The sequence below is a fragment of the Oceanobacillus arenosus genome (genome assembly GCF_003369575.1).
GTDB lineage: Bacteria > Bacillota > Bacilli > Bacillales > Amphibacillaceae > Oceanobacillus > Oceanobacillus arenosus.
In genome coordinates this window covers 57,672-115,342 of sequence record NZ_PIOC01000016.1, presented here as the reverse complement: position 1 = coordinate 115,342, position 57,671 = coordinate 57,672, and the positions used below count along the sequence as shown (strand labels likewise).

The following is a 57,671-nucleotide window of genomic DNA, read 5'->3' as shown; positions in this document are numbered from 1 at the left end:
CAAACGACCTAAAACATTATTTCACCAATAAAGCCTTTAATTCATTCACTTTATCTGTTTTTTCCCATGGGAACTTGATATCTGTTCTACCAAAATGACCATATGCAGCCGTGTTTCGGAAGATTGGTTTTCTTAAATCTAGCATATTAATAATTCCAGCTGGACGAAGGTCAAATAATTGACGAACCGCTTCAACTAGAACATCCTCAGCGACAATGCCTGTTCCAAACGTATTTATCGCAATGGAAACTGGTTCAGCAACACCGATTGCATAAGCAAGTTGAACTTCACATGATTTAGCAAGATCTGCTGCAACGATATTTTTTGCTACGTAGCGGGCTGCATATGCTGCGGAACGATCTACTTTTGTAGCATCTTTCCCACTAAATGCCCCACCACCATGGCGAGCATATCCACCATATGTGTCAACAATAATTTTGCGACCTGTTAATCCTACATCACCTTGTGGTCCGCCGATTACAAAGCGCCCTGTTGGATTGATGAAATATTTTGTTTCATCATCCAGAAGTGCTTCTGGAACGATTGGACGAATGACTTGTTCAATCATATCTTTTTCAATTTGTTCTGTTGTAATATCTTGGTGGTGCTGTGTAGAAATAACAATCGTATCGACACGGATTGGAGTATCATTTTCATCGTATTCAATTGTTACTTGTGTCTTCCCATCTGGACGAAGATAATCCAATGTTTTATCTTTACGTACATCTGTCAAACGTTTTGCAAGTTTATGTGCCAAAGAAATAGGCAATGGCATTAATTCTTCCGTTTCATCACATGCAAAGCCAAACATTAATCCTTGATCCCCTGCACCAATGGCATCAATTTCTGCTTCACTCATTTTTCCTTGACGTGCTTCAAGTGCCTTGTCTACACCCCCAGCAATATCCGCGGATTGTTCATCAATTGCAGTCATTACTGCACATGTTTCTGCATCAAAGCCGTATTTTGCTCTAGTGTAGCCAATTTCCTTCACTGTTTGGCGAACAATTGCCGGGATATCGACATACGTACTAGTTGATATTTCTCCTGCAACTAATACTAATCCTGTAGTTACTGTAGTTTCACATGCGACACGCGCATATGGATCCTTTTCTAAAATTGCATCTAAAATTGCGTCTGAGATTTGATCAGACATTTTATCTGGATGTCCTTCTGTTACAGACTCTGATGTAAATAAACGACGATTTGCAGCCATCTGGCTTACTCCCCTTTATATAGTGTTACGGATCTCTATCTAGTAAGATATGATTAATTTTATTCAACGTACCTGAGAAAGTAGAAATATTTACTCTATAAAGTAAAAAAAGCCCTTCCTATAAATGAGGAAAGGGTTACCGGGCCTTTCACTCTTATTGTTCAAGGAATTTTCCTTGCATCAGGTTAGCACCTTTTCACATGATGTGATGGTTGCTGGGCTTCATCGGGTCTGTCCCTCCACCGACTCTGAATAAGAGAGTATCCGTTCTTTATTAGATTAACGAATCCCTTGGTTCATGTCAATAATAAATTCCCACGTATATTAAAAATACCACGGTGTAATAACACCGTGGTAGAGTCAAAACATTATGTTACCCTCCCTTTATAAATATTAAAGTTTGTCGTATTGCTCATCAGAAACCGGCTCTAACCATTCTGTTTCACCAACAGTCATTGCCAGGTGAACGAACCAAGAATATTTGGTCGCATCGTGCCATTGTTTTACGTTAGCCGGAATATTGACCACATCACCAGTTTTCAATAGTTATGCGATTTTACCTTCTTCTTGATACCAGCCTTCTCCGCCAGTTACAAGCAATACTTGACATACATCATGCATAGGCCAGCTGTTTCTCGCACCTGGGGCAAAGGTTACGTTACCAATTGGCGCATTTAGTGGTTTAGGGTCTGTAAAAACCATGGAAAGATAGGCATCACCAATGAATTATCCGTAACTTTTTCACCTAAGGGAAATATTGTACTATTTTTTAATGCTTCATTTTTCATATTTGATTTGCTCCTTTATTAATTGTTTTCTGGATTTGCGAGTGCCCCTACTACTGGATGAGGAATATATAATTCCTCTAAATAATTCATCTCATCAAGAGTTAAGTGAATGTCAAGTGCAGCTACCGCACTCTCAAGATGGCCTTCTTTTTGGGCACCGATGATTGGTGCGATAACTTGATCTTTGTTAAGAAGCCATGCTAACGCAATCTTATCCCGAGTAACACCGTGATTGGTTGCTACTTCAGCCAAACGCTTTACGATACTGCGATCCGCCTCCATCATAGGATCATATTTCGCATGTTGGGTCATGTCTGTTTCAGAACGAAGCGTTGTTTCCGACCAATCACGAGTCAAACGACCAGAAGCGAGTGGACTGTATGGCGTAATTGCAATTTTTTCGTCTCGACAGAATGGAATCATTTCACGTTCTTCTTCGCGGTAAATCATATTGTAGTGGTTTTGCATCGAGACAAATTTCGTCCAGCCATTATGCTTTGCTGTATATTGTGCTTTTTGGAACTGCCAAGCGTACATAGCACTAGCACCAATGTAACGCGCTTTTCCTGATTTAACGACATCATGAAGAGCTTCCATCGTTTCTTCAATTGGTGTGTCATAATCCCAACGATGAATAATATATAAATCTACATAATCTGTTCCCAAACGCTCCAAACTATGATCAATTTCACTCATAATTGCTTTACGAGATAACCCGCCACCATTAGGATGACCTGGACGCATTGTTTGATGAACCTTTGTTGCAAGGACAATATCGTCACGTTTTGCATAGTCCTTCAATGCATTGCCGAGAACGTTTTCACTTTCGCCCATTGAATAAATATTCGCGGTATCAAAGAAATTAATCCCTAAATCGAGGGCTTTCTTGATAACAGGTCGACTATGTTCTTCATTCAAAACCCATTTGTGAATCCATTTCTCGCTATCACCGAAACCCATTGCACCTAAACAAATACGGGAAACATCCATACCGGTATTGCCAAATTTTACATATTCCATCATTGAACCTCCTCTGTATTATGTAGTACTAATAAAATAACGGTTTTTCGAAATCTGTATTTCATAACTATCATTAATCAAATTCACGAAGTTCCTTTTCTGCTGGAACAACATGACTCTCATAGTTATTAATCTTAAAAATCAAGCGATCAAGTGCACTTTGCATGATATTGATCCGTTTTTGTAAATCGTTACGTTCATTATTTAAAATGTCTACACGAGCAGGTATTGTGGAATCATCACCATCTTTAAATAATGCAATGTACTCGATTAGTGACTCGATGGATAGCCCTGCTTCACGCATATGACGAGAAAATTCAATCCAACGAATATCTTCATCGTCAAAAACACGCACACCGTTCTTATTTCTTTTTACTGGCGGTATTAAGCCGATTCGTTCGTAGTAACGAATCGTATCAGCGGATACACCCGTTTTTTCACTTACTGCTTTAATGTTCAAATAAATCATCCTTCTTAGGTTTCTTATTAGGGTAATTGGATCGTTAGGCGAATATTACTTCCCGCCTGTGTATTTGGTACCACTGTAGACATCACCACCTGGGTGTGTTTGGTGACCGACAATATTAGTATATACCTTGGAGTGCACTCCAAGACAAGGGGAAAGTTTCAAGAAAGTTTTAATATAGAGAAAAAAGTCTAACTACTCCCATATTTGAAATAAATTCCATAAAATATTAAAAACATGCATTATTGGTATGGACTATTAAAATTAATGTGTTATACTAATTAAAAATCAGATTTAATGAATGTTAGAAATAATGAATAAACTTATTGTATAACTTATAAAGGCGGGAGAAATCGAGATGAAAACTGTGGAAAAGTCTTTGGTGAAAGAATTAATTTCTCAAGAAAACATGCAGCATAACTTATCTGTACCGCAATTAGTCGAAAAAATCCTGGAACGAAATGAAGGCACTTTAACGAATACCGGCGCTGTTCGTGCTACAACCGGAAAGTATACCGGCCGCTCTCCAGAAGATAAATTTATCGTTAAAGATGAAATTTGTGACACATTTATCAATTGGGGACCCATAAATCAACCAATCGAAGAAGTCTACTTTGAAAATCTATACCAGAAAATGATTGATTATTTAAAAGTAAAAGACGAAGTTTATTCGTTCCAAGGGTTCGCCGGCGCAGATGCTAATTACCGATTGCCGATTCAAGTTATCACCGAATATGCATGGCACAACCTATTCTCACGCCAATTATTTATTAAGGCTTCACAAACAGAGCTGAAAACACATCAAGCGGAATTCACGGTCATTTCTGCACCTAATTTCAAAGCAGATCCTGTTGTAGATAAAACAAATTCAGAGACCTTTATTATGATTTCCTTTAAAAAACGAATTATCTTAATCGGGGGCACGGAGTACGCTGGAGAAATAAAGAAATCGATCTTTTCAATTATGAATTATCTATTACCACAGCAGGATATATTATCCATGCATTGTTCAGCAAATGTTGGCCTGGAGGGGGACGTCGCATTATTCTTCGGCCTTTCTGGCACCGGTAAAACGACACTATCTGCTGACCCACACCGCCGTCTGATAGGTGATGATGAGCATGGTTGGGGACCTGATGGAGTATTTAATATTGAAGGTGGCTGCTATGCGAAGTGTATTAACCTGTCACAGGAGAAAGAACCACAGATTTTCAATGCAATCCGGTTCGGTACAGTACTAGAAAATGTGATTCTAGATGATGATACGAGAATTCCTGATTATGCCAACACTGTATTAACAGAAAACACTAGGGCAGCATACCCGCTAGAAAATATTGATCATATCATGTCTCCTAGTGTTGCAGGACATCCAAATACAATTATTTTCCTAACTGCCGATGCTTCAGGCACATTTCCGCCAATTAGCAGGCTAACGAAGGAACAAGCTATGTACCATTTTCTTAGCGGTTACACGAGTAAATTAGCTGGAACTGAAAGAGGTATTACGGAACCACAGGCAACATTTTCTGCTTGCTTTGGTTCGCCATTCCTTCCATTAGCACCAGCTAGATATGCAGAAATGCTTGGTGAAAAAATTGATATATATAATGCAAATGTATTTCTTGTAAATACTGGTTGGACTGGTGGCGCTTATGGTGTTGGCGAACGTATGAAGCTTTCCTATACTCGGGCAATGATCCATTCCGCACTAGAAGGAGAGCTTAATACAGTAGAGACAACGGTAGATGAAATCTTCGGTTTACAGATTCCCTCATCTATTCCCGGCGTACCTGACAGTATTCTAATTCCGAGATATACTTGGCAAGATAAAGTCGCGTATGACCTTGCTGCAAGATCCTTAGCAATGAAATTTCATCGTAATTTCGAAAATTTCGTCGAAGTTAGGAAAAGCATTAAGCAAGCAGGTCCACTATACAAAGGTTAATTTGGTAGATGAGAAAGTATAACGACTTTCTTAACGAATAAGCGCAACGAAGATAGCCCTGTTTACTCATCCCAAAAGGATTTCTTATATGAGTGAAAGTTGAGGTAGCATGTCTCCTCAACAAAATGCTTAGATTCATCCTATTTACCGACTTCTATCATGAAGTCGGTTTTTTCTTTTCTTAGGAAACTATAAAATTGGGCGCTGTGGGTAACTTAATTACCGAGAACAGCCATGTCCAGCTCCAGCGCTAAGCTGTAGCGAGACTTCCCTCACCTCCGTACACAGCTCAAACTTGCTTTAAGCTTTTGTTCTCTCTGGTGGGATTACGTTTGATGATTATTAAGTAGCACAGACAAACAAATCGTTCACATCTCAACTTTTATCGGATGTCAGCCATTCTTCTTAATATATCAGTTTTTCTATTTTGCCGTCCTTTCCCAAGCAGCAACAATATATCATTACAACTCTCGGTATAGGCATTCACACATTTTTTTACCATCGCATAAACTGTGTTAACTTTAGAAATCCCAAGTGTACCTTAGCAATGGAAAAGCAATAAAACACTTTTACCTGCTAAAATTACTTATTTTGAAAGGGTCGAATGTGATGAGAAAAATGACGATTTTCACTTTATTTGCATTTTTATTTCTACTGCTCCTATCCGCCTGCAGTTCATCAGAAGCAACGAAAATAAATTTAGCCGAAGTTACAAGATCTCTCTTCTATGCACCACAATATGTAGCACTTGAGCAAGGTTATTTTAAAGAAGAAGGACTTGAAGTAGAACTGCAAACAACATGGGGCGGAGATACAACGATGACTGCTTTACTTTCAGGTGGTGCCGATATTGCACTCGTTGGCTCAGAAACCTCCATCTACGTTTATGCGCAGGATTCAAAGGACTATGCAATTAACTTTGCACAATTAACACAAACAGATGGCACATTTTTAGTGGCGAAAGACCCAGATTCCAATTTTTCTTGGGAAAACGTTGTAGGAAGTAATTTTTTAGGACAGCGGATTGGTGGAATGCCACAAATGGTTGGCGAATATGTCTTAAAGCAACATGGGATTGATCCACATGCTGATTTAGAATTAACGCAAAACATCGATTTTGCAAATATTCCAGGTGCATTTGCTTCTGGTGATTATGAGTATGTTCAACTATTCGAGCCAACTGCAAGTGTCTTAGAACAAGCGGGCCAAGGTCACATTGTTGCATCGTTTGGTGAGGAATCTGGCACAGTGCCATATACCGTATTTATGGCAAAACAAAGTTTTCTAGATGATAACCCTGAAACCATTACGAAATTTACGAGGGCAATTTACAAAGCACAGCAATGGGTAACAGAAAACAGTGCAGAAGAGATTGCAAAAGTGATTGAACCTTATTTTGAGGATACAGACTTAGAAATATTAGCTTCTTCTATTGAACGTTACAAAAATCAAGGCTCATTTGCGACAGATCCAATTTTAGACGAAGCCGAATGGAATAACTTAAAAGGCATTATGGATGAAGCCGGTGAACTGCCAGCAGATGTGCCATATGAAGATTTGGTTAATACTACGTTTGCAGAAGATGTAATCAGTAACTAAGGAGGAAATAACGTGTCATTTCTAACCTTGGATCATGTTTCACATCATTATTTTTCAAAAAATGGCTTCACAAAGGCGTTAGATAATATTTCCCTTTCAGTGAAGGAGGGGGAATTTATTTCCCTACTCGGACCAAGTGGTTGTGGAAAATCTACCATTCTATCCATTATCGCTGGAATAATGAAGCAAACTGCTGGAGATGTCTATCTCCAGCACAAATCAATTAGCAATACCGATTTATCAATTGGTTATATGCTTCAACAGGATTACCTTTTTCCTTGGAAGACAATTATTGATAATATTTTACTTGGACCGAGGATTCAGAATCAACATACCGATGAAACGCGAGCACGAGCATTAGAACTATTAGAAGTTGTTGGACTTCCAAATGTTGCAGAAAAGTATCCGAGCGCGTTATCAGGTGGGATGCGGCAGCGTGTTGCATTAGTTCGGACATTAATTAATGATCCAAAGCTTTTATTACTTGATGAGCCATTTTCTGCCCTTGATTACCAGACAAAATTGAAGCTCGAAAATTTAGTTGCAAAGTTATTTAAAAACTATCACAAAACTGCAGTTCTTGTGACACATGATATCGGTGAAGCAATTGCAATGAGTGATCGTGTTTTCATTATGAATGCAAATCCAGGTTCGATTGCCAAAGTATTTGAAGTACCAATCGAATTAAGAAATGAGACACCAATTCTCGTCAGGAAGCATCAGAAATATCAGCTGCTATTCGATAAAATCTGGGAAGAATTAGACAAGAAAGAATCAGCAAGCAAGGTGGTGTTCTAGAGGATATGAAGCAAAAAACAGATCAACACTTATTTGAAAATTATAAGAGACACCTACAACGAGAAAAGAAAGTTGTTATCACTTGGCAGGTGGCCATCCTAATTTTTTTTGTAGCATTATGGGAGGTTGCGAGCAGATTCTATTGGATTGATCCCTTATTATTTAGCTCGCCATCAAAGGTTATCGATTTGCTCATTACAAGATTTGCAAACGGCTCGATCTTCGGACACCTGTCGATTACATTGTTTGAAACCATTTTAGGCTTTATCATTGGAACAATTGGTGGGATTCTGATTGCCATTTTACTTTGGTCATCTGCCCGGTTTTCCAAGGTCATGGATCCATATCTTGTTGTTTTTAACGCGATGCCAAAGGTTGCGCTTGGACCAATCCTAATTGTTGCATTTGGACCAGGATACTTTTCTATTATTGCGATGGGGTTTATTATTTCCGTTATCGTGACAACCCTTGTTGTCTATTCGGCCTTTAATGAAGTGGATCCAAACTATGAAAAAGTATTAAGAAGCTTTGGTGCATCGAAGGCACAAATTTTTAGAGAGGCGATTTTTCCAGCGGCACTTCCGGCTATGATTTCTACACTCAAGGTAAATGTGGGATTGTCATGGGTTGGGGTTATCGTTGGGGAATACCTTGTTTCGAAGCAAGGACTGGGTTATTTAATCATTTATGGATTCCAGGTATTCGATTTCACCCTTGTAATGGCGAGTCTAGTGATTATCGCAATTCTTGCGGCAATTATGTATAAGGTTGTTGAGCGGCTTGAAAAATGGCTGATCAAGCATACGACATAAAGTGCGTTGTGGTCTTGTCTAATACGTGAGGAAAACGCTTGGGGAATTTCTCACCAAGCGTTACATTTTTTTCTATACCGGACGTAAGGAAATACTTTGATTATTAATATACTCCATGCAATGTTCTAACACGCCATCCTTCATGACGAAGCTGTATCGACCATCATACCGTACATTTCGCGGTATACGTTCAAGCAATTGTGGCCCATCTGTTTCATAATAGGTTGCTTGAGTGATTAATTGATCTACATTTGCACAATAGACATTCTTAATAACGGTATCGCTTTTCCCATAAACAATATATTGACCAATATATACAATACTTTCTACTGTTCCTCCGGTTTCTTCCTTCACCTCACGGATTGCTGCCTGCTCAGCATTTTCCCCGATTTCAATTTTTCCACCAGGAAATTCCAACCCACGCTCACTATGCTTTGTTAAAAGCCATTTTCCCTGATGTTTGCAAATCACCCATACATGTTTTGGCTCCTTGGAGAAAGGATGATCTTCAAAGGAAAGCTTCACCTCATTGTTGTAATAATCCCTAAATATTTTCAACTTATCAACTACCCTTTTCTCTTTTAAATCAAGTGAAACTTCTTTCACTGGGGCTCCCCTTATCTTACGTTCGAAACGAATCATGATGTGTAATGCCCGTTATTGTCCAAGTGGAACCATTATACGTAAATTCTATACGTATGCTATAGTTTCCCTGTAGCTCTGATTCGTTATATTGATTTACCAATACTTTATTTTCACTTACCTGCTGCACTTCATAATCATTATCTTCTTCAAACCATGGTGGTGTTTCTGTTGGCAGAATATAGATTCCATCCGCTTCCTGATGGTAATAATAATCAACGTATTCAGCCACGATCTCACGATCAATGAATACTGCAAATGCATCCAGTAGTTCATCTATTGTAACATAATTTAGTACCCGATAATTTTCATCTGTTGGTTGTACTATTGTATTCATAAAGCGGTCCGTTAGTTCAACAATATTTTGGTGTGTAAGTTCTGGAATGGATTCTTGTTGACCTTTTGCCATACTACCTAATGTCGAAGTAATTTCTTGATGATTTTTTGCTTGAACAGGTACAGGATTATGATTGCTTACGACTAATAGTAACAGAATTACGCCTACACTTAAAACACAAAGCATCCATTTGCTATTTCTTTTTAAATTGTGCATCATTTTAACATCCCCTTTAAGATAGGTCCGTACTATCTTTATACTATAGTAGGCTATTCCTCATTACCATAAAGAGTAAACATTAAAAAACTAAGGTTTAACCAAGTCTTTAGGTGACAGCCTCAGTTGCATTTATGTAGTAAGAAATATTTTATACTTTCTTAGCTACCATAATATCGACAATAACTGCAGTTGCTGCTTATTCATGATTGTTTGGTAATACATCCATACTTTCAATATGTGCTTTGGTTTGTGAATTCCCTAACTGGTGGATGAGTTGATATGCTTCCAATAGATTTGCATCGTATTGGTCGTTTGCTTGGTCGTGATGGTACTCTATAAATGGGATTTGCGCGCGAATAAATGAATCGATGCTGGAATCGTGCATATTATCCATTTTCCTTCTCAACTGACTAATCTCCGATGTTGTTGCTTGTATCGAAAACGCATGATTGTTCTCGTTTCTAACCTCCGAAATCTCACCAGTGCCTATGTTTACATAATACGTTTTCTTTTCCATACCGCACCTCCTGTTCTTAATTTCGGCAACTAGTATGAAAAGTATACTACGAACAAAATCGGAAGAACTCGTTAGTTGAGCAATTTATTACGAACCAATTTATTTGCCGCATTTCGCGGTAGTTCGGCAACGAAATGAATTTCCTTCGGCAGCTTATATTTTGCTAATCGTTTTTCAGCAAAGGCAAGAACTTCTTCACTCGTTACTTCTTGGTTCTTCACGATGAAAGCAACAGGTACTGCTCCCCATTGTTCATCCTTTTTCCCAGTAACCCCTACTTCTTTGATCTGCTCCATTGCCGATAAGACACTTTCGATTTCCGATGGATAAATATTTTCCCCACCAGAAATGATTAAATCCTTTCTACGATCCACGACATATAAAAATCCATCTTCATCTAAATATCCTAGATCGCCTGTCGCTAACCAACCATCTTTTATTGATGCTTCATTCGCCGCATCATTCTTATAATATCCCCTTGTTACCATTGGACCTTTAACATGGATTTCTCCCACATTCGTTTCATCTTGGTCCACGATCTTTAGTTGAGCTGGGAAAAGCGGTTTACCTGCTGAACCGACTTTCTCTAGTGCATCCTTTGGGCTAAGTGTTACAATTTGCGAAGCAGTTTCTGTCATTCCATACGACTGGAACACAGGAATATCCCTATCCCTTGCCTCCTCAAGCAATGGTCTTGGTGCCGGTCCTCCACCTAAAAGCAAACATCTCAATGTGTACGGGTAGCTCTTTTCACCTAATTGCTTGATTAAGCGTTGCACCATTACCGTAACAACAGAAACAATCGTTATCCCCTTCTCCATGATTGCCTCATGGACGGTGGCTTCATCGAATTTTTTCAGTAAATAAATCGGCATCCCGTAAATAACGCTTTTAATTAAGGTTGATAATCCACTTACATGAAAAAGTGGCAAAGGAATTAACCATTTATCCTGTTTCTCCAGTCCTAAATTAAGCGCGGAACCGATGGCACTCCACCAATGGTTTCCATATGTGTGGATGACACCTTTCGGAAAACCGGTCGTGCCTGATGTATAAATTATCGTAAACGTTGCATCTAAATTAAGTTCTGTACAAAGTAATACATCTTTTTCACCGTAAGACTGGATCTCTGAAAAAGATAGGATTTTTCCTACATTAAGTGCGGTTTTCTCTTTCTCATTAAGTTGTTCAGCTGTCAGTAGATGGCTTACCTCTGCATCTTCCAGCTGGTAATTGATTTCTTCAGTCGTTAGGCGAATGTTGAGCAGAACCCCAACGGCATCTAAATAACTAAGTGCATGGATTGCCGTAATCATATCAAGGCTATTTGTCGATAAAATTCCAACATGCATTCCTTTAGAAACCCCTATTTCCGCCAATTTTCGTGCAAAACGCTGGCTGGCTTCTTTTAATTCAGCAAATGTAAGGGTATCGCCATGGTCCATTTCAACTGCGATACCATCCGGGTTGATGTCCGCCTGCTTTGTTACCCAATGTGGAATTATTTCTGTCATATGTATGATTTCCTTTCATTGTGAAATGTAAAGTTTATGATGTTAACAAGCAAAAACCTTTGCTTTTGGTAGCAAAGGTTTTTACTTCTTGTATCATGAAATATGGATCAAGGGAAGCGCGGGAACTGTTTGAAGTTTGGTTTTCTCTTTTCTTTGAAGGCATCTCTTCCTTCTTTTGCTTCATCAGTTGTATAGTAAAGCAAGGTTGCATCTCCGCCAAATTGCTGTAATCCAGCTAACCCATCTGTATCTGCATTGAATGATGCCTTTAGGAAGCGAAGTGCCATTGGTGATTTTTCCAATATTTCTTCACACCATTGCAATGTCTCCTCTTCCAGCTGCTCAAATGGAACGACTTTATTTACCATTCCCATTTCATATGCTTCTTCTGCATTGTACTGACGGCAAAGATACCAGATTTCACGTGCACGCTTATGACCGACCATGCGGGCAAGATAACCTGCGCCATATCCAGCATCAAAGCTACCTACTTTTGGTCCAGTTTGACCGAAAATCGCATTATCCGATGCAATCGTTAAATCACAGACAACATGTAACACATGTCCTCCACCAATTGCGTAACCATTTACCATTGCAATCACTGGTTTTGGAATTGTCCGGATTAAGCGTTGCAAATCAAGTACGTTTAAGCGTGGAATATTGTCACTGCCAACATATCCACCATTTCCCCGTACACTTTGGTCACCACCAGAACAGAATGCTTTATCTCCAGCACCTGTTAAAATAATGACACCGATTGAAGAATCGTCACGAGCATCTGCAAATGCATCAATCATTTCATTTACGGTTAATGGTGTAAAGGCATTACGCTTATGTTCGCGATTGATTGTAACTTTCGCAACACCATCATATTTCTCATAAAATATTTCTTCATATTTCTTTGCTTCTTCCCATTGTACAGTCATATTATTCCTCCTAATATTGACACTATGTAACCATATTGCGGGCTGTAAAATCACCCTGGCTATTGCTTGCTTATAATATACTCACTTACTAGTGTACCAAAAATTGCTGGTTTTTCAATGTGAATTGCATGTCCGGCATTTTCAACAATCACTAATTCGCTTAATTCCATACTGTTCTTCATTTTCTGATTAACCGCTACAAACTTGGAATCGAGCGAGCCAGCCATTAATAAAACCGGTTGCTTGAAGGTATTTAACTTCTTCCACCATGACGGCTGTTTTCCTGTACCCATAAACCGAAGCGAGTCTGCTAGCCCTTGTTCCGTTTGGGATAGTCTCTCAGTCCGAATCATTTGCTGAACATGAATTGGCAACGCTTTTTGAGTCTGGAATAATGGAATATCCTGCCAAAAATTAATAAAGGATACAAGTCCATCTTGTTCTATCTTCTGTGCTAACAATTCATCCTTCTTCACTCGCATCTTTCGCTCCTCAGCGGTCATTAATCCAGGGGATGCACTTTCTAAAATCAAGGTTTCGATCATTTCCGGATAAAGTATTGCAAATGATAGTGCTGTTCTCCCACCCATTGAATAGCCTAATAGATGGAGGGTTTCCAGCTGTAGAAGTCGAAAGAGCTGTGCTAAATCACGACAGCATATTTCCATTGTTACAGCTTCTTTCGTTTTCGTTCTTCCGTGACCCGGTAAATCAATGGTGATGATTTGCAACTTCTTATCCTGCTGTTCAATAAAATGCTGCCATGTTGCAGTACTTCCGGTGAAACCATGCAACAAAACTACAGGGATTCCTTCGCCATGCACTTCATACCAATAACTTGAAGTATCTGTTTGATAATACAATGAATTATTCCTTGCCTTTCAGAATTTCTTGTTCGATTGTTTGCCACTTTCCGCGATGCCAGTCAACATTCTCCGTACGATCTGTCTTAATTTCAATTACATGTAATCCTTTTTCCTGAAAGCTCTTTGTAAGCATTTCTTTCAGCTCTGCTTCTGTATTAGCAAGATTATATTCCCCTCCATACATCGTTACCGCATGCTGGAAGTCGATATTCAGTGGGGTACCAAATAATGCTTCAAAATGTTTTTTATCATTTGCTTGAGATAGGAATGAGAAGATTCCCCCACCATTATTATTAATTAACAGAATCGTGACATTCAACTGATAATGCTTCGCAGCTAGCAGCCCATTCATATCATGGAAAAACGATAGATCGCCACTAACAATTGTCACCGGATTCCCCGCTGTTGCTGCACCACTCCCACTAGAGAGTAGTCCATCAATCCCATTCGCTCCACGATTTGCCAGTACTGTAAATGATTTGTCTGTTGTCAGCATAAACGTATCAAAATCACGGATTGGCATACTATTCGCAACATATACACTACTATTTTCTGGAATGACATCGACAAGTCCTCGTACTGCTTCGCCTTCTGTAATCTGATCCTCAGCACCATGCAACAGCTCTGTTTTAGCGATGTAATTCATTTTCTTCCACGTTTGTAGAAAGGCCAGATTGAAATCCATTTCCGGCGCATGTGAAAATAGGTCCTTACAAAGCTCTACAGCATCAGCGAAGATAAATTCCGTATTATTTCCAGTAGGTTCACGGTAGCCTGCACTGTTTTCAATTGCAAACTGCATGACGTCCTTATTCTCTTTTAAGTAGAAAAGATACGATTTCGAAACAGGCATCGCCCCAAAGCGAATAATGAACTCCGGTTTCAGTTGCTTCCGAATGGTTGCATTTCTTAAAAAGGCATCATAGCTTTCGATAACATTATCCTTTGCATGTTTTCCAGACCGAACCTGTGACAAAGGATCCGCTAAAATCGGGATACCCCAATGTGCTGCAAGTGTTGTGACTGCTTCTGCAAAATCTTCATCTACTTGCGGGCCACAGACGATAACCCCTTTCTTCTTTGTACTTAACTTTTCAGTAAGTAGCTCTAATTGTTTCGTTGTAAGTCGTTTGCGACCATCAAGTGATACTTGATGGATTCGCTCATAATCACCGTAACCAGTCGGCTCCCAAATTGCATCTAAGGAAAAATCGGGATTAAGTGGTTCACGGTATGGAAAGTTGAGGTGAACAGGACCTGGATTTCCCTCCTCAGCAATATATACCGCATGTGCCGCCTTATTTCGAACATAATTTAGCATTTCCGGTGTGGCTTCAGGTAACGCCATCTCATGAAATTCTTTTACATAATCCCCGTATAACTTCACTTGCTCAATCGCTTGTGGTGCACCGACTCCACGTAATTCATGAGGTCGATCCGCTGTAATAACGAGTAATGGCACCCTACTATAATGCGATTCTACGATGGCAGGGAAATAATTTGCTGCTGCTGTTCCCGAAGTGCATAGTAGTGCAACCGCACGCTTCGTTTGTTTCGCAATCCCCATTGCAAAAAATGCCGCAGAACGCTCATCAATAAGTATCCATTCTTTAATGGATGGATGTTCAGTAAAGGTTAGGGCCATTGGGGTTGACCTCGATCCTGGTGAGATAACCACATCTGTTACACCGCTCTTTACGAGTTCATCCACAAAATTAGCTGTATATCTGGTTAGTATTTCTGTATGTTCCATTCCTTCATCCCCCTAAAACAGATAGCATTGGCATTAATTTAATATTCGTTTCTTCATATTCTTCCTCTGGATCAGAATTCTTAACTACGCCACATCCGGCAAATAAGGATGCACTGTCACCATGAATTAATGCAGAGCGAATCGCTACCGCAAATTCTCCGTTTTGATTACTATCCAACCAGCCGACTGGAGCACCATACCAACCACGGTCGAGTGCTTCATTTTCTCTAATGAATGCTAGTGACTCTTCCCGTGGAGTACCACCTAATGCTGGTGTTGGATGCAACTGTTCAATAATGTCAAAGATACTGTATCCCGCTTTTAGTTTAGCTGTAACAGGAGTATATAAATGTTGTAAATTCTTGAGTGGATAGACGACCGGTACATCCGGAATGACTAAATCTGTACAATAATCCTTGATCGACCGCTTAATCATTTGCACAACAAAATCATGTTCTTGGCGATTTTTTTCATCATGCAAGAGCTCATTGCTGATCCGGTCATCCTCTGCTTTTGTCTCACCTCTTGGAGCAGTACCCGCTAAACAGGTTGAAAGAAGCTGATCCTGCTCAACCTTTACCAACCGTTCTGGGGTTGCACCGATAAAACAATCCTCAAGCTTTTCAAATGCAAATATATAACTATTCGCCTGCGTATCTAACAGTTTATTTATGATAGCACCACTTTCCGCCTTTTTATTAAAGGTTAAGCGTACTTCACGTGCCAGAACAATTTTCTCTGCCTTCTTGTTACGAATTTCACTTGTTGCTGTACGAACACTCTCTTTCCAGCCTTCTGGATCGATTTCTACCCTTTTATCAATTGTTAATGCTTCGGCCTCCAAATGATTCGGTTGCAAAAGTTTTGCCTCCAATTGTCTAGTTGCTGCTGCCAATTGGCCTGGATGGTCATCCTTCTTCACGAAAACATTCATCGTAAAATAGGATTCGTCTTGATAATTCGCTAGCTGAAACTCCGGTATCATAAATTGACTCGGTTTAAAATGCTTCCATAATTCCGTTGTATTTTTCTTTGGATCAAAGGACATACCTCCGAGTGCAATCACACCTGTACCTGGTAGTTGATATGGATTATGAATCACAGCCTGTTCCAATAAATGATCCCACTGCTGCTTCGTTTCTTTGAAGCGAGATTGATTCGCGACAATTTCATATGCTTCACCGATCCCTACTAAAAACAAACTTCGATTTGAGTTTGTCCAAAAGGTTCGATTCTTACCCATAAATCTAGCTTGCTCATAAAACTCCAGGGCGTCCGTCGTTTGTATTTTCTTTGTAATGCTAACAAGTCGGGCATTTTCATTGTTCTGCAACCCTTGGATTACTTTTTCGAACAATGCTTCAACCTGCACTTCCTTTATTTCAATCATGTGAGTAAACCTCCGTAATATACGATGACTAGAAAACTTGGGACAACAATCCATTTTCACGGTCTTAGTTACATTTATGCTGTGAGAAAGTCTTATACCTTCTTACCTACCAAAAAACGTCCATATTCATTTTATGCTCTTTTGCCAGGTTTCTCAAGAAAAGGCACTGCATTTCTTTTGAAAGATTGACACTATCCCTTAATTTGCCTAAAATTAGGATGGTATTTAAAGAAAATCAGGGGGAAAACTTCCATGCAATCTACAAACAATCTTAATGTTAATGTTAAAGAAGCCTTAAATGAAAAAGAAGGCTTTCATGTATGGTGGCGATTAATGCGCCCACATACTTTAACCGCGTCATTTATACCCGTTTCAGTTGGAACAATGATCGCTTATATTGATGGTTCAATCAATTGGTTATTATTCGTTGCCATGTTAATCGCTTGCTTGCTAATTCAGTCCGCAACAAACATGTTTAATGAATACTTTGATCATAAACGCGGATTAGATACAGAAGAATCTGTTGGTATTGGAGGTACAATTGTCCGCGATGGCATTGCACCTAAAAAAATTCGCAATATCGCATTTATTTTTTATGGCATTTCTATTTTAATTGGGGTCTACATTTGTGCGGCATCAAGCTGGTGGATCGCTGTCATTGGACTTATTTGTATGGCATTTGGGTATTTATATACAGGTGGACCACTCCCTATTTCCTATACCCCACTTGGAGAGCTGTTCTCGGGCGTATTAATGGGATCCGTTATTATCGGCATTACGTATTTCATTCAAACTGGTACAGTAACGGCTACGATGATTTGGATCTCGCTGCCAATCACAATCTTTATCGGTAGCATTAATTTATCGAATAATATTCGTGATCGTGATGGAGATGAGATTGGCGGACGAAAAACTATCCCTGTATTAATCGGTAGAGAAAAGGCGATAACCTTTTTGGCAATCTTATTTATTATCGCATATGTTTTAACTGCAATTTATATGATTATCGGTATTCTACCAATTTGGTCAATTATTACTTTCCTTAGTGCAATCAAAGCTCGCAGTGTCATTCAGAACTTCCGTGGCAAAACAGCACCACTGGAAATGATGCCAGCGATGAAGGCAACAGGAATCACCAATACGATTTATGGTTTCTTATTAGCAATTTCGTTATTGATTAGCAAATTAGTGTAATAAGGGGGAAATTGTCATGAATTTAGAAAATACGTTACTAAACTCACTTGGAATCGAAGTTGTATCAATCGATAAAGAATTAGTCGTATTAACAATGCCTGTTGATTCACGAACCATTCAGCCAGCAGGTTTCTTGCATGGTGGCGCAAGCGTCGCACTTGCCGAAACAGCAGCAAGCATCGGTGCAGCAGCATATGTTGATTTGGAGGAGAATCATGTATTCGGCATCGAAATAAATGCGAATCACGTTAAAAGTAAACGGGATGGCATTGTAACCGCCATGGCAACCCCACTTCACGTCGGAAAAACGACGATGGTCTGGGAAATTAATATAACCGATGAGGAAGACAATCTCATTTGCATCTCAAGATGTACGATTGGAATTGTTCCAAAAAGAAAATAGTTGGGGAAAAAACAGGTTTGGGAGTCCAAGCCTGTTTTTTTGGTGGCAACAAAAAAAGCCAATCTCGCGTTGAGATTAGCCTTTTTACTATGTTAATGATACTTGCTTTTGTTCAATCCAGCGACGCATTTTTATAAATACAGGCACAAATAGTAATGCGACAACAATTCCTTTAATTATATTAAATGGCAGAACACCCGCCATAACGGAAGCCCAAATTACTTGATCTGTCATTTCCCATCCCATGAACCATCCATATGCTGGTAAAATGACGAAATAATTTAGTACACTCATCCCTACTGCCATAATAATAGTTCCAGTTATTAAACCGGAAACAACGCTCTTTGTTCCTTTTTTAAACTTATGATAGATCATGGAAACTGGTACAACGAACATCAACCCTGCTAGGAAGTTTGCTGCAACTCCAATCGGATCAACAGCACCAGATATTGCTAGGTATAGTAAGTTTTTAATCGCAACGACAATTATTCCTGCGATTGGCGAGAAAATCAACCCTGCCATTATCGCTGGCACCTCGCTAAAATCGATCTTTAAGTATCCTGGTAAAAATGGTAATGGGAAATTTAAGAAAAATAATACGAGTGAAATTGTCCCTAGTAGTGCCAAAATAATAAGTTTTAATAATTTTGATGATTGCTTGCTCGTTTTTTGCATCATCGTTTTCCTCCTTCATCAACTAATCGATTCCGCTCTCGTAATGAAGGAGTAAGTCTTAGCCTATTCAACCATTATAAAAAATAGTACATAAAAACCCTAAAGTCCTATGGGGCTTTAGGGTTTGAAAATTCATATATAAATTAAAGTGTATTATTATCATACACTAAAATCAGGCTCGACATCTTCTTTTATCCAGACTTTAACTGTCGGTCCTGGAGTCACACCAGGTCCACCACTTAAGCTAATCGCTTTTATGGGTCGCGGACTTCGAGTAATCAAACTCGTTACCGCCGATCGGGAATTGCACCCTGCCCCGAAGATTGGAATCGATTATTAAGTTGTATAATGTTATTATACTTACTTTTAGTAATTATGCAAGTGCAAAAGCTTAATTATTTTTTAGTCGATTCCGCAAATAAGTGATGATTGCTGGTAAAATAGATAAGAAAATTATGATTAAAATAACGGTCGAGAAATTTTCTTTGATGATTGGAATATTTCCAAATAAATAACCGAGAATCGTACATATTAGAACCCATAGTGCAGCTCCGATAATATTATTGATAATAAAATAACGATAATTCATTCTACTCGCACCTGCAACGAATGGGATAAATGTGCGAATAAACGGCATGAAACGTGCAATGATAATCGTTTTTCCGCCATGCTTATTAAAGAAATCCTCCGCCTTGTTCATCTTTTCTTTATTAATTAATTTCCCTAACCAACTATTCTCAGGGATTGATGTCCCTATTTTTTTCCCAATGTGATAATTGACCGTATCACCGATAACGGCTGCAGCAAAAAATAGAATGATAAGGAACACTATATTAAAGGCTCCCATTGCCGCTAAAGCGCTACTGGCAAACAATAAAGAATCCCCTGGTAAAAAAGGAAAAATAACGACACCAGTCTCAATAAAGACGATTAAAAATAAAAGCGCATATGACCACAAACCAAATGTATCAATGATACCAATAAGGTGTTCATCAATATGTAAAATAAAATTGATTAAATCCTGAATGATTGACATGTTTATACTTCCTTTTCTGTTTTTTAATCACATACAAAATTAATTACCAAGCTCTGACTAAATAATTATTACCCATTTATGTATGAACCACAAGTTTTTTCTGTATATTAGCTAAAAAGTTAATCTATTTTTAATGTTAGACAACGATAAGGCATGTTCTAATAGAAGATTAACATCAAAAAAAACTTGGCTGCTAGCAATAGCCAAGTTTTTTACATTTCTCATCAGTATCGACGCTTCTTATTCATTCTACTTAATCCAATACCTAACATCCATCATCATTCAACATTTATATATAATTTTCCTTTTGCTTGTGCGCGTGTTTCATTGCCAAAGCTGTCTACTGCTTTTACTTCAATTACTGCACCTTTTGCATATGCATTACTTGTTGCTGTCCAGTATCCTACATAGTGGCCGACAGATGTTTCCATTATCGGTAACTCTGTGGCATCCTGAACAGTATTGGTTAATGGCATATGAATGACGAATGTCGATTTTAGATTTGCTTCACTATCAAATTCGATTTTCACCGTTTCACCAGCTCGTAGATATTTATCTTCTGTTGGTGTTAGATTTTCAATTTCCGGTGCTTCAAAATCTGCTTCTACTGTTATCTTTTTATTTACTTTATTTCCTGCAGAATCTTGAGCAACCACTTTAATTTCGTTCGCTCCATTTTCTATAATGATCCGTTTCGAATACTTTCCATAGGTAACGGCAGCCTTTTGACCGTTGACTTTAACCCATTCCAGATTCGTATCACTTACCGTTCCTTCTACTGTCACTGTCTCACGATTCAATTTATCGCCATTCTTAGGACTGTCGATTGTGAGCTCTGGCTTGGTTGTATCAAGTGTGACAGTAACCGTTTCGGATTCACCAATTGCAACGCCATTCATCAGTGTCACTGCTTGGAGTTCATTGGTTCCTTCTGCCAATTCAATTGGCAATGCAAACTTGCCATCATCACCAACCTCAGAAGTTCCAATTTCCTCCCCATTTTTGAGTAATTGTAATGTCGTTGTTGCCGATGCCTTTCCTTCTACCGTAAGAGCGGCTTCGTTTGTTACAAAATCTTCAACAGGTGATGTGATAACTGGATTTTCCACACCATAGGCAACACGTGCGCGAATCATATAATTCCCTTCAGCTGCAGGTGATGGTGACCATGCTCCAGCAACTACTTGATAACTACGCTGTGCATTTGCTCCATTCTCATCTGTAGCTAATCCTGGTGCATTCGTGTTTATTCCAGTTTGAATATAGGTCATATAGAAATCACCCTCAACTTGGATAGCATGCTCCGTTAAATCTACAACTGTCCACTCAGCCAAGCTTCGATTAGCCTGTGCATCAATAGGACCTGCCAGTTTCTTACCTGGCGTTCCATCAGGACCAGATGCATCCCACACCTCTACTGCAAACCCTGTTCCACCAGGTACAGGCCAGTCTGCATCATGGAATTGGAATACACCCTCCGTCACAATCGCACTATCCTTGCCCTCTGGTAATGACATTCTAACCGCCCAACCATTACCTGCATCATAGAATGCTCTAGCATTCTCAGCAGTTCCATCATCATAACCGATTTCCCCGCCAGGAACGGTGTAGAATGGCTCTAGAACAACATCAATAGTTGTATCTGTACCATCAAGATTAACCTCTACTTCTTTTCCATGGTATCCTCTTGCTAAGACTTTTAAGGTATATGCTCCCTCATATGCAGTCAATGAATAATTACCTGACGCATCTGTAGCAACTGGTTCAACATTCGCGTCTTCTACAAGCAGAACGGTTGCACCTTCAATTGCTTCGCCAGTATCTTCATCAGTTATTGTTCCACTTACCGAATATTGATCAATTTCCTCTAATGTAAAATTAGCTGTTGTCGATGCATCATTTTCAATTGTTACTTCCTGTGTAGTTGGATGGAATCCATAGGCTTCAGCCTGAACTGTAAAATCTCCAGCAGCATGAAGGAATGAATAACTTCCATTCGCAGGATTCGTGTTTACCGATCTACCGCTTTCAAGTACATTTACTTGTGCACCAATTGGTAATAGTGTTGGACTAACAGCGTCCCCTTCAATCGGACCCTTTTCTTTAATTGGGAGTACAGGCACAATTTTTGCTGGCTCTACTTTCTCACCCTTCAATGCCTGATTAGCTCCTTTTTCCACACCTAAATTAGCATTTGCTTTCCCTTTTTCAGAAGCAAGTCCTAATGATTTGCTAACGCCTTGAGCTGTATCGGATAATGCTACATCATCAATATACCAACCAGCTCTAACTACGCTTCCATCCGTGTCTAGATTAAATCCGATATAAACACGCTGACCTGCATAGTCTGATAAGTCGATTTCAGCACTTTGCCAACCATTGTTAACATCCGTTATGCGTAAAAGCTGTGTCCAGTTCTCTTGATCGGTTGAGATAAATACATGACCAAAATCCCAATTTCGTTCAAGGTTATACCAATGACTAAATTGTAAATAAGAATTTCCTTCTGGTAAGTCGATTGGTGGCATCATTAGAGTCGAATTCTCATTGGAATTATAGTTGCCTGTAGGATTCGTTGCATACACATACTCGCCTGAAGCAGCACTTCCAGGACCTGTTGTCGGTATTCCATGAGCCCAACTACTATTTTCGCCAAAAATCGTCCAACCTGCTGGCGCTGTTTCAAAGTCAGTACTATAACCAACCGTAATACCCGCTGCTACTGCCACAACATAATTTTCACTTATTACTTCATTATTGCCGAAATCATTCACTTTAACGGAATAGGTGAATGCATCCACTACAATGTCGTTACCTGGAATGGTTGCTACGTATTCCCCGTTCTTGTAGTCACCAGATACACGCTTGGCTGTAACAGCTTTTGCTTCCCCATTTGCATTCTCGTAATTCACCACAACAGATGAAACGCTTACATTATCTGCAGCTTGAATAACTAAATCTAAGTTCATTCCTGCATAGGTTTCTACTGGTGCAACATGCTCAAATGTAGGTACTTCCGTATCTTCTCCTGCTTTCGAAACTTGACCTTTTAATGTTCCAAGACCAGATACGATGGAAGAAACAGCATCATATGCATTTATCAAACCATGACCATATCCCATATTAGGGGATTGTGCATATTCAGCATCCGTTAATGGTGTTGCAGTCGCATATAAAATCTCTTCAATTTCGTCAACAGTTAAGCTTGAGTCAACTTGTTTTAATAAAGCGACTACTGCTGAAACCGCAGGTCCTGCCATTGATGTTCCATTCCAGCCACCCTCATAACCGCCACCAGGAACAGAAGATCGAATATTTACACCAGGTGCCGATATGTCTGGTTTAATATCTCCTTCATATGGTGAAGGTCCTTCTAAGGAGAAGCTTGCTAGTTTGTCATTACTATCCGTTGCGCCTGTCGCAAATGATTCCGGATAGTTTGCAGGTGTTGCAATTGATCCTGGACCACCAGGGTTAAATAATGTCGTATTACCTGCAGAGAACTCAGGGAAAATTTCCGCTGCTCTCCAAGTTATGACAACATCACGGTACCATTCATCAAGACCTGGACCGCCACCCCAAGAGTTATTCACAACATCAGGTGCTTTCGTCACATCGCCACCAGGTGCCAATATCCATTCAGCTGCCTCAAGCAAATCTGCATCCGTTCCACCAGCTGCAGTAAACGCCCGTGCAGAGATGAATTTTGCCCCTGGAGCTACCCCAACCTGATTCGATCCATCGGCTTCACTGCCAACCATTGTACCAGTAACATGTGTACCATGCCCTTGATCATCATATGGTGAACCTTGGCCTGCTGTTGCATCAAACCAGCTGTACGTGTGATCTACTTCACCAGTTGCAGCATCATAGCCACGGTATTTTGCTGCAAGTGCAGGATGGTCGAATTGAACTCCTGTGTCAATACTCGCAACGACAATACCTGTCCCATCAATGCCCATATTCCAAACTGCTGGTGCCCCTACACGTTCTACGTTCCATTCAATATTAGCAGTTTCTGACTTTGGAGCTTTTGCTTCCGTTGATACCGTTGTAAACAATTCCCTAGTCTCATTTGGTAAAATCTTTTCAACTTCTGCAAATGCTGCTATCTTCTCTGCAACTTCTTTTGTTGCAGTGACAGCGATGCCATTTACAATATGATAGGAATGGAAATCATCTACATTCCCTTGTTTTTGTTCTTCTTCCAAATAGGTCAATACATTTACTTGTGCAGCAAGTGATACTGCTTTTAGTTCAGCGATAACTGCTGAACGCTGTACATGCTCTTGTTTTTGTACAGAAAGATTCGCTTTTTCTGCACTTGCCCTTGCATCTGCTGCGACTTTTGCACTATCTGCCTTTTCGCTAAATTTAATTAAGAAGGTTACTTTTTCATCTTCCTTAAATGACGAAAGTAATGTTTTACTTACTTTTGATTCGACTATTTTACTCGAATCATTTAATGATTGGTGTAGCTTAGAAGATTGTGTCGTGTTACTCGACTCTGCAAGCGAAATACCAGGTGTAAGTAATGTAAATGTCATTAAAACTGTCGCGGCAAGACTAAATGCTTTGATTTGACGTTTTTTCTTCGTTCTCAAATCTTTTCCTCCCCTCAATTTTAAAACCGTATGCCTCCAACTAATAAAGCCCCCTTCCCACCTTTATTTTGTGAATCGCCGGTTCTCTTAGCTTAAAAATCTAGTTGTTAAATAAAGTATAGTAGATTACTAGAGGGATTATTGTCGAATGGCGTCATTTTTAATCTGAATTTTCAAAATTGATAGTTTAGTATTGTTTTTTCCTATTTTAGTTCCCAGGAGATTACTCCCGTAAATAAATGGAGTATAGCAGGAAATAAGGGAGGAAAAGGAATTGAAAGACTGCTCGCTGGAATTTTAATTTGTAAAAAAATAAAAATGATGATTGAGACCTACTCATCATCATTTAAATCGTCATTTATTTTCGTAAAGCTAGAAATATAGGAGTTTTGAACCTTTTTTGTTAACAATTATATGAACTATTTGTATGGTGAATTGATAAATTTGTAAAACAAAATAAGTCCTATTACCTTGATTCTGAAAATATGTTACTTAATTGCAATTTAACTATGAAAAAGAATAGATATCAAAATTAGACAGTAGAAATTATTTTTTTACATATCGGTTGAAAAATAAAAGTTCATAAAGGACAGTAATCATTGATTATTTTAATAAGACGATCTGCGTTTTCTGATGAAACATTTTCAGATAATCTCGCTGCAGCCATAATTGGAGCCCATTGAATAACTTCTTCTTGTTGCAAACCACTTTTTTCACAGTAACGATTTAAATACATATCGGCTAAATCGCCGGAAAACTGGGAGTATAGCAAATAAGTACGGTATACATCCGCGCGAATATCTCCTGAGGTTGAATCGACCCAATCAATTACTGCGACTTTGTTATCTGACATAATCAAATTAAAAGGATGGAAATCACCATGACAGAGTCTGTTCTCATATTCTATTGAATTCAAATTCCGTATTAAAATGGATTTATGCCCCTCATCTAAAGACGGAGCCATTTTAATTTTTTCCTTTAATTTGGGGATCATCGACTCTGGAGAATACGTTTTAACCATATAAATTCTTTGTTGGATTTCAATTGCTACATCCATATAATACTCAGATTTTTTCGTGTTTTTAAATAGTAAATCTCCTATTGTTTCTCCCTTAATGTATTCCATAATAATAGCCTGTTTTCCATTTATTTCTGTAACATCAAAAATTTCAGGGACGAAGATACCACAGGAATAAGCAAAATTTTGCTTATTCGCTTCATATTGAGCTTCCGTATTTGGTAAATGGTCATGAAATACTTTAATAACTTTGTCTCTCTGTTGGTATATTTTGGCAGTATTCCCTATAGCAATTGGATTACCTAGGTCCATTCTTGTTCTCCCCTAAAATATATTTCTTTCATCAGAAAACGTGTTAAAAGACTTCGCTGGCAGATAAAGTGAAACTTCATTCAGTGGGGGTGTTCTTTATTCCCCACTGATTGTTAGTTGAACAGAATCGGAATTTTGACTTTCTGTTGATCCCACACTTACAATTCTTGATTTTTCTCGAATTCTTTTTGTAAAGGATCTTACACCCCGTTAATTCGGGATAAAATTTATATGACAAATTCAAATCCCGTCGTTTTTTGAAATGGTCCTTTCTGTTCCTTAAAGACAAATTTATATTCAAAACTATTGTCAGGAAGAGCGGGTGTAACAATAAATGTGTGGGACATATGCCCTCCGGATCCTCCCCCACCTTCATCTCGGCAATCATATGCAGCTCCGTCTGCCTCAATTGAAAGTTCAAAGAAAGAATGATCTTCAAAATGCATATCATAATCCGTTTTATCAATATTAAAATGAACCACACTTGCATTTTCAAATTGTCCTAAAAATGTTATTGAATAGAACAAACCATCTTTTTCAAATGACCTGAGGATCGGTATATTTCTAATAAATCCTTTTGGCTCGACAACCGGTCTATAAATATCTTCGTTAAATAAATGAACAAACAAACTATTAAGAAATTCCTCATGGAACTCGTATTTTTCAGCCCAAGCAGAAACCAAATCTTTATTAGGAAAACCAGGATTTTTATTTGATAGTTCCTTCCGTTGCTTAAGTAATTTACATAGTTGTTCATCTATCATCTCAATTTGCTTATTATAGTAATCTGTTGGTGGTTCGAATGGCATACGTTTCATATTTTCTCCTCCAATAAAAAAGTAATTACTCTTTATGCAAATATTTGACCTAAACTCAATATATGGACAAGCAATTTTCAATTAATCATTCTATTTTTCAAACCCATTCAAAAAATCTCCAGCCCGAATTAATATCCGTTCTATTTTATGTGCTTCATTCAAATTAGCTTGCCCATCAACAATTCCAACTTCTGATAACTCACTGCCCTCTTTCTGGTACTGTAATTCTACAGAAAAATTATAAATGATTTCTTTGGAGTCTGTTTTTTCATATTCAATCTTTGTTACCTCGAATTCATAATCTTTTGTTTCCGACGTTAACAATGTTGTTGAACCATAGATGGAAATAAATCCAATGTAGGACGCTTCATCTGCAAAGTAATCCTTATATAACTTTTCTTCGTATGGTCCTAAAGCGTCAAAATCCTCTTCCAATATATGCTTCAATTCATCATCAGGACCTGTAAGGGTATTCTGTAGCACAGCTTCAATTGTCTGGATATTCTCATCTTGTGACTTTATTTCAGGATTATCAGAACACCCGACTATCAATATAAGAAATATGGCGACGATAGCAATTGGAGAAAACCTAAATACTCTTCTTTTCAAATGCATTCCTCCCTTATTTGTATTCGATTAATTACATAAATACATGTCGTCGGATAATTAGCTTGCCAATATTAAAAAGTATATGCAGCGACAAAAAAACTAAATCCAGTCACAATAAATAAGATAATCGCATTTGCCTTTCGCCTTTCTTTAAATTCAGTTATTCCAGTAACTAAAAGCATTAATCCTAAAAATAACAAAGCATACGGTATTAATACCTCTGAGTTGCCAGTCGTCAAACCATAGCTGGATACTGCAACAACAATAATGGCTAAAATAAGTCGAAGTATTTTCAACTTTATTTCCCCCTTCTATAAATTCCTTTCAGTATAAAATAAATGAATTATTTCTTATATAGCTTAGATCTTAATCTTACCATAACTAAGAATACTCTCTCATATGAATTAACAAAATATTACAGTAAAAATCTAACGCTGTATAATACAAAAAAACACACGTTATTTTTTTTCATAAAATAACGTGTGTTTTTTACTATGATTAATTTTCTTCCTCATTCATTTACAACTTAAAAACTCTTTAATCCTCCAAAGGATTTAAACTTTCATTGCCGGTTAATCCAGCAATCATTGTTACGAGCAATTCAATTTCTTCATCAATATCTTGAAGGCTAGCTGTTTCAACTGGTGAATGCATGTAGCGTAATGGCAGTGATACTAGTGATACTGGAACACCTTTACCAGTTAATCGCATTTTATCTGCATCTGTCCCTGTCATTCTAGGTGTTAATTCATACTGAACATTCATGTTGAGAACACTCGCCGCCTGCTCCAGTAATTTATTGATTTTAATATTGATTGGAGCTCCTTTAGCAAGCACTGGACCTTTCTCTAAGCGAACATCACCATGTTTGTTTTTGTCTACGCCTGGATAATCTGTTGCAAACGTAACATCACATGCAATCGCCATTGTCGGCTCGATTCCGGCAGCTGCAAAATAAGCTCCGCCCATATTCGTTTCTTCATTAACCGTGCTTACTGCATATACACCGACTTTAACATCCTTTTCTGCTAAGCGTTTTAATACCTCAGCAACAATAAATGAACCTGTTCTGTTATCAAGACCACGGCCAGCTATGTAGCGATCCATTAGAATTTCCGGTTCTGTTTTATATACACATAGGTCGCCAATTTGCACGTATTTTTCTGCTTCTTCTTTTGTCTTGAATCCACAGTCAATGAATAGGTCTGATAAATCGAAGTCATTCTTAAGTCCGCCATGATGCTGGGCATTCACACCAGTGACACCTGTAACCGTAGCCCCTGCTCCTAGAACCATAACACGCATCCCAACTGCAGCTTTTGGATTAATACCGCCCATTTTATCAAAATGCAAGTAGCCTTCATTATCAATCCGATTAACTACAAGTGCAATTTCATCGGCATGCCCTGCTAATAATACTTTAAATGATGCATCTGGATTCAATACTCCAATTGCATTCCCTGCATTGTCTGTTCTAATTTCATCTGCAAACGTCTTTACATAATTTATCCACTTTTTCTGAATCTCCATTTCCATACTTGATGGCGATGGAGTATTTAATAATTCCAGTAAAAAATCTTGATTCGCTTTTATCATACCTATTTCCTCCTCATGCATCTAACACTTCTATATCATAACAAAAAGTTAATGAATTCCAAAGCAATCTGCCAGATAAAGCATCTCCTAATTACGATGAAAAAGTAAAAGAAATGTATGCTTCTTTTAAGAAATCTTATCGTGAAAATACAGATTTTTGGGATGAAGTTTATCATATATTAAACCAACACTATTTTTCTAACCAAAAGTCTCTATCCAATCACCGCGTATAAACCGTACTTCTTATTGTCCATACTGAATTGTAAAAGATACTATATAAATAGGTGACCTCCATGATAATCAAACAGTTTAAACTGATATACTTTCGAACTCCTATTATCGTCAAACTATTGATAACCATTCTTATTCTTATGTGTTTCTTTGGCATCTTGATTCACTTTGTTGAGCCTTCTCAATTCCCAACAATTTTTGAAGGAATATGGTGGGCGTTTGTTACAGCAGCAACAGTTGGGTTCGGTGACTTTGCGCCGGTAACAACAAGTGGCAGATTGATTGGCATTCTGCTAATCCTAACAGGTGGTGGCTTAATTGGATTTTATATTACTTCCATTGCCTCAGGCACAATAAAGCGCGAGCAGGATATCGAGTATGGCAGGCTTGTCTATAAAGGTACTGGACATCTCGTCTTTGTCGGCTGGAATGAACGGACCAGGCAATTAATCAAAGTGGTATTAGAAAATAATCCAAACGAAAATATCGTCCTAATTGACAGGACATTGCGTCATGTTTCATTCAACGAATATCCGATCCATTTTATTCATGGAGATGCAACAGAAGATACGATACTGGCGAAAGCGAATATTCGGCATGCAGACCGGGCACTTATCACTGCTGAACTTATTAAAAATGAGCGGCAGGCGGATACATATACAATCCTTGCGACAGTCGCAATTCGGGGAAATAATGAAAACATCCCGATCATTGCAGAAGTTTTATCAAAAACCCAAATAGAAAATGCCTTGCGTGCAGGTGCAACAACGATTGTCCGTTCGAATGATTTCATGAGTGCATTATTTTATCATGAACTTACACATTCCATCGCAGTTACACCCTTTGAAGATATTTTACATATTCTTAGCAAGCAGCAATTTTTACATCTTCCACTTGCACCTGAACTGGAGAAGAAACAATTTGCAGCGATATCCCATCACTTATTAAAAGGTGACCATTTACTCCTCGGTATTATTCGTGATAAACAATATAGGATTCATCCATCTGCAGATTTTGTTTTAGAGCATGGGGATGTACTCGTAACACTCGCACGTTTGTAATGCCGGTATGCTTTTCTAAATTAACTTTGCTAGAATCAACCCTTTGTGATAAAATAATATATTGTGTAAAAAGAATCGATTAGATATAGGAGTTGTTCAGCATGACTAACAAATTTGAAGCTGGTCAAATTATTGATGGAAAAGTAACTGGCATTCAATCATATGGCGCATTTGTTGCTTTAGATGAAGAAACACAAGGTTTGGTTCATATTTCAGAAGTAACACATGGTTTTGTTAAAGATATTAACGACCATTTAACAGTTGGCGATGAAGTAAAAGTGAAAGTTTTAAACGTAGATGAAGAAAAAAATAAAGTTTCCTTATCTATCCGCGCTACAGAAGAAGCACCTGCAAAACCTGCGCAAACAAAGAGAACACAACCTGTTAAACAGGTCCAACAAGATAACGATACAGCTGGTTTCAATACGTTGAAAGATAAGCTTGAAGAATGGATCGAGCAATCAAGCTCTTTCAAAAAATAATTAATCGAAGCATTATCGAGAGGAAGCATCGCTTTCCTTCTTGATGATGCTTCTTTTTTTTACCCGAATTCACTACATTTCACTATACATCGTCATTTGTTAATTCTCGTCCTTGATTTAATGGTGACAATTCGTTAAAGTTAGATTATAAATTCATATTGTAGCATTAAAGGAGGAAGATTCATGACACATGTTTCATTTACGTATGATAAAGCATTAAAGTTCTTTAACGAACAGGAAATTGCGAACTTAAGTGATTATGTTCAAACAGCACATAGCCAATTACATAATAAAACCGGCGTTGGCAGTGACTTCCTAGGTTGGATTGACCTTCCTGAGAACTACGACAAAGAAGAATATGCACGTATTAAAGCAAGCGCTGAGAAGATTAAAAATGATTCCGATATTTTATTAGTTATCGGTATTGGCGGTTCTTATTTAGGTGCTCGTGCGGCAGTTGAGATGCTCAACCATTCATTTCAAAACCTACTTTCTAATGAAGAAAGAAAAGCACCACAAATCATTTTTGTTGGAAATCATTTAAGTTCAACATATATTAGCGAATTATTTGATGTCTTGAAGGACAAGGATTTCTCTATCAATGTTATTTCTAAGAGTGGGACAACTACAGAACCTGCAGTTGCATTCCGTATCTTCAAGAAATACCTAGAAGAAATATATGGCGTTGAAGAAGCAAAACAACGCATCTATGCAACAACAGATAAAGCAAGAGGTGCACTAAAAACTTCTGCGGATGAAGCTGGTTATGAAACATTTGTTATTCCAGATGATGTTGGTGGCCGTTATTCTGTCCTAACAGCTGTTGGATTGTTACCAATCGCAGTTAGTGGTGTTGCAATTGATGACATTATGCAAGGCGCAAGAGATGCGATGAATGATTTCGCTGAGCCTAGCTTAGAGAAAAACCCTGCATACCAATATGCAGCAGTTCGTAATGTTTTATATAGTAAAGGAAAAGTTACAGAGCTATTAATTAATTACGAGCCAAGCCTGCAATACTTCTCTGAGTGGTGGAAACAGTTATTTGGCGAAAGTGAAGGAAAAGACCAAAAAGGTATCTACCCTTCTTCCGCTAACTTTACAACTGACTTGCATTCATTAGGTCAATATATTCAAGAAGGACGTAGAAATATTTTTGAAACGGTTCTACATGTTAACAGCTCTAAAAAAGAATTAACATTAGAAGCAGAAGAAAATAATTCTGATGGACTGAATTACTTAGCTGGCAAAACAATCCATGAAATTAATGACAAAGCATTCCAAGGAACAATGCTAGCACATACAGATGGAGACGTTCCAAACCTGATCGTTGAAGTACCTGCACTTGATGCCTATACATTCGGCTACCTTGTATACTTCTTCGAAAAAGCATGTGCAATCAGCGGTTATTTACTTGGCGTAAATCCATTTGACCAACCGGGTGTTGAAGCATACAAGAAAAACATGTTCGCACTTCTAGGCAAACCTGGATTCGAAAGTGAAAAAGAAGAACTGGAAAAACGTTTATAATTTTTAAATAAAATTTTATTTTATGTGTTTAATTTCCTTTAAAGTGGGAATAACTATGTATGTAAGACTTTCTCGTATTCCCCCTGTAAGCAAAGCGATTCTCGCTTTGCTTTTTTTTATTGCTTAGGAAACTATAAAATTGGGTGTTCTGGATAACTTAATTACTGAGAATTGCCACGTCCAGCTCCAGCGCTAAGCTATAGCGAGACTTCCCTCACCTCCGTACACAGCTCAAACGGGCGCTTGCGCTTTTGTGCTTATATTTCCGCTATGATTTGCTATAATAGAATAAACATAAATAGAACTAGCCAAGCATTCATGCTAGACCTTAACCCTTGTAGGAGGATTTTAATGAGTATCTTTGAAGAAGTACATGATAGAAGAAATACAAGATCGGTAAAGTGGGACATGCTGCAATCTGTTTTCCAATCGGAGGATATTATCCCAATGTGGGTTGCCGATATGGACTTCAAAGCCCCTGACGCAGTAAATGATGCACTGAAAAAACGGGTGGAGCATGGCATTTATGGATATACAATCATCGATAATGATCTGACGGATTCGATTGTAAATTGGCAGCGAAACCAGCATGACTGGGAAATAAATTCAGAATGGCTTTCTTTTAGTCCTGGGGTCGTTACGAGTCTACATATGGCAATTCAAGCTTTTACCGAGCCAAACGGCAAGGTGTTAATTCAAACCCCTGTATATCCTCCATTTTATAATGTAATTAAAGCACATGAGAGGGAAATTGTGAAAAGCCCGCTTCACTATCAGGACAATTACTACACAGTTGATTTTGCTGACTTTGAAGAAAAGTTAAAATCTGGAGTGAAAGCATTTATTCTTTGCTCACCACATAATCCAGTCGGTCGTGTTTGGACAGAGGAAGAGTTACGTGAAATGGCAAGATTATGCTTGAAATATGATGTGCTGATTATTTCTGATGAGATCCATGGAGACCTTGTCTATCCAGGCAAACCCCATATCCCAATTGCTTCCCTCTCGGAGGAAATTGCCAATCGAACGATTACATGCATGGCACCGTCGAAAACCTTTAATTTGGCTGGATTAGAAACATCCTATACAATTACTTCAAACGAGGAATTGCGTAATAAGTTGAAGGCACAATTTTCGAAGCAAGGATATTCCAATTCACTTAACACAATGGCAAATACAGCACTTGAAGCTGCATACAATCATGGAAAAGCTTGGCTTGATGAACTAGTCATCGTTCTAAGTAGTCATCAACAATATGTAACAAAAATGTTTAAAGAACATGCACCAGAGCTAAAAGTTGTACAAGGGGAAGGCACTTATTTATTATGGATTGACTGTACTGCGCTTGGAATGAGCAGCGAAGAATTAAAACAATTTTTCATTGAAAAGGCAAAGGTTGGACTAAATGCCGGAGTTGATTACGGTGATGAAGGAGAACAATTTATGCGTATGAATATTGCCTGTCCGAAAGCAACACTTGTGGATGGTGTAAAGCAAATCATTGATGCCGTTAATAATCGTTAATCCAATTACTAAATACTCACTCGAAAACAGCCATGTTATAGCCTAACATGGCTGTTTTTTATTCTGCTTTTTCTTTATTTGTTTCTGTGGGATCTGAGGGCGACTCCCCTGTATCCGTTTTCGAATCTGTAGTAATTTTCCCGCAAATAATTCGTGTACCAGAGTTTCCACTAGGTTGACTTACCCCGTCATCCTGTTTTTCAGAGACAATTAACGAGGTCCCCTCCCCACGGAGAATCGATTTATTTCCTTCTTTCATCGTTGCACCGGCAAGCATTAATTCTGCATCAACCACTCCATCCCCATCCGCCTCTACATTCGGCAAATCACCTAAGTGTGCGCCATCTGGACGCATTAAGCCATGTTCCTTTCCTTCTGGGTTAAGATGACCTCCAGCACTACTAAAATCCGGTGCTTCACATTTTGGGAATTCATGCACATGAATCCCATGAAAACCCGGTTCAAGCCCATCCAGTTTTACATGGATTTTAATTCCATCGGGCTGCTCATTTAAAGTTGCGGTTCCTACCATATCACCGGATGTATTGTACATCTCTACTTCTTTAATCGACGGACTAGTTCCTTGGCAAGCAACTAAAAAGATAAAACAACAAAAGCATATGAAACGCATCTGGCATACCCCTTCATCACGTTTTCTTTTAGTATCCACAGTTGCTAGCCAATCATGCAAATTAACATTTTATTTTGATTCGACAGATTCCTTTGCTTCATGAAGATTCTTCTCGTATTTGGCATTAAATGCCTGTTCATCCTTTTTTGACTTCTTATAAAATAAATACATGGTTACCGCAGCCATGGCCATAAAAATAATTAAAGTGATCGCTGCTGGTAAGTATGCGGTTTTGTCATCGGGAAAATAAAGAAATGGCATTATTTTCACATCCTTTTAATATTTCCATCATTCAATCATTATATTTAAAATGCTTACATTATTAATTATAACAAATTATTCGTTTATACCAACAATTGCGAGTTAATTATTCGCAAATTCATCCTATTTCTGGCACAATTAAATGGAGTAAAGGAGGGGTTATGTTGGCAATCGTTAACATTGGCGATGTTGTTAAAGCACATTATCATTCAGGAACTTATATTGGTGTGGCGAAGGAAGATCGAGGAGATTATTATTTAATAGAAGTTCTCGCTGTTTACAAACATCCATTACAAGGGGATCTTCATAATCCAGGTGAAGTTGAGAATGTATTCTTTCATGAACGAAAGGCATTAGCCCATCATGAAAAGATGAATGTTAAAAAACCTGCTGTACACCCCTATGTTGAAGCAGTTCCGAGTTATGGGGACTCATTAAAGCAGGCTGTACTTCAATATAAAGAAAAGCTATCAAATCAAGATTCTGCTTTTAATAAGCTCGCATTAGAGAGATTACATGGACTTGAAATCAACTACTATGAAAAAATTTATAATTAAAAGAAGAGCTAGAGGTTTTATTCCTCTAGCTCTTCTTAGAAAACTTGATTGTCACTCAAAGTATTCAGACGACATTCCAAGTCACACTTAAATTCTAAAAATTAATTACTCACCTAAGTGTTCTTTAATTACTTCTGCAACCCCATTGATTGCTTCTTCTTCGTCAGAACCAGTTGCAGAAACTTCGATTTCTGCACCTTTAGGAATTCCTAAAGACATAACGCCCATGATCGATTTTAAATTAACCGTTTTATCTTTATACGCCACATTAACTTCGGATTCAAATTGTCCTGCTTTATTAACTAATAATGTTGCTGGTCTTGCATGAACACCAGATTCTGCTGTTATCGTAAATGTTTGTGCTTTCATTAAAATTCATCCTTCCAAAAACTTTTTCATTATTATACTACTTTGCTTCCTACTACTAGTATTATACACAATTATAGCAATTTTTGATAGCCTAAACAATATTATTGCCTATTTTTTCGTTGATATTTGTTTTTCAATCGATCCTATGATAACTTTATTTTACTAGCGTTTACTTTTTTTTTTGAAGGAGGATAACTTAATGAGTGTACATATTGGAGCGAAACAAGGGGAAATTGCTGATAAGATTTTATTACCTGGGGATCCCCTTCGCGCAAAATATATTGCAGAAACATTTTTAGAAGATGTTATTCAATACAATGAAGTCCGTGGCATGTACGGCTTCACTGGAACCTACAACGGTGAACGCGTATCCGTTCAAGGTACAGGGATGGGAGTACCATCTATTTCCATTTATGTAAATGAACTAATCCGCGAATATGATGTTCAAAAATTGATTCGAGTAGGAACATGTGGTGCACTACAAAAAGATGTCAAAGTAAGAGATGTTATCTTGGCACAAGGAGCAACGACAGATTCACAGGTTAATCGCATGGTGTTTGGCGGAATTGATTTTGCCCCGCTTGCTGATTTTGAATTATTAAAGAATGCGTTTGACGAAGGTAATCAAAAAGGCTTAAATCTCCGAGTGGGAAATATTTTTACTAGTGATTCGTTTTACCGAGAAAATGCAAAAACAATCAATGAAATGCTCGCAAGCTACCAAGTATTAGGCATCGAAATGGAGTCGTCTGTATTATATACACTTGCTGCCAAATATGGACGGAAGGCATTATCTGTTTTAACCGTTTCCGATCATATCCTTACTGGGGAAGAAACGACAGCAGAAGAGCGACAAACAACATTCAATGAGATGATTGAAATTGCGCTAGCAGCAATTATCAAATAAGGATTCAGCAGCAATAAAAAAGTAGTCCGCATTCGCGGGACTACTTTTTTATTGTCTAGGAAATCACAAAATTTGAATGCTGTGGATAACTTAATTACTGTGAATAGACACGTCCTGCGGCAACGTCGAACCACCTCACATCCGTAAGGAGCAGTCCGTACACAGCTCAAACTAGTTTTAAGCTTTTGTTCATGTTGTACATACCAAATAACGAATAAAGTAAGAAATAGACATTACGCCTTATTTTACAGCATTGTAACAAAACATTTATATAATTTCTTCCCTACAATTGTTAACCCGAAATAAACATAAGTTGACAATTTGTTTTTGCCCATGTATATTATTTTAAAAAGGGGGAGAATTATGAAACGTTTACGTCCAATTGATTTAACATACGGGGCAGTGTTTGTTTGTTTAATGGCTATTGGTGCGAATATTACCGTATGGTTTCCAATATTAGCCGTTCCAATCGGTGGGACATCTGTACCATTATCATTACAAACGTTCTTTGCAACCTTAGCTGGATTCATGCTAGGGAAAAGACTTGGCTCGTTGTCCATGCTTACTTATCTATTATTAGGAACAGCAGGTGTACCAATCTTCGCTGGACTTGAAGGTGGGCCATTTGCTTTAATTAGTCCGACAGGTGGATTCATCTTTTCCTTCATATTTGTTGCCTATATTGTCGGTTTAATCGCTGAATGGTATAAGTCTCCATCAATATTAATCTATACAGTTACAGCAATTATTGGTTTATTTGTGAATTATGGATTGGGTGTATCGTATATGTATCTTGCGATGAACACATGGCTTGAGCTTACTATTTCTTATTCGGTTGCCTGGATTGGAATGATCCCATTCCTAATTAAGGATGCGGTTCTTTCTGTTGTTGCAGCAACCTTTATGGTGAATATAACGAAACGATTACCATTGCTCTGGCAACGGGCTTAATATTACTTACGGAAACGAAGGCCTTCAAGTGCCTTCGTTAATAATCTGATCCTACACCCCTTCTGCTTTCCAGCTAAAATACTAATGGAATTCCTTGAACTTCCTTTCCCCTTTATTTACCTTCACACACCCATGTGGTAAAATAACATCATCATTTAGTAAGCAAACCAATTCGACTTAAACAACACCCTTTGTAAATGGAATCACAGGATGATATTCAACCCATTGATTCATGTTTTACTTTATGGAGCAGAAAGGACGTAGAATCAAGATATGGATTTATTTATGAATTTTCCACTTTGGGCAGCACTAATTGCCATTGTATTTGCCCAAGTAGTTAAGATCCCGATTCGGTATATTGCAACGAGGGAATTCACCCCTAGTCTGGCATTTAGCACAGGTGGGATGCCAAGTAGCCATTCAGCTGCAGTTACAGCTCTCACAACAGGTATTGGCATTGTTGATGGTGTAGCTAGTCCTCTTTTCGCTCTTTCTGTAGTATTTAGCGTAATCACGATGTTCGATGCTTCTGGAGTAAGAAGACATGCTGGTGAACATGCCGTTGTCTTAAATCGGTTATTAAAGGATTTTCAATTATTCTTTGATGGCGCGAAGGATTGGAATAGAAAAGAAGAATATGAAAAGCGCAAAGAATTAAAAGAACTCCTAGGCCACCAACCAAGCGAAGTATTTATGGGCGGCTTAACCGGAATTATTATTGCCTTTCTGCTATATTCCTTTTATTAGAAAACTTAGGTTTAACCCAAGCCTTACGGTGACAGCCTTAATTAAGCCTTCAATGATTATCTCGATGTTGATTCCAGCAGTGGAAAGTCAGTCCCTAATAGCAACAAATAGTATGAATAAGGCCTCAAAAAATCAAGACTTCCACTAAATGGAAGTCTTGATTTCCCCTGTTCATTCATTATTCTCAACAAGTTTTTGTCGGAATACTTGCAATGCCTCTGTTTCATTTAATTTCGTCAAGGCTTCTTCTGTTAATGTACCGTTACCAACTTCAACCACGTACACTTCGAGCTCGCGTTTTCCCCATTCGGCAAATACATCATCAACGGTATGATAATATAAATCAATCTTATTTCCAGTAATTGCACTTCCCTTATCTGCAACGACACCATACCCATATTCTGGGATGTACAGAATCGTTCCAATTGGGTAAACATCTAAATCCGCAGCAATGGTAGAATACAAGTCTCGCTTCACTTTAACACCTGAATAAGTAATGCCATACTCAGGATGGGAACTTGATTTTCCAGTCGATTCTATCCCCGCAGTATATCCTGTGGCAATAACCATTGCAGTTGGATACTGTTCAAAGTCAATCATCTCTTCTAATGAACTTGGCGTTTCGATTTCATCATTCGAAATCATTGTCTTCTTGGCTTCCACGATGGTTAAATGCTTCACTTGCCGATACGTTGGTGCTTGCTGCGCATGACTTACGCGTTCCTTATAAATATTCTCAACCCATATTTTCAGATCTTGAAACGTCACATTCGAAATCGATGAAGCTGTCACGAATAATGCAGCTACAAATAACAACGTCATGATGCTTCTTTTTATAAATAATTTTAATTTCATGAATAACACCTCTCTGGATGTCATCATTTCCATTCTGAGAGGAATTATGCATAAAATCTACTAAAACATTCGATAACCACTCTTACGTAATAGTTTTATAACGATTCCAGAAACAATCGTCCCAGCAAAGCCAGCAAGGAGAATAATGATGTCAACTGCCGTTAAATGCATCAATTTATTGCCTAATGCTGCGAAGGCATTTCCCGTATTTGTAAAATATTGCCATGTAGAAAGATTATCGATTATGAGAATAATGATAATGGGATATAAATAAGACATTACCCATGTTTTTCTAATCAACATATTTAAAATAAATGCGATACCAAAAAAGATAACAAAATATAATAATATTGAAACAACTAATTGTACCAAATTGGAAACTCCCCCCGTATTCCTATGTATTCATACAACTTTAATCTTATAATAAAACAAAGAAAAAGCAAAGGCATACAACTACCTTTGCTTGAGCATGTGGAAGATTTAGTAAAAGAAGTTAAATTTCCCTTTTTTCAATACCAATCCTAAACCACCTAGTTTATATAAGTAACGGTTATCAATGATTTTCTTCATTACGGAGGCCTTCCAGCCAAATACTTTTCGGTTATTTAATACAACACCGATAGCATCTTGATGACCGAGTGAAGCGACCGTACCGAGTGATTTTGCTTCAAATAGCTTTGTTGCATTACCTTCAATTAGCGCCTTTATATTATGTGCGACAACCGAAGATTGTTGGATGGCAATTTGTGCGGAAGCCGGAAATGGTTGATTCGTTTTCTTATCGATAATCATTGCACAGTCACCAACAACGAACACATCGTCATAATCTGGTGTCCGTAAATCCGATTTCACTTCCACTTTCCCTTGCTTCGTGCCGAAACCAGATTGTTCCACAATACCATTTGCTCGTACACCAGCAGACCAAATAATCGTCTTTGAAGGGATTTCACATTGTTTACCATCTTTTTCATAAACGACTTTATCTGATGTACATTCTTTAATGGATGCATTTGTAATAAATTCTACACCACGGGATCCTAGAGAAGTCATTGCGTATTCAATCAATTGGGGATCAAAGCCCTGGAGGACTGTAGATGAGGCTTCTAAAATAATAATTCGAACGAGTGCTTTCTCAATATCATATTCTGCACTTAATTCTGGAATACGATTGATTAGTTCACCAGCAAACTCAATACCAGTGAATCCCCCTCCACCTATCACAATATTCAACCGCGCATTATCTTTCACTTTCTCATGATGAAAGTTTGCGAAATTATATTCTAAATGTTCCCTAATTAACCGTGCACTATTGATATTCTCAATGGAAAATGCATGTTCTTCAATTCCTGGTATTCCAAATGTTGTCTTCTCAAAGCCTAGGCCGATGACGAGAAAATCATATTCTAATTCATTGTTCTCCAACTTCACCTTTTTTTCAATAGGATTAATCGAAACAACCGTATCTAGAATAAAATGAACCTTATTCATATTCACGACTTCTTTGATCGGGATGCGTGTTCGATCATGATGCAATGTTCCAGCAGCATTTTCATGAAGCCATGTTGTTTGATAGTGATAATCTTCCTTATTCACTAACGTAATCTTAACTTGTCCTTTTCCAAATAATTTCTGCAATTTCACAGTAGTCATGATCCCACCATACCCGGCACCAATGATTACTACATGTGGTTTATGCATAATTTTCACTTCCAATATTCGTTTTAATGTGAATCATTTTTATACTGTAATTGCTGAAAGTAATCAAATGATAATCGATTTGTTACATTTTTGTAATATATATCCACTGCTTATAGTAGCTTTTTTTTGTGTTTTTTTCAACCCTGAATAACCTATTTTCAATTGGAATAAATTTCCAATTGAACAATTTAATTGCGCTTTATGCATCAATTTAGCTAAGAAATTATCATCTATGATAGCAGTTTGCATTGCTACACAGTTTCGATTGGTTTATGTTACTATGGGGATACGAATAATTTTAATCGATAGAAATGAGGGTTTTTTCATGACTGAAGAAATTTATGATATTACCGTTATTGGTGCAGGCCCCGTTGGATTGTTTACAGCGTTTTATGGTGGAATGCGCCAAGCAACCGTGAAAATAATTGAGAGTTTACCACAACTGGGTGGGCAATTATCTGCCTTATATCCAGAGAAAGATATATATGATGTTGCAGGTTTTCCAAAGATCCGTGCTCAGGATTTAGTGGACAATTTAGAAAGACAAGCAAGGCTATTCGATCCAACAATCGTGCTCAATCAAGCGATAGAAACGGTTGAACGCATGAATGATGATTCCTTAAAACTAACATCGAATACTGGTGAAGTGCATTATACGAAAACGATTATTATCACTGCAGGTAATGGCGCGTTCCAACCGCGACGCTTGAATATTGATGACAGTGAACAGTTTGAAGGAAATAATCTGCATTATTACGTTAAGGATATGAACCATTTTAAAGGGCAACATGTTGCATTATTAGGTGGTGGTGATTCTGCAGTCGACTGGGCATTGATGCTTGAACCAATTGCGGACAAAGTAACATTAATTCACCGCCGTGATCAATTCCGTGCACATGAGCATAGCGTTGCGAAACTCCATGATTCTTCCGTAAATATTGTCACACCCTTCGTGCCAACGAAAATTATCACATCCGATAAAATTGAAGGATTAGTTTTGGAAGAAGTGAAAGGAGACCGGAAAATAGAACTTGAGGTTGACGCCATTCTGTGTAATTATGGCTTTATTTCTACGCTTGGGCCAATTAAGGATTGGGGCTTAAATATTGAGAAGAATAGCATCGTTGTTAATTCAAAGATGGAAACCAATATACCAGGAATCTATGCAGCAGGCGATATCTGTACATATGATGGGAAAGTGAATTTAATTGCAACTGGATTCGGTGAAGGGCCAACCGCAGTAAACCATGCAAAGCAATACATTGACCCGAAAGCACGGGTACAACCGAAGCACTCTTCCGATATGGATTTACCAATTAGCTAAGACTTTAGCTTTGTCCCAAGTTAACTGGCTGTAAAATTCCCATTCGGTTCAACTAAAGCAATTACTAAAATAATTCTTTTTCTAGAGTAAAAGCAGCAGTGGAAGATTGGTCCCCTGCTGCTTTTACATCTTCATATTATTGTATGCTTATTAGCAATCCCCTGGTGTTCCTACATTTTCCTTCGTTCTAAAGGAAGATCCACACCCACATGAAAAAACAGCGTTCGGGTTGTCGATGCTGAAACCTCCACCCATCATGTTTTGCTTAAAGTCTATCGTCGTTCCTTCAATAACAGGAATATCCTGATTAAAAATTGCAACTGGAATGCCATTAATTTCTTCAACAATATCTAACGCTTTATTAATTTCATTATCAAATCCCAAAGAATAGGATAGACCACTACATCCGCCACCTCTAACCCCAAAACGGAGAACGGCATCTGCGGATTCTTCTTTCATCATTTCTTTAATTTGCATGCTAGCATTATCTGTTAAATGAATCACCATTTCTTTCCCCTCCGATTTCCATAACATTCATTTCATTCTATAATAATTATACAAATAATCATTCTGTTATACAACTAAATGATTTAGCATTCTAATTATATTAAGACGCAATCAATCCTTTCTATTTACAAAATCGCAAGTAAGGAATAGAATAATAGAGAATAGTTATCAATTAGGCAAATGCTATTTCATATGGTAAAATAGAATTAATTAATTCGAGAGTTTTTAATGAATGGCATTTATAATAAAGATATGGAAGGGAGAAGATGGATTATGCAAGAACAAGTTCAAGAAGTGCTAAACAAGTTGCGTCCATTTTTACTACGTGATGGCGGGGATGTAGAATTAATCGATGTTGATGATGAAGGGATTGTCCTTCTTCGTTTGATGGGTGCTTGTGGAAACTGCCCAAGTTCAACCATTACATTAAAAGCAGGAATTGAACGTGCATTGATGGCAGAGGTTCCTGGTGTTAAAGAGATTGAACAGGTATTTTAATACATTTATCGTAAAGGCAGACATTAATTGTCTGCCTTTTTTGTTTGTTGCTATTTATAGGACTAGTTTAGTGCTTAAGGCTCTCAGACTAGTCGCTCCAGAAATACACTACGATCGGGTTTTAAAAAATCGCTTAGAAAGAGTTACTTACCACTGACAGTCGACCTTGATTGAAGTGAAAGAATGGAAACCCACATATGAACAGCAAATACTGTCTAGATCTGAAATTAACATTGTCACTAGTTAGCATTTTGTACCAACTTATCATCTTGCATTTATTGAATTGCTGTCTTCGCACCTGTTCCGTTAAGTACTCCTGCAATATTATCCATGCAAAGTTGGATCATCTTTGTACGTGTTTCTTCGCTTGCAGAACCAATATGTGGAATACATACTGCATTTTCCAATTGCATCAATGGATGCTCGTTTGTAATTGGTTCCACTTCAAACACGTCAAGACCTGCAGCTTTGATTTTATTCATTTTCAATGCCTCGACCAGCGCATCCTCATCTACCGTTGCACCTCTGGAAATATTGATAAAGATTGCAGTTGATTTCATCTTTTCAAATGCAGCTTGATTGAAAAGTTTATTCGTCTCTTTTGTAAACGGAACAACGGAAACGATGAAATCTGCTTCACGAATTAATTGATCAAAGCTTACATATGTTGCTTCTAATGCTTGTTCTGCATCTGGTTTACGCGAGCGATTATGATAGAGAATGTTCATATCAAAGCCCTTTGCCCGATTTGCGATTGCTTCGCCGATTCTGCCCATACCAACGATACCGATTGTCTTATGATGAATGTCAGATCCCGCAAGCAAATACGGTGCCCAGTTCTGCCATTGATTCGTTTTAATGTACTGATTCGCCTCGACGATCCGCCTTGCAGTTGCCATCAACAAAGCAAATCCCAAATCTGCAGTTGTCTCCGTCAATACATCTGGTGTATTCGTTGCAATAACTCCATGTTTTTCCGCTTCATCCAGATCAATATTGTCATATCCTACTGCCAAATTAGAAACGACTTTTAAGTTTGGTGCATGCCGCAAGAGTTCTTCATCAATCTTGTCACTTAGCATGCAAAATAGTCCATCTGCGTCTTTTACCGCTTCCAATAAAATATCTCTCGGTACAGGATCTTCCTCCCTTTCCCACATATGGATTTCGAATTGTTCAGCATAGGGTGCGAACACTGCGTCATCTATTTTCCTTGTAATATAAATATGTTGTTTCTCCATCCCATTCCCTCTTTTCGCACAATATTCCTTACATTAACCATTGTATCACAGGAATATCCCACGTATCTGTGTCCACCCCAACACTTTGAAAAAATCCACGCAAACGATTTTCATATATCGTTTGCTGCTCGAAAAAATTTACTAAATCGATATATAATTGATCAAATCCTTCGCTAACAAACCCCCTAGCAATTAAATCAAAAATAGGGATCGGATAAAGGAGCCTTCCGTAGATAAGCCGCCAACTAAATACCGACAACGGACGTAACTCCTGATAATCAAGAAGAAAAGATGTCACCTTCTCATTCGGTTCATTTGTTAAAAATTGGTGCCTTATATATTCTGCAATATCTCGAACTGGATGATCATAGACTAAATCCTCCGACCAAATAATCGGCTCATGTAATTGATTGACATATCTTTTGAACGTAATTGTACCCTGATCTACCTGATGAAAACGTTGATCCTGGTCGCTTTCCTGGATATATTGAATCGCATTTTCACTAAGTCCGATAATATACGGGAAACTATCCATCAACAGCCGATAATATGCCGTTGGATGAAGCTTTGCCTCTTGTTCAATTTTCGTTTCAAATACGGTCAATTTATCAATCCACAGCTCTTTCCATGCACCATAGCTGGAAATATTTTTCGGCTCATACCGATAGTTTGAACCCAATTGATGGAATGTTGCCAATGCCTTTCCCGCTGTTTGCCGTTGCTCCTGATTTAGCTGCTGGACTTGGAATACCATATAGCTTTTATCAGCAATGGAGCTAAACCACTCTCCATATAGGTTTGGAATTGGCATTGTGATTTGCTTATGATCATTTTCCATAAAATAATAAGCAACTGCTGCTTGTTCCATTAAGATAACTTCCCTGTTGTCATTTGTAGTGGTAAAATAAAATTGATTGCCCTGTCTATAACCTTCCTTCCCGTTCAAGCTTATTTTCTCTTCCACTTGGATATTATAATGGGTAGAAAGTAATTCTCTTAAAGGCAACGAAATCCCTCCCCTTCTTATATTATTACTGTATGATTGGAAACATTATATTTTAACTAAAAATGAGAAAAGGTGATTAATAATGGCTGAAAATACGAGTAAAAGTGCATTGGAAATAAAGGCTAGAGAATTATTAAAAGAGCGAGGCGTGGAATTAGAAAATATAGCGGAGCTTGTTTATTATTTGCAATCAAGTTACCATGATGATTTAAAGATGGAGGAATGTCTCCATAATGTTGATCGTGTCCTAACGAAGCGAGAAGTTCAAAATGCCGTGTTAACAGGAATCCAATTGGATATTCTAGCTGAGAAAAAACAACTATTAGAACCACTTCAAACGACAATCGAGACCGATGAGGGACTATATGGCGTGGATGAAATCATCGCATTATCAATTGTCAATGTATATGGATCGATTGGATTTACCAATTACGGTTATATTGATAAACAAAAACCAGGAATACTCAAACGGCTAAATGACAAATCAACTGGCGAGGTACACACTTTCTTAGATGATATCGTTGGTGCAATTGCTGCCGCCGCTTCAAGTAGACTCGCACATAGCAATGAAAGTTAAGGACTTATTAAACAGAGGAGGGATGATCGCACATCACCCTCCTCTGTTTAATTTAATACTATATTAATTGTGGGTGGCTTTTATTAGAAAATATACTTTCGTCATATACGGCCAATCCATTCCCGTAAACTATGGACATAATAAGTTGGTTGTACTTCTAGATTCGATAATTCTTCAAAGGGTGTTACCCCAGTGAATACCATTAATGTATCCATTCCAGCATTAATTCCTGCACTAATATCTGTGTTATAATTGTCCCCTACCATCAATGTTTCTTCCTTTGATAAGCCCAAAATGGATAATGCTTCCTCCATAATAATTGACTCCGGCTTACCAATGAAAATGGGTGCAACCCCAGTACTAACGGTAATAACACTTGTTAATGCACCATTCCCAGGTAAAAGTCCCCGCTCCATTGGGATAGCGACATCACTATTTGTCGATATAAATGTTGCCCCGTTACGAACCGCAAGCACTGCTTTTGCATACTTCTCATAGCTTATATCCCGATCAATCCCAATGACCACATAATCAGGATCTTCATCCACGATAGTGAAGCCGCTTTCTTGGAGAGCAGAAAAAATGCCTTCTTCACCAATTACATAGCAACGGGCATTTTTATTTTTGCTTTTAATAAAATTTGCGGTTGCTAGGCTTGTCGTCACCACTTTATCAGGTGTACAAATAATTCCCATTTCATTTAGTTTTTCCGATACATCTTTACTCGTTTTTGAAGAATTATTCGTGACAAATAAATATGGTATGTTTTTTTCTGATAGTGTACGGACAAATTCTGCTGCCGCTTCGATTGGCTCTGTGCCGCGATACATCGTACCATCTAAATCGATTAAGTAACCTTTATAATCCATCATCTAACATCCTCATCTCTACAAATGCTTCTAGGTTCATTCTTTTGAAAAAGCATTGGCAACGCCTAATGCATTCTTTAAATAGCTACGAATATGTATACTAAATTGCTCGAGCGTGCCTTTCTTAGCTAACATTACATCAAGTAAAGATTCATGATCGATGGAGCGGTATTCATAAATCAATGGTTTACGTAAACGGATAACCGCTTTATAATCTGTTTCCTCTTCAGCGGGGATTACCTTTTCATCGACTAGGATGTCAATTATGTCCTCATAGCCTCCGGGATCACGCATAATAAATCCGTCAATCATCATATTGCCTACATCGATAATTGATTCGATTAACACATGGATTATTCGCTCAAGACTTAGTTTTTCCTTAAAGGAATCAAAATGATGATTCTTCGATATTTCCTCTAATATCTTTTCCATATATAAAAGCGTTTCTTCAATTTTACTTTGATCTACGAAATACATATGCATTACCTCCGATTGACATTATACAATAATATCATATCATATATAATAAGAGGATACAGACTAGAATGATTGATATTATTAGCATGAAACGGTTTGTAGCATGGAATAATATGACTATAGTGAAATAAAGAAGGTATGGTAGATGATTGCGAATTCAATTATCGATATGGATGCAACAGCAATTGCAGAAAAAATCAAACAAGGTGGGCTCACAAGCGTTGATGCTGTCAATGCTTACATCGATCAAATAAAAAGAGTAAACCCCAATATTAATGCCTTAGTGGAGGAGCGCTTTACGGAAGCATTAAAGGAGGCACAAGAGCTAGATTTAATTAGCCAAAGTGGTAAAAGTATTGGAGCCTTACATGGGGTGCCAATTAGTGTAAAGGAATCCTTTCATGTTACAAATATGAAAACAACTGGTGGATTGGTACACCGCCAAGATTTAATCTCACGGGAGGATGCCGACGTCATTACTAAGTTGAAAGCGAGTGGTGCCGTTATTTTAGGGAAAACGAACACCCCTACGCTTTGCTTTAATCAAGAAACCGAAAATAAATTATTCGGAAGAACGAATAATCCTTGGGATGTGACAAAGACTGCTGGTGGTTCAAGTGGTGGTGAAGGTGCCCTTCTAGCTGTTGGTGGTGCAGCAGCCGGAATAGCCTCAGATATTGGCGGATCGATCCGAATCCCCGCACACTTCAATGGGGTAGTCGGATTCAAACCGGGAATGAATCAGGTTTCAGCTAAAGGGCATTTTCCTGCTGTGATCGACCCTATTCAACAAAGATTGTTTGCCGTTGGTCCGATGGGCAAAACTGTTCGTGATATGCGGCGCATCTATTCCGTTATCTCCGAGAAGGTGATTCGGAAGCGCTATTTACAATCATTTAAAGTAGAGATTTTGCCGGGGAATATGGGCTATACATTATCAGAAACAACGAAAGGAATCTTGAATGAAATTGAATTCCTTTTGGAGAAGTCGGTATCAACAAAACGAACCGTACCGCCATTTTTTGATGATAGTGCGCAAATATGGCAGGATATCATTTCGATTGGCGGAAGTAAATTACTGGAAGAAGAAGCGTACAGCAATGATCGTTCCAATGTTTTTAAGGCATTTTTTAGAGAGAAGCTCTCCCAAAAAACAACTGTACACCCTAATTTATCCCGGGCAATCATTGCTTCGAGGATGTTCAAACCATCAGCAAAGCGAGTACGAGAAGTAAAAGAAATCCTCGAGCAAGGGGATAAGCGATTAGCCGATTATATGCGAAATCGTATCTTAATTTTTCCTATTTACCATTCGAGCGCATTGAAGCACGGAAAGGTGTATAAAGAAATATTCTCATTAAGAAAAACTTTTCTTGATGTTATGCCATATGTAGCCTATGCGAATGTTTGGGGTCTACCTGCATTATCCATTCCAGTTGGCATGGATGAAAATAATATGCCAATTAGCATTCAATTAATGAGTGCAATTGGAAATGAGGATGTACTTTTTCGCTTAGGTAGAATACTCGAGAAGAAATTTAAAGGTTATACCCGTTGTCAAAACTTTGATTCATAACAATTACAAATAAACAACCATCGTTCAGCTTGACACGATGGTTGTTTATTTAACTACCTTCTTTATGACAAAATATGCACAGCCAAAATTGCAATATTCATACAAGTAATCATCCAATGTATTGATTTGCATATCAATCGCTGCTTTTGGATGGCGATCCCGATAAAACCCCTTTAATCGAAGCTGGTCATATCCCCAGTCCCCAACAATATAATCATATTTCGCTAATATATCTGAATAGCGTTCCTTTAATGCAGCCTCCTGGAAACCATTTTTAATATTCTCGACAATCTCATAATGTTTTCCGTGTAACTCGATCAAATCCATTCACCCCTTATCACTGCTTTCAGTTTACCATAAAATCCATCCTGATAACTAATAATAATTAGATGCATGATTTTCATTAGTAAACAGCAAACTATAGATAAGGACAATGAAGGAGATAGGTGATTGAATTGAACTTGTTACGGATCCTATTTATGTGCTTATTATTGATTGTAATCTCTTCTCAGGTAGCTCATGCCGAGGAAGAGTCCATTTACGATCAGCGCATGGCGTTATTTAAGAAAATAGAAGCATTAACTCAAATTCCCTGGTATTATTTTGCTGCGATAGACAATTATGAACGTAATATTAAAGATAGCAGTGAGCCTGAAAAGGTTATCTCCATCACCATTCCACTAGAAATTTGGTTTGGTATTGGCAATCCTTCCTCTAATACTGATGGTAGAGCCATTACGCTTTTCAATGGTAGTGGAATTGACGGGAATGGTGATGGTAAGGCCGATCCAACAAATGCAGAGGATATCCTGCAAACGATGGGAAATCTCCTTTTAGAGTATGGTCAAACAAAAGATGATATCAAAATCTCCCTCTGGAACTACTATGAACGAGATCTTACGGTTCAAACGATTATGAATACGGCAAAAGTCTTCCAAACATATCAATCGATCAATTTAACCGATCGAGATTTCCCTGTATCCCTTCAACATAATTATAGTTATCGAAGCACATGGGGAGCACGGCGAGGATTCGGTGGACTAAGAATTCATGAAGGAACAGATATTTTTGCGGGATATGGAACACCAATTAAATCGACAACCTATGGCGTAGTTGAATTAATGGGTTGGAATTTATATGGTGGTTGGCGCGTTGGCATTCGTGATATTTACAATATTTATCATTATTATGCACATATGAATGGATATAGTGAGGGGCTAAAGGTTGGACAAGTGGTTAAGCCTGGTGATGTCCTCGGCAGCGTTGGTTCCAGCGGCTATGGTCCACCAGGTACTTCAGGAAAGTTTCCCCCGCATCTGCATTACGGAATGTACAAGGATAATGGATATAGTGAATGGTCATTTGACCCTTATCCGTATTTACAACGATGGGAAAGAATGGCAAGGCAGAAGAAAAATTAAAAAACGGCACCCTGCCATAACAACAGGGTGCCGTTCATTTCATTTTAATATATTTAATTTACTGAAATTTTTTTAGCAATTAATAAATGCTGTACGAAGACTGCAACTGCTAGCAGCACGACACAAACAAATAGTGCAAGGACTACTTGATTGGTAAACCCAATCACCATGAAACCAACTGCCGCAATAATTGCTGCCATGATTGCATATGGAAGCTGTGTCAACACATGATCCATATGGTTCGATCCCGCTCCTGTGGCGGAAAGAACCGTCGTATCAGAGATTGGTGAACAATGATCACCAAATACAGAACCTGAAAGGATTGCTGCAAGAGCAGGTAATAGTAGTTGACTATCGGTATGCATCATTATTTCAACACCGATTGGCAGCATCATACCAAATGTTCCCCATGAGCTTCCAGTTGCTAGAGACATCAATAGTGTAACAGCAAAGAAAATGAGAGGTATAAAGCTGACATTAATGGACGCATTATTTACAATCTCTGCTAAATAAGCTCCTATTTCCAGTGTGCTTATAACTGAACCGACCATCCATGCCAATAGTAAAATATTAATTGCGGGCTGCATTGTTTTTAGTCCCTCAACAAATATTTTTCCAACGTTTTCCCGTGGTTGTTTTTGTAAAAAGTGGAAAATTGCAGATGTTAGTACAGCTGCTAACCCACCAATAAATAATGATAAATTTACATTCGTATTGGCAAAAGCTGTTATTAAGCTTGCTTTTCCTTCTGTAGCTTGAATTCCCGTCACTAGCATTGCAACAATTGTTGCAACAAAGAGCATGATAATCGGAACAATTAAATGATATACTTTTCCATTTTTATTTGGCTCAAATACATCACTCAAATCCCCCGGCACATTGTTTCGATTTGGATCCAATAACTCACCGGTTTGAACCGCCCTGTCTTCATGTGTTCGCATTGGACCGATATTAAAATTAAAGATTGCAACAATAAATACGAGCAATAATGCGACAATTGCATAAAAATTTAGTGGAATCATCATAATAAATGCTTCAATAGGCTGCATCGATGTTATTCCATTCGCAGCGAATAAACCACCTAATATACCAATAATATACGCACCCCAACTGGAAATAGGTGATAATACCGTTACTGGTGCAGCCATTGAATCAATAAAATATGCTAACTTCGCTCGAGAAATGCGATGACGGTCTGTCAATGGCCGAGCAATTTGTCCGATCGATAAACTGCTGAAATAATCATCGACGAAAATAATGATGCCAAGTATTCCTGTCATCACCTGTGCACCTGCACGGGTTTTTACTCGTTTGATCATCCACTCACCAAAAGCTCTGCTTCCGCCAGATGCTTGCAGGAATGCCGTCATAATACCTAATAAAAACAGGAAGACTAATAATAGAATGTTTCCCCAGTTAGGCGCGCCATCTACAACAAATATTTGATAAAATACAAGCCAAACTTCCTTTAACGATTGCCCTATATTAAAATCGTGGATAAATAAAGCTCCCACGATAATTCCTGTTCCTAATGATAAAAGAACCTTTCTAGTCACTAATACGAGAATTAACATAATAATTGCTGGTATTAGTGCATAAATCGTACCTTCCATTTTCCTACCTCCGAATTGAACTTGATGATTAGAGGGAGATGCTAGCTGATATATACTGGATTTTGTATACTAAAATTAATGCACAAAAAAACAATGACAGAAAATAACCATCATTGTTTCTACAATATACGTTATCCTCCATTTCGATCAGTAGTTCCCCACACTCTTTGTAAAAAAGCATGACAGTATATTTCTTGTTCAAAGATATACCAGCTATAATAAGATTGACGCTTATTATGCTTCGGCAAGCAATCCTTTTATCGACAATCATCGTTGTCATTCTCCTGTTGATTACTAATATTACTTGCGCCTCTACCTCACCGATCTGATAAGGTCTCATTATTTAATTACTGTATAACTATACTAGATTATTCGTTTTTATTCAAGTCATCTTTTGGAATTGCAATCGAAGGTCCTCCCCCGTCGCCACCATAGAAGTCGGGAACCTTACTCATGATTGCCCCACCATCAAGGTATATTTCTTTTTTTACTGTGTGTACCTCTGTTGTAAATGGGATAATTATTTGAACGTCAGCCTCTACTTGCAAGTATAGGGAGATCCATGCACCATTTATTCCAAAATCTTCTGTTTCGCGTTTAATATTCGTTCGTACACTGCCAATCACTTCCAAATTAACAGGGATTTTCGGGCCCAAATTTGCTAGTACCGTATTCCTTGTAATCTGCCCTAATGGTATCTCTACTAAGGTTGGATTTTGCCCAACTAGACTATCCGCAGCCCCACTATATTCTGGGGGCTCTTCCAAAGGATAGTCAAATTGGTATGGTTCCCCACTGTTTATATATTGAAAGTACTCTTCCACTCTTTCTGTTGCACCACGGGTAATTTCATTCATAACTTTTGGATTATAGCCATAGATTGCAGGATGTCCCTCATCATCATAGCTAATATTAACAAACTCCTCAAAACTATAGTTTTCTGCAAATTTTACCGCTGAATTAATCGCCTGTGTTGCAAAAGCATCGGTTTTCATCTTGGCTATTTCCATTAGTGTTGGTTGAATACCCTTATCAATAATCCATATATTTAACATAATAAAGAACGGAAATAATATGATTGTAATTACCAAGATCCCTTTGGCTGGAGGCGATCCACGTTTTTTACCGAATCTTCTTCTCCGTCTAAACATAAAACAATCCCCCCTAGAAAAAGCTTATGCTTGTTTCAAGAGGGATAGAATTAAATTTCCGTTTCCATTAGGCACGTGGACAATCTCACTATTTATGACCTTTACCTAAAAGAAAAATGTCTCCCGAATATGGAAGACATTTAATTTATGATATGTTAACGAGTGCATCTCTACCGGTCATGCCAACTTCCCAGCCATAAGCCTTTGAGGCATCCGTTATTTTTTCCAGTGGTGCATTTAGTAATTCATCAATCGTTCTTACCCCTACTGCTCGGCCAGCAATCACTTTCCGTTCCATTAATTTCGGAATTTCATTAAAGATATCGACATCAAGTGCTGCACACATAATATATCCGATGTCATTGGAAATCATTAATAAATTCGTCTTTGGCAGCTCAACCGTAATTGCTGTGAAAAACATGCCGTCAACCTCTAGTGGATTCACCGTAATCATGAGTAAACGCGCCTCCTTTGCAAGATACACTATATCTGTATGCATTAGACTAGCAAAATGTCACTCATGTAAATTGATGCAAGGCAACCCATTTATTCCATTGCAAATTTGTCCCGTAATGTCGCTGCTAATAGGTCACGTAAGAATTCGGGAAGAAAATAATGTTTCGTTTCCGACCTTGCAATTTCCGGCAGCAATCGACCGAATGTAAATGTATCAGCAGTTGCCACCGTATATGTTCGTTCGGCATCAAAGGGAATACCCCCGTCAAATACCGCATCGACAACGTATTCTTCACCATTATCACGAAAAGCAGTTTCCACCTGAATACTTGAAAACATCATTCTTCCAAGTACCTCGCCACGGAAGCCGAATCCCTTCAGCTTTAGCTCCATGAAATCCTTCGTAAATGCCGCTCGAATCACCTCTAATAATTCATTGCCACGAAGTTCAACAACAACTGGATTGATTGGATGTGGACAAATTCGGTGCACATCGCCATAAGTAATATCCCCTGCTGGTAATTCATCGAGTAATAGCCCCGCATTCAGCATCGCACAATCCGCCATCGTCCACTCTTTTAATGTATTCGTTAATTCCTTTAAAATCTTCGTATCCTGGAACCACTTTACTTCAATTGGTTCTTCAAGATGTACGATTGGCTTTCCTAATTGTTGATCCGCTTTCACTTGCATTTGGTACAATATTTGTTCGGTCACTAAATCTTTGGGTACCTCGCTAATGTTGGTTGCATATGCTTCTTTTTTTACAAGCTTATGCAGCTCATGATCCCACGTTAACATGACTTCACCAATAAAATAGCTATGCTTCCCTGCAGCAGTTATCAACGTCTGATTGATATTTTCCCCTGTTCTGAGCAGATGATGGGTATGTCCGCCGATAATCAAATCAATATCCGCGTATCTTCTAGCAATTTCCTGGTCCTCACTAATGCCAAGATGGGATAATAGAATAATGATATCTGCAGACTGCTTTAGCTGTTTTACATACTTATCCAGTGCCTCGTATTGGGGAGAAACATGCCAGTTCAGTAGATCATAATAGTCATTAAATGGAGCAGTTAACCCAATGACACCTATTTTTATACCACTATCCGTTTCAATGATTTTATTTTGTTTTAACCAATCGGGTTCCTGTTCATCCAAACTATGTAGATTCGAGCATACAACGTCAAAATCCGCCTGATCATAAAGATGATATAAATCATCATGTGATAAGGTGATTCCCTCGTTATTGCCAATCGTCACAAGATCATAGCCTAATTGACTCATTAATTGAATATTTGCCTTCCCCATTGATGCTTCGGATATCGGATGGACACGATCAACATGGTCCCCGATATCGAAGATCCAGTACGGCTCACCACGCTCTCTCCTATTCGATTTTGCTTCTTCTAGAAATCCAGCCACTCTGGGCCATTGTTCAAAATTGCTATGAAAGTCATTTGTATAATAGATAAATAATTTCTCTTCCATTCTTCATGCTCCTTATGCAAGTCCTTGAAAAATCATCCGAATTCCAATAATAATAAGCAGTATTCGCAATATCCATTCTAGCATTTTTCCTGGTAATCGCTGATTTAGCCATGCACCTATTCTGCCACCAATCCATGCGCCAGGTATGAAGAATATCGCATACTCCCAAAGGATATTCCCTAATGCAAGATGGGTTATCGAACCTGTTATACTGACAAAAAAAATCATAAACATCGAGGTTGCAGTGGCAATGTGCGCCGGAACACTGAATAACAGAATCATTGCTGGCACGATAATCGAACCACCACCAATACCAAATAATCCCGAGAGAATTCCAACACAGAGTGAAAGAATAATTGCACCTAATACAGGAATACGGTACTGGTAGTTTATCCCATGCAATGTAATGCTGCGCACGCCGCTCATCTTAGTATCTAATGTCGTTATAGAACGGTTCCTCTTAATAAACATTAATAGCGATATCGCAATCATTATCATACCAAAATAAAGCAAAAACACATCTGCATTAATAAATTGATTTAGCCATGCCCCAACTGCCCCGCCAGGAATACTGCCGATCAAAAATAATACTCCAGTTCGGTAATCAATCCGTTTACCCTTCACGTAAGTCAGTGTAGAGGATAAGCCGGTAAATATCATGGTAACTAACGAAATGCCGACAATTGCCTGTGGAGTTGCCCAAGAAAAGTCCTCTGAAATACTTTGCATGAAAAATAAGCTTGGAACTAATATAACTCCCCCACCTATTCCAGCCACAGCGCCAATAAATGCTGTCATAATACCGATTAATAAACAAACAAGAAAAACCAAAAAGCAACCCTTCGATCTAAATTTACTTATATTAATAGTAGCATTATTTGTTCGCGATTCCTAATGAATTGAAATTAATTCAGAGAGAGTGTTGTGCATTGATATGGTACTCCCTAAGCAAATTAGTTGCATGGAATTTCCAGTTAAGTTAAGCTTCAGTCATTATGACTAGATTATTTGCATAATATTGAAGAGTAATATGAAAATATAAGAATCAAATGCTGAATTTGCTGGTAAATATATGCAATTCAACGTTAATAATAATAAATTGTGAGGTAGTAATAATGAAACTAGTTGGAATATCAGGAGCACTAGCTGGCGAGAAAACCGCACTAGCAGTTAACGATGTGTTAGTTGCGGCTCGGCGTCTTGATTCATCCATTAAGACAGAATTAATTGATTTACGAGAATATGACATCGAATTTTCTGTCGGCGCCCCCCTCGCACTTTATAATGATGACACGATATCTGTTGTTAAAAAAATCTTATCAGCAGATTTTTTAATCTTTGGCACGCCAATTTATCAAGCGTCTATTTCGGGGGCACTAAAAAATCTTTTAGATCTTCTGCCAGAAAATGCATTTAAATATAAAGTTACAGGTATAGTGGCAACTGGATGGTCGAACAAGCATTTTCTAGTGCCAGAGTATCAATTAAAGCCTGTCCTTTCTTATTTTAAAGGTTTAATTCCAACAGGCAATGTCTATATCCATAATGAATCCTTTAATGAAGATAGTGATGAAATTATAAATCAGGATATTGTTGATCGGATTGAAAAACTTGCTGAGGAAATGATTTATCTGCAGCGAGGAATTAATAATCGGTGATGACTTCTTATATTGTTTCTTTTGCGCAGTGGAAAAGGAACATTTATAGCAGGAAAGATAATTCTCCAAAAACCTTGATGCAAACACTTCTGCATCAAGGTTTTTAATTACTTACCCGATAGACCTTTGCATTTCAAACTTGATTAATTTACTCTGATAAATACATTTCTCATGTTCCTTATGTTTTCTATTTTCATTGCGTTAGCCTATCGATTATATGATATGCTAGAAATTTTTTTGTATTAAAGAAGACATGAAAACAATCGGGATAAGATTAAAGTCACATTATCTAGAGTGGCTGGGGTGATTTATAACTCAATAGCGATATCACCTGTGTTATAATCAGTAATTTCTATTTCAACTTTACTTGAGGTAGTTTCAATTTTATTTGATGACATATTCATAGAATCCAACGTTCCATCATTTAAATATTTTACTACAACACCAGCATCATTGATGAATAATGAAACTTTAGAGTCTATATACTTGAAACTTTCGTGGTATTCCAAAGTCATCTCCCAATAATCAATCATTTGTTCATTGTTTTGCTCTTTAGCGGTTGTCAATTGCTCTTTTGAATCACTAACTAATTCATTTGCAAGAGATTTTAGGTAATTATCGTTAAAAGTAAATTCGTACGTTGTTACACCATCTTCTTTTGTTACGTTAACGGATTCAATATCTTCCATACTTAATTCTAAGTCCATGAGCGAAGTAATATTTGATGAAAAAGCTTGCCCTTCAACTTTTTGCCATTCTGATTCTCCTGGGAATAATTGGTATTGAACGCCATCTTTTTGCATGACTTCTATTTCAGCACCATTTAGATACTTCATTTGCCAATCTAATTGATTGTTCTGGGCAACAAAAGTACCTTCTTCAAACAGGGCTTTTTCATCAGATTTGTCACCTTGTCCATACAGAAC

The 57,671-nt window shown here is 38.1% G+C and carries 57 protein-coding genes, 1 pseudogene and 3 riboswitches (1 of these 61 only partly in view); of the genes and pseudogenes, 20 read left to right on the top strand and 38 right to left on the bottom strand.

What is annotated here, in order from left to right:
• Positions 1–16 precede the first annotated feature (16 nt).
• From metK to CWR48_RS10575, 4 genes and pseudogenes are all read right to left on the bottom strand, one after another.
• On the bottom strand, positions 17–1,216 hold the full coding sequence (metK, locus tag CWR48_RS10590; protein ID WP_115773209.1) for a methionine adenosyltransferase: 1,200 nt from the start codon (positions 1,214–1,216) through the stop codon (positions 17–19).
• Positions 1,217–1,367: 151 nt separating this feature from the next.
• Positions 1,368–1,475: riboswitch (SAM riboswitch) on the bottom strand.
• Positions 1,476–1,609: 134 nt separating this feature from the next.
• A pseudogene (locus CWR48_RS10585) lies at positions 1,610–2,004 on the bottom strand (cupin domain-containing protein).
• An 18-nt stretch (positions 2,005–2,022) separates the two neighbouring features.
• Positions 2,023–3,024, bottom strand: coding sequence for an aldo/keto reductase (locus CWR48_RS10580; protein WP_115773208.1), 1,002 nt, complete (start codon positions 3,022–3,024; stop codon positions 2,023–2,025).
• A gap of 73 nt (positions 3,025–3,097) precedes the next feature.
• A complete protein-coding gene (locus CWR48_RS10575; RefSeq protein WP_170140741.1) occupies positions 3,098–3,484 on the bottom strand; it encodes a MerR family transcriptional regulator in 387 nt (128 codons plus the stop codon).
• Between the two features lie 364 nt (positions 3,485–3,848).
• On the opposite strand from CWR48_RS10575, the gene pckA reads away from it, so the two are divergent.
• The 4 genes from pckA to CWR48_RS10555 all read left to right on the top strand — a co-directional run bounded on the left by pckA (position 3,849) and on the right by CWR48_RS10555 (position 8,644).
• Positions 3,849–5,435, top strand: coding sequence for a phosphoenolpyruvate carboxykinase (ATP) (pckA, locus tag CWR48_RS10570; protein ID WP_115773206.1), 1,587 nt, complete (start codon positions 3,849–3,851; stop codon positions 5,433–5,435).
• A gap of 609 nt (positions 5,436–6,044) precedes the next feature.
• Positions 6,045–7,034 (top strand): ABC transporter substrate-binding protein, encoded by a 990-nt coding sequence (locus CWR48_RS10565; protein WP_115773205.1) that lies wholly within the window; start codon positions 6,045–6,047, stop codon positions 7,032–7,034.
• 12 nt (positions 7,035–7,046) lie between these two features.
• Positions 7,047–7,832 carry an ABC transporter ATP-binding protein gene (locus CWR48_RS10560; protein WP_115773204.1) on the top strand — a complete coding sequence of 262 codons (786 nt, stop codon included), beginning with the start codon at positions 7,047–7,049 and terminating at the stop codon, positions 7,830–7,832.
• Positions 7,833–7,837: 5 nt separating this feature from the next.
• Positions 7,838–8,644, top strand: a complete 807-nt coding sequence (locus tag CWR48_RS10555) for an ABC transporter permease (protein ID WP_115773203.1) — start codon at positions 7,838–7,840, stop codon at positions 8,642–8,644.
• A gap of 72 nt (positions 8,645–8,716) precedes the next feature.
• Here CWR48_RS10555 and ytkD read toward each other — a convergent pair whose 3' ends face one another.
• The 8 genes from ytkD to CWR48_RS10515 form a co-directional block, all read right to left on the bottom strand.
• Entirely contained in the window at positions 8,717–9,250 is a 534-nt protein-coding gene (gene ytkD / locus CWR48_RS10550; RefSeq protein WP_425453890.1) for an RNA deprotection pyrophosphohydrolase, read from the bottom strand.
• Between the two features lie 16 nt (positions 9,251–9,266).
• A complete protein-coding gene (locus CWR48_RS10545; RefSeq protein ID WP_115773202.1) occupies positions 9,267–9,842 on the bottom strand; it encodes a hypothetical protein in 576 nt (191 codons plus the stop codon).
• A gap of 196 nt (positions 9,843–10,038) precedes the next feature.
• Positions 10,039–10,359 carry a hydrolase gene (locus CWR48_RS10540; RefSeq protein ID WP_115773201.1) on the bottom strand — a complete coding sequence of 107 codons (321 nt, stop codon included), beginning with the start codon at positions 10,357–10,359 and terminating at the stop codon, positions 10,039–10,041.
• Between the two features lie 71 nt (positions 10,360–10,430).
• Positions 10,431–11,873 carry an o-succinylbenzoate--CoA ligase gene (locus CWR48_RS10535; protein ID WP_115773200.1) on the bottom strand — a complete coding sequence of 481 codons (1,443 nt, stop codon included), beginning with the start codon at positions 11,871–11,873 and terminating at the stop codon, positions 10,431–10,433.
• Positions 11,874–11,980: 107 nt separating this feature from the next.
• Entirely contained in the window at positions 11,981–12,799 is an 819-nt protein-coding gene (gene menB / locus CWR48_RS10530; protein WP_115773199.1) for a 1,4-dihydroxy-2-naphthoyl-CoA synthase, read from the bottom strand.
• A 59-nt stretch (positions 12,800–12,858) separates the two neighbouring features.
• On the bottom strand, positions 12,859–13,662 hold the full coding sequence (menH, locus tag CWR48_RS10525) for a 2-succinyl-6-hydroxy-2,4-cyclohexadiene-1-carboxylate synthase (protein ID WP_115773198.1): 804 nt from the start codon (positions 13,660–13,662) through the stop codon (positions 12,859–12,861).
• A 4-nt stretch (positions 13,663–13,666) separates the two neighbouring features.
• Positions 13,667–15,418, bottom strand: coding sequence for a 2-succinyl-5-enolpyruvyl-6-hydroxy-3-cyclohexene-1-carboxylic-acid synthase (gene menD, locus CWR48_RS10520; protein ID WP_115773197.1), 1,752 nt, complete (start codon positions 15,416–15,418; stop codon positions 13,667–13,669).
• Positions 15,419–15,422: 4 nt separating this feature from the next.
• The gene (locus CWR48_RS10515; RefSeq protein ID WP_115773196.1) at positions 15,423–16,808 is read right to left on the bottom strand and encodes an isochorismate synthase; all 1,386 of its coding nucleotides are present in this window, start codon (positions 16,806–16,808) and stop codon (positions 15,423–15,425) included.
• A 252-nt stretch (positions 16,809–17,060) separates the two neighbouring features.
• On the opposite strand from CWR48_RS10515, the gene CWR48_RS10510 reads away from it, so the two are divergent.
• On the top strand, positions 17,061–18,002 hold the full coding sequence (locus tag CWR48_RS10510; protein WP_115773195.1) for a 1,4-dihydroxy-2-naphthoate polyprenyltransferase: 942 nt from the start codon (positions 17,061–17,063) through the stop codon (positions 18,000–18,002).
• 16 nt (positions 18,003–18,018) lie between these two features.
• Complete coding sequence (locus CWR48_RS10505) at positions 18,019–18,405, top strand: hotdog fold thioesterase (protein ID WP_115773194.1); 387 nt, start codon at positions 18,019–18,021, stop codon at positions 18,403–18,405.
• A gap of 87 nt (positions 18,406–18,492) precedes the next feature.
• Here the strand turns inward: CWR48_RS10505 and CWR48_RS10500 are convergent, their stop codons facing one another.
• The 8 genes from CWR48_RS10500 to CWR48_RS10465 form a co-directional block, all read right to left on the bottom strand.
• Positions 18,493–19,080: an ECF transporter S component gene (locus CWR48_RS10500; protein ID WP_115773225.1), complete on the bottom strand. Its 588-nt coding sequence runs from the start codon at positions 19,078–19,080 to the stop codon at positions 18,493–18,495.
• Between the two features lie 179 nt (positions 19,081–19,259).
• Positions 19,260–19,408, bottom strand: a riboswitch (FMN riboswitch).
• A 63-nt stretch (positions 19,409–19,471) separates the two neighbouring features.
• A complete protein-coding gene (locus CWR48_RS10495; RefSeq protein ID WP_115773193.1) occupies positions 19,472–20,116 on the bottom strand; it encodes a VTT domain-containing protein in 645 nt (214 codons plus the stop codon).
• A gap of 278 nt (positions 20,117–20,394) precedes the next feature.
• Positions 20,395–24,720 carry a S8 family serine peptidase gene (locus CWR48_RS10490; RefSeq protein ID WP_147294883.1) on the bottom strand — a complete coding sequence of 1,442 codons (4,326 nt, stop codon included), beginning with the start codon at positions 24,718–24,720 and terminating at the stop codon, positions 20,395–20,397.
• A gap of 580 nt (positions 24,721–25,300) precedes the next feature.
• A complete protein-coding gene (locus tag CWR48_RS10485) occupies positions 25,301–26,050 on the bottom strand; it encodes an aminoglycoside phosphotransferase family protein (RefSeq protein WP_115773192.1) in 750 nt (249 codons plus the stop codon).
• 227 nt (positions 26,051–26,277) lie between these two features.
• Positions 26,278–26,868 (bottom strand): hypothetical protein, encoded by a 591-nt coding sequence (locus CWR48_RS10480; protein ID WP_115773191.1) that lies wholly within the window; start codon positions 26,866–26,868, stop codon positions 26,278–26,280.
• Between the two features lie 90 nt (positions 26,869–26,958).
• Positions 26,959–27,477, bottom strand: a complete 519-nt coding sequence (locus tag CWR48_RS10475; protein WP_115773190.1) for a hypothetical protein — start codon at positions 27,475–27,477, stop codon at positions 26,959–26,961.
• A gap of 71 nt (positions 27,478–27,548) precedes the next feature.
• Positions 27,549–27,773, bottom strand: a complete 225-nt coding sequence (locus CWR48_RS10470; RefSeq protein WP_115773189.1) for a DUF3953 domain-containing protein — start codon at positions 27,771–27,773, stop codon at positions 27,549–27,551.
• A gap of 241 nt (positions 27,774–28,014) precedes the next feature.
• Positions 28,015–29,073, bottom strand: coding sequence for a M20/M25/M40 family metallo-hydrolase (locus tag CWR48_RS10465; RefSeq protein WP_115773188.1), 1,059 nt, complete (start codon positions 29,071–29,073; stop codon positions 28,015–28,017).
• A gap of 293 nt (positions 29,074–29,366) precedes the next feature.
• On the opposite strand from CWR48_RS10465, the gene CWR48_RS10460 reads away from it, so the two are divergent.
• The 4 genes from CWR48_RS10460 to CWR48_RS10445 all read left to right on the top strand — a co-directional run bounded on the left by CWR48_RS10460 (position 29,367) and on the right by CWR48_RS10445 (position 33,901).
• The gene (locus tag CWR48_RS10460) at positions 29,367–30,365 is read left to right on the top strand and encodes a potassium channel family protein (RefSeq protein WP_115773187.1); all 999 of its coding nucleotides are present in this window, start codon (positions 29,367–29,369) and stop codon (positions 30,363–30,365) included.
• Between the two features lie 101 nt (positions 30,366–30,466).
• Entirely contained in the window at positions 30,467–30,847 is a 381-nt protein-coding gene (gene yugI / locus CWR48_RS10455; protein ID WP_115773186.1) for a S1 domain-containing post-transcriptional regulator GSP13, read from the top strand.
• A gap of 183 nt (positions 30,848–31,030) precedes the next feature.
• The gene (locus tag CWR48_RS10450) at positions 31,031–32,377 is read left to right on the top strand and encodes a glucose-6-phosphate isomerase (protein ID WP_115773185.1); all 1,347 of its coding nucleotides are present in this window, start codon (positions 31,031–31,033) and stop codon (positions 32,375–32,377) included.
• A 351-nt stretch (positions 32,378–32,728) separates the two neighbouring features.
• Entirely contained in the window at positions 32,729–33,901 is a 1,173-nt protein-coding gene (locus tag CWR48_RS10445; protein ID WP_115773184.1) for a MalY/PatB family protein, read from the top strand.
• A gap of 58 nt (positions 33,902–33,959) precedes the next feature.
• On the opposite strand, the gene CWR48_RS10440 is transcribed toward CWR48_RS10445, so the two are convergent.
• Together CWR48_RS10440 and CWR48_RS10435 are read right to left on the bottom strand one after the other, a co-directional pair.
• Entirely contained in the window at positions 33,960–34,532 is a 573-nt protein-coding gene (locus CWR48_RS10440) for a superoxide dismutase family protein (RefSeq protein WP_115773183.1), read from the bottom strand.
• Between the two features lie 69 nt (positions 34,533–34,601).
• The gene (locus CWR48_RS10435) at positions 34,602–34,793 is read right to left on the bottom strand and encodes a hypothetical protein (RefSeq protein ID WP_342772450.1); all 192 of its coding nucleotides are present in this window, start codon (positions 34,791–34,793) and stop codon (positions 34,602–34,604) included.
• A gap of 161 nt (positions 34,794–34,954) precedes the next feature.
• On the opposite strand from CWR48_RS10435, the gene kapB reads away from it, so the two are divergent.
• Positions 34,955–35,350, top strand: coding sequence for a kinase-associated lipoprotein KapB (gene kapB / locus CWR48_RS10430; protein ID WP_342772449.1), 396 nt, complete (start codon positions 34,955–34,957; stop codon positions 35,348–35,350).
• A 105-nt stretch (positions 35,351–35,455) separates the two neighbouring features.
• Here the strand turns inward: kapB and CWR48_RS10425 are convergent, their stop codons facing one another.
• Positions 35,456–35,719: a phosphocarrier protein HPr gene (locus CWR48_RS10425; protein ID WP_115773181.1), complete on the bottom strand. Its 264-nt coding sequence runs from the start codon at positions 35,717–35,719 to the stop codon at positions 35,456–35,458.
• A gap of 199 nt (positions 35,720–35,918) precedes the next feature.
• Here CWR48_RS10425 and deoD point away from each other — a divergent pair, with 199 nt between their 5' ends.
• The 3 genes from deoD (at position 35,919) to CWR48_RS10410 (ending at position 38,324) form a co-directional block, all read left to right on the top strand.
• On the top strand, positions 35,919–36,626 hold the full coding sequence (deoD, locus tag CWR48_RS10420; RefSeq protein ID WP_115773180.1) for a purine-nucleoside phosphorylase: 708 nt from the start codon (positions 35,919–35,921) through the stop codon (positions 36,624–36,626).
• 363 nt (positions 36,627–36,989) lie between these two features.
• The gene (locus CWR48_RS10415; RefSeq protein ID WP_115773179.1) at positions 36,990–37,577 is read left to right on the top strand and encodes a biotin transporter BioY; all 588 of its coding nucleotides are present in this window, start codon (positions 36,990–36,992) and stop codon (positions 37,575–37,577) included.
• 273 nt (positions 37,578–37,850) lie between these two features.
• On the top strand, positions 37,851–38,324 hold the full coding sequence (locus CWR48_RS10410; protein WP_115773178.1) for a divergent PAP2 family protein: 474 nt from the start codon (positions 37,851–37,853) through the stop codon (positions 38,322–38,324).
• A gap of 171 nt (positions 38,325–38,495) precedes the next feature.
• On the opposite strand, the gene CWR48_RS10405 is transcribed toward CWR48_RS10410, so the two are convergent.
• The 3 genes from CWR48_RS10405 to CWR48_RS10395 form a co-directional block, all read right to left on the bottom strand.
• The gene (locus CWR48_RS10405; protein ID WP_115773177.1) at positions 38,496–39,179 is read right to left on the bottom strand and encodes a 3D domain-containing protein; all 684 of its coding nucleotides are present in this window, start codon (positions 39,177–39,179) and stop codon (positions 38,496–38,498) included.
• Between the two features lie 60 nt (positions 39,180–39,239).
• Positions 39,240–39,551 (bottom strand): YuiB family protein, encoded by a 312-nt coding sequence (locus CWR48_RS10400; protein WP_115773176.1) that lies wholly within the window; start codon positions 39,549–39,551, stop codon positions 39,240–39,242.
• A gap of 108 nt (positions 39,552–39,659) precedes the next feature.
• The gene (locus tag CWR48_RS10395) at positions 39,660–40,877 is read right to left on the bottom strand and encodes an NAD(P)/FAD-dependent oxidoreductase (RefSeq protein WP_115773175.1); all 1,218 of its coding nucleotides are present in this window, start codon (positions 40,875–40,877) and stop codon (positions 39,660–39,662) included.
• A gap of 325 nt (positions 40,878–41,202) precedes the next feature.
• Between CWR48_RS10395 and CWR48_RS10390 the strand changes: the two genes are divergently transcribed.
• Positions 41,203–42,201 carry an NAD(P)/FAD-dependent oxidoreductase gene (locus tag CWR48_RS10390; RefSeq protein WP_115773174.1) on the top strand — a complete coding sequence of 333 codons (999 nt, stop codon included), beginning with the start codon at positions 41,203–41,205 and terminating at the stop codon, positions 42,199–42,201.
• A 150-nt stretch (positions 42,202–42,351) separates the two neighbouring features.
• Here CWR48_RS10390 and CWR48_RS10385 read toward each other — a convergent pair whose 3' ends face one another.
• Entirely contained in the window at positions 42,352–42,708 is a 357-nt protein-coding gene (locus CWR48_RS10385) for a HesB/IscA family protein (protein WP_115773173.1), read from the bottom strand.
• Between the two features lie 228 nt (positions 42,709–42,936).
• Here CWR48_RS10385 and CWR48_RS10380 point away from each other — a divergent pair, with 228 nt between their 5' ends.
• On the top strand, positions 42,937–43,206 hold the full coding sequence (locus tag CWR48_RS10380; protein ID WP_245976781.1) for a NifU family protein: 270 nt from the start codon (positions 42,937–42,939) through the stop codon (positions 43,204–43,206).
• Positions 43,207–43,481: 275 nt separating this feature from the next.
• Here the strand turns inward: CWR48_RS10380 and CWR48_RS10375 are convergent, their stop codons facing one another.
• Together CWR48_RS10375 and CWR48_RS10370 are read right to left on the bottom strand one after the other, a co-directional pair.
• Positions 43,482–44,447, bottom strand: coding sequence for a 2-hydroxyacid dehydrogenase (locus tag CWR48_RS10375; protein WP_115773172.1), 966 nt, complete (start codon positions 44,445–44,447; stop codon positions 43,482–43,484).
• Positions 44,448–44,475: 28 nt separating this feature from the next.
• On the bottom strand, positions 44,476–45,453 hold the full coding sequence (locus CWR48_RS10370) for a protein kinase family protein (protein ID WP_115773171.1): 978 nt from the start codon (positions 45,451–45,453) through the stop codon (positions 44,476–44,478).
• An 82-nt stretch (positions 45,454–45,535) separates the two neighbouring features.
• Between CWR48_RS10370 and CWR48_RS10365 the strand changes: the two genes are divergently transcribed.
• The gene (locus tag CWR48_RS10365) at positions 45,536–46,030 is read left to right on the top strand and encodes a phosphatidylglycerophosphatase A family protein (RefSeq protein WP_115773170.1); all 495 of its coding nucleotides are present in this window, start codon (positions 45,536–45,538) and stop codon (positions 46,028–46,030) included.
• A 101-nt stretch (positions 46,031–46,131) separates the two neighbouring features.
• Here CWR48_RS10365 and CWR48_RS10360 read toward each other — a convergent pair whose 3' ends face one another.
• Positions 46,132–46,899, bottom strand: coding sequence for a TIGR01457 family HAD-type hydrolase (locus CWR48_RS10360; protein ID WP_281270267.1), 768 nt, complete (start codon positions 46,897–46,899; stop codon positions 46,132–46,134).
• A gap of 36 nt (positions 46,900–46,935) precedes the next feature.
• Positions 46,936–47,376, bottom strand: a complete 441-nt coding sequence (locus CWR48_RS10355) for a DUF86 domain-containing protein (protein ID WP_115773168.1) — start codon at positions 47,374–47,376, stop codon at positions 46,936–46,938.
• Between the two features lie 145 nt (positions 47,377–47,521).
• Between CWR48_RS10355 and CWR48_RS10350 the strand changes: the two genes are divergently transcribed.
• Positions 47,522–48,952 carry an amidase gene (locus tag CWR48_RS10350; RefSeq protein WP_115773167.1) on the top strand — a complete coding sequence of 477 codons (1,431 nt, stop codon included), beginning with the start codon at positions 47,522–47,524 and terminating at the stop codon, positions 48,950–48,952.
• Between the two features lie 45 nt (positions 48,953–48,997).
• Here CWR48_RS10350 and CWR48_RS10345 read toward each other — a convergent pair whose 3' ends face one another.
• On the bottom strand, positions 48,998–49,273 hold the full coding sequence (locus CWR48_RS10345; protein WP_115773166.1) for a YutD family protein: 276 nt from the start codon (positions 49,271–49,273) through the stop codon (positions 48,998–49,000).
• A 158-nt stretch (positions 49,274–49,431) separates the two neighbouring features.
• Here CWR48_RS10345 and CWR48_RS10340 point away from each other — a divergent pair, with 158 nt between their 5' ends.
• Positions 49,432–50,373, top strand: coding sequence for a M23 family metallopeptidase (locus tag CWR48_RS10340; RefSeq protein ID WP_115773222.1), 942 nt, complete (start codon positions 49,432–49,434; stop codon positions 50,371–50,373).
• A 53-nt stretch (positions 50,374–50,426) separates the two neighbouring features.
• Here the strand turns inward: CWR48_RS10340 and CWR48_RS10335 are convergent, their stop codons facing one another.
• The 5 genes from CWR48_RS10335 to CWR48_RS10310 all read right to left on the bottom strand — a co-directional run bounded on the left by CWR48_RS10335 (position 50,427) and on the right by CWR48_RS10310 (position 55,918).
• Positions 50,427–51,986: a Na+/H+ antiporter NhaC family protein gene (locus CWR48_RS10335; protein ID WP_115773165.1), complete on the bottom strand. Its 1,560-nt coding sequence runs from the start codon at positions 51,984–51,986 to the stop codon at positions 50,427–50,429.
• Positions 51,987–52,129: 143 nt separating this feature from the next.
• A riboswitch (Lysine riboswitch) is annotated at positions 52,130–52,309 on the bottom strand.
• 45 nt (positions 52,310–52,354) lie between these two features.
• On the bottom strand, positions 52,355–53,137 hold the full coding sequence (yunB, locus tag CWR48_RS10325) for a sporulation protein YunB (protein ID WP_115773163.1): 783 nt from the start codon (positions 53,135–53,137) through the stop codon (positions 52,355–52,357).
• Between the two features lie 145 nt (positions 53,138–53,282).
• On the bottom strand, positions 53,283–53,591 hold the full coding sequence (locus CWR48_RS10320; RefSeq protein WP_115773162.1) for a YunC family protein: 309 nt from the start codon (positions 53,589–53,591) through the stop codon (positions 53,283–53,285).
• Positions 53,592–53,683: 92 nt separating this feature from the next.
• Positions 53,684–55,087: a bifunctional metallophosphatase/5'-nucleotidase gene (locus CWR48_RS10315; protein WP_115773161.1), complete on the bottom strand. Its 1,404-nt coding sequence runs from the start codon at positions 55,085–55,087 to the stop codon at positions 53,684–53,686.
• Positions 55,088–55,099: 12 nt separating this feature from the next.
• Positions 55,100–55,918: a sulfite exporter TauE/SafE family protein gene (locus CWR48_RS10310; RefSeq protein ID WP_115773160.1), complete on the bottom strand. Its 819-nt coding sequence runs from the start codon at positions 55,916–55,918 to the stop codon at positions 55,100–55,102.
• Between the two features lie 284 nt (positions 55,919–56,202).
• Between CWR48_RS10310 and CWR48_RS10305 the strand changes: the two genes are divergently transcribed.
• Entirely contained in the window at positions 56,203–56,745 is a 543-nt protein-coding gene (locus tag CWR48_RS10305; protein ID WP_115773159.1) for an NADPH-dependent FMN reductase, read from the top strand.
• 308 nt (positions 56,746–57,053) lie between these two features.
• On the opposite strand, the gene CWR48_RS10300 is transcribed toward CWR48_RS10305, so the two are convergent.
• A protein-coding gene (locus tag CWR48_RS10300; protein ID WP_115773158.1) for a hypothetical protein crosses the window boundary here: on the bottom strand, positions 57,054–57,671 show its 3' portion. 165 nt of this gene lie beyond the right edge of the window; only the last 618 of its 783 coding nucleotides appear in the window; its start codon lies beyond the right edge, outside the window — the gene reads right to left on this strand; the stop codon is at positions 57,054–57,056.

Bases quoted from the DNA above. Each gene is read 5' to 3' on its own strand.
- CWR48_RS10460 (WP_115773187.1), top strand. From the start codon at position 29,367: ATGATAATCAAACAGTTTAAACTGATATACTTTCGAACTCCTATTATC.
- CWR48_RS10405 (WP_115773177.1), bottom strand. From the start codon at position 39,179: ATGAAATTAAAATTATTTATAAAAAGAAGCATCATGACGTTGTTATTT.
- deoD (WP_115773180.1), top strand. From the start codon at position 35,919: ATGAGTGTACATATTGGAGCGAAACAAGGGGAAATTGCTGATAAGATT.
- pckA (WP_115773206.1), top strand. From the start codon at position 3,849: ATGAAAACTGTGGAAAAGTCTTTGGTGAAAGAATTAATTTCTCAAGAA.
- CWR48_RS10445 (WP_115773184.1), top strand. From the start codon at position 32,729: ATGAGTATCTTTGAAGAAGTACATGATAGAAGAAATACAAGATCGGTA.
- CWR48_RS10495 (WP_115773193.1), bottom strand. From the start codon at position 20,116: ATGTCAATCATTCAGGATTTAATCAATTTTATTTTACATATTGATGAA.
- CWR48_RS10485 (WP_115773192.1), bottom strand. From the start codon at position 26,050: ATGGACCTAGGTAATCCAATTGCTATAGGGAATACTGCCAAAATATAC.
- CWR48_RS10390 (WP_115773174.1), top strand. From the start codon at position 41,203: ATGACTGAAGAAATTTATGATATTACCGTTATTGGTGCAGGCCCCGTT.
- CWR48_RS10480 (WP_115773191.1), bottom strand. From the start codon at position 26,868: ATGAAACGTATGCCATTCGAACCACCAACAGATTACTATAATAAGCAA.
- metK (WP_115773209.1), bottom strand. From the start codon at position 1,216: ATGGCTGCAAATCGTCGTTTATTTACATCAGAGTCTGTAACAGAAGGA.
- menB (WP_115773199.1), bottom strand. From the start codon at position 12,799: ATGACTGTACAATGGGAAGAAGCAAAGAAATATGAAGAAATATTTTAT.
- yugI (WP_115773186.1), top strand. From the start codon at position 30,467: ATGACTAACAAATTTGAAGCTGGTCAAATTATTGATGGAAAAGTAACT.
- CWR48_RS10580 (WP_115773208.1), bottom strand. From the start codon at position 3,024: ATGGAATATGTAAAATTTGGCAATACCGGTATGGATGTTTCCCGTATT.
- yunB (WP_115773163.1), bottom strand. From the start codon at position 53,137: ATGTTTAGACGGAGAAGAAGATTCGGTAAAAAACGTGGATCGCCTCCA.
- CWR48_RS10435 (WP_342772450.1), bottom strand. From the start codon at position 34,793: ATGCCATTTCTTTATTTTCCCGATGACAAAACCGCATACTTACCAGCA.
- CWR48_RS10565 (WP_115773205.1), top strand. From the start codon at position 6,045: ATGAGAAAAATGACGATTTTCACTTTATTTGCATTTTTATTTCTACTG.
- CWR48_RS10350 (WP_115773167.1), top strand. From the start codon at position 47,522: ATGATTGCGAATTCAATTATCGATATGGATGCAACAGCAATTGCAGAA.
- CWR48_RS10505 (WP_115773194.1), top strand. From the start codon at position 18,019: ATGAATTTAGAAAATACGTTACTAAACTCACTTGGAATCGAAGTTGTA.
- CWR48_RS10425 (WP_115773181.1), bottom strand. From the start codon at position 35,719: ATGAAAGCACAAACATTTACGATAACAGCAGAATCTGGTGTTCATGCA.
- CWR48_RS10515 (WP_115773196.1), bottom strand. From the start codon at position 16,808: ATGATTGAAATAAAGGAAGTGCAGGTTGAAGCATTGTTCGAAAAAGTA.
- CWR48_RS10395 (WP_115773175.1), bottom strand. From the start codon at position 40,877: ATGCATAAACCACATGTAGTAATCATTGGTGCCGGGTATGGTGGGATC.
- kapB (WP_342772449.1), top strand. From the start codon at position 34,955: ATGTTGGCAATCGTTAACATTGGCGATGTTGTTAAAGCACATTATCAT.
- CWR48_RS10535 (WP_115773200.1), bottom strand. From the start codon at position 11,873: ATGACAGAAATAATTCCACATTGGGTAACAAAGCAGGCGGACATCAAC.
- CWR48_RS10510 (WP_115773195.1), top strand. From the start codon at position 17,061: ATGCAATCTACAAACAATCTTAATGTTAATGTTAAAGAAGCCTTAAAT.
- CWR48_RS10415 (WP_115773179.1), top strand. From the start codon at position 36,990: ATGAAACGTTTACGTCCAATTGATTTAACATACGGGGCAGTGTTTGTT.
- CWR48_RS10540 (WP_115773201.1), bottom strand. From the start codon at position 10,359: ATGGAAAAGAAAACGTATTATGTAAACATAGGCACTGGTGAGATTTCG.
- CWR48_RS10410 (WP_115773178.1), top strand. From the start codon at position 37,851: ATGGATTTATTTATGAATTTTCCACTTTGGGCAGCACTAATTGCCATT.
- CWR48_RS10365 (WP_115773170.1), top strand. From the start codon at position 45,536: ATGGCTGAAAATACGAGTAAAAGTGCATTGGAAATAAAGGCTAGAGAA.
- CWR48_RS10555 (WP_115773203.1), top strand. From the start codon at position 7,838: ATGAAGCAAAAAACAGATCAACACTTATTTGAAAATTATAAGAGACAC.
- CWR48_RS10500 (WP_115773225.1), bottom strand. From the start codon at position 19,080: ATGCAAAAAACGAGCAAGCAATCATCAAAATTATTAAAACTTATTATT.
- CWR48_RS10340 (WP_115773222.1), top strand. From the start codon at position 49,432: ATGTGCTTATTATTGATTGTAATCTCTTCTCAGGTAGCTCATGCCGAG.
- CWR48_RS10375 (WP_115773172.1), bottom strand. From the start codon at position 44,447: ATGGAGAAACAACATATTTATATTACAAGGAAAATAGATGACGCAGTG.
- CWR48_RS10545 (WP_115773202.1), bottom strand. From the start codon at position 9,842: ATGATGCACAATTTAAAAAGAAATAGCAAATGGATGCTTTGTGTTTTA.
- CWR48_RS10315 (WP_115773161.1), bottom strand. From the start codon at position 55,087: ATGGAAGAGAAATTATTTATCTATTATACAAATGACTTTCATAGCAAT.
- CWR48_RS10450 (WP_115773185.1), top strand. From the start codon at position 31,031: ATGACACATGTTTCATTTACGTATGATAAAGCATTAAAGTTCTTTAAC.
- CWR48_RS10385 (WP_115773173.1), bottom strand. From the start codon at position 42,708: ATGGTGATTCATTTAACAGATAATGCTAGCATGCAAATTAAAGAAATG.
- CWR48_RS10335 (WP_115773165.1), bottom strand. From the start codon at position 51,986: ATGGAAGGTACGATTTATGCACTAATACCAGCAATTATTATGTTAATT.
- CWR48_RS10440 (WP_115773183.1), bottom strand. From the start codon at position 34,532: ATGCGTTTCATATGCTTTTGTTGTTTTATCTTTTTAGTTGCTTGCCAA.
- CWR48_RS10465 (WP_115773188.1), bottom strand. From the start codon at position 29,073: ATGATAAAAGCGAATCAAGATTTTTTACTGGAATTATTAAATACTCCA.
- CWR48_RS10320 (WP_115773162.1), bottom strand. From the start codon at position 53,591: ATGATTACGGTGAATCCACTAGAGGTTGACGGCATGTTTTTCACAGCA.
- CWR48_RS10355 (WP_115773168.1), bottom strand. From the start codon at position 47,376: ATGTATTTCGTAGATCAAAGTAAAATTGAAGAAACGCTTTTATATATG.
- CWR48_RS10360 (WP_281270267.1), bottom strand. From the start codon at position 46,899: ATGGATTATAAAGGTTACTTAATCGATTTAGATGGTACGATGTATCGC.
- CWR48_RS10380 (WP_245976781.1), top strand. From the start codon at position 42,937: ATGAATGGCATTTATAATAAAGATATGGAAGGGAGAAGATGGATTATG.
- CWR48_RS10305 (WP_115773159.1), top strand. From the start codon at position 56,203: ATGAAACTAGTTGGAATATCAGGAGCACTAGCTGGCGAGAAAACCGCA.
- menD (WP_115773197.1), bottom strand. From the start codon at position 15,418: ATGGAACATACAGAAATACTAACCAGATATACAGCTAATTTTGTGGAT.